The 54460-nt window shown below is 64.1% G+C and carries 47 protein-coding genes and 2 pseudogenes; 24 read left to right on the top strand and 25 right to left on the bottom strand.

The features are described 5' to 3' along the window. Window positions 1–207 (bottom strand): hypothetical protein, encoded by a 207-nt coding sequence (locus IPP90_23720; protein ID MBL0173639.1) that lies wholly within the window; start codon window positions 205–207, stop codon window positions 1–3. A gap of 780 nt (window positions 208–987) precedes the next feature. After that, window positions 988–1125, bottom strand: coding sequence for a hypothetical protein (locus tag IPP90_23715; GenBank protein ID MBL0173638.1), 138 nt, complete (start codon window positions 1123–1125; stop codon window positions 988–990). A 66-nt stretch (window positions 1126–1191) separates the two neighbouring features. On the opposite strand from IPP90_23715, the gene IPP90_23710 reads away from it, so the two are divergent. Together IPP90_23710 and IPP90_23705 are read left to right on the top strand one after the other, a co-directional pair. Then, window positions 1192–1410, top strand: a complete 219-nt coding sequence (locus IPP90_23710) for a hypothetical protein (GenBank protein ID MBL0173637.1) — start codon at window positions 1192–1194, stop codon at window positions 1408–1410. Between the two features lie 292 nt (window positions 1411–1702). After that, complete coding sequence (locus IPP90_23705; GenBank protein ID MBL0173636.1) at window positions 1703–1942, top strand: hypothetical protein; 240 nt, start codon at window positions 1703–1705, stop codon at window positions 1940–1942. A 663-nt stretch (window positions 1943–2605) separates the two neighbouring features. Here the strand turns inward: IPP90_23705 and IPP90_23700 are convergent. Further along, a complete protein-coding gene (locus IPP90_23700; protein MBL0173635.1) occupies window positions 2606–2776 on the bottom strand; it encodes a hypothetical protein in 171 nt (56 codons plus the stop codon). 468 nt (window positions 2777–3244) lie between these two features. After that, a complete protein-coding gene (locus tag IPP90_23695) occupies window positions 3245–3610 on the bottom strand; it encodes a hypothetical protein (GenBank protein ID MBL0173634.1) in 366 nt (121 codons plus the stop codon). Between the two features lie 747 nt (window positions 3611–4357). Between IPP90_23695 and IPP90_23690 the strand changes: the two genes are divergently transcribed. The 5 genes from IPP90_23690 to IPP90_23670 all read left to right on the top strand — a co-directional run bounded on the left by IPP90_23690 (window position 4358) and on the right by IPP90_23670 (window position 8770). Next, complete coding sequence (locus IPP90_23690; GenBank protein ID MBL0173633.1) at window positions 4358–5281, top strand: hypothetical protein; 924 nt, start codon at window positions 4358–4360, stop codon at window positions 5279–5281. Between the two features lie 76 nt (window positions 5282–5357). Continuing rightward, window positions 5358–5864 (top strand): hypothetical protein, encoded by a 507-nt coding sequence (locus IPP90_23685; GenBank protein MBL0173632.1) that lies wholly within the window; start codon window positions 5358–5360, stop codon window positions 5862–5864. A 137-nt stretch (window positions 5865–6001) separates the two neighbouring features. Beyond that, window positions 6002–7105 carry a serine hydrolase gene (locus IPP90_23680; protein ID MBL0173631.1) on the top strand — a complete coding sequence of 368 codons (1104 nt, stop codon included), beginning with the start codon at window positions 6002–6004 and terminating at the stop codon, window positions 7103–7105. 23 nt (window positions 7106–7128) lie between these two features. Further along, a complete protein-coding gene (locus IPP90_23675; protein ID MBL0173630.1) occupies window positions 7129–7458 on the top strand; it encodes a DHCW motif cupin fold protein in 330 nt (109 codons plus the stop codon). A gap of 85 nt (window positions 7459–7543) precedes the next feature. Then, window positions 7544–8770 carry an amidohydrolase family protein gene (locus IPP90_23670; protein ID MBL0173629.1) on the top strand — a complete coding sequence of 409 codons (1227 nt, stop codon included), beginning with the start codon at window positions 7544–7546 and terminating at the stop codon, window positions 8768–8770. A gap of 3 nt (window positions 8771–8773) precedes the next feature. Here IPP90_23670 and IPP90_23665 read toward each other — a convergent pair whose 3' ends face one another. Beyond that, entirely contained in the window at window positions 8774–10153 is a 1380-nt protein-coding gene (locus tag IPP90_23665) for an amidohydrolase family protein (protein MBL0173628.1), read from the bottom strand. 181 nt (window positions 10154–10334) lie between these two features. Between IPP90_23665 and IPP90_23660 the strand changes: the two genes are divergently transcribed. Next, entirely contained in the window at window positions 10335–11627 is a 1293-nt protein-coding gene (locus IPP90_23660; protein ID MBL0173627.1) for a universal stress protein, read from the top strand. Here the strand turns inward: IPP90_23660 and IPP90_23655 are convergent. Beyond that, complete coding sequence (locus IPP90_23655) at window positions 11603–12043, bottom strand: PAS domain-containing protein (GenBank protein ID MBL0173626.1); 441 nt, start codon at window positions 12041–12043, stop codon at window positions 11603–11605. The two genes, IPP90_23660 and IPP90_23655, sit on opposite strands and share 25 nt — an antisense overlap. 80 nt (window positions 12044–12123) lie before the next feature. After that, entirely contained in the window at window positions 12124–13449 is a 1326-nt protein-coding gene (locus IPP90_23650) for a hypothetical protein (protein ID MBL0173625.1), read from the bottom strand. A gap of 92 nt (window positions 13450–13541) precedes the next feature. On the opposite strand from IPP90_23650, the gene IPP90_23645 reads away from it, so the two are divergent. Together IPP90_23645 and IPP90_23640 are read left to right on the top strand one after the other, a co-directional pair. Continuing rightward, on the top strand, window positions 13542–17180 hold the full coding sequence (locus tag IPP90_23645) for a PHP domain-containing protein (GenBank protein MBL0173624.1): 3639 nt from the start codon (window positions 13542–13544) through the stop codon (window positions 17178–17180). Window positions 17181–17275: 95 nt separating this feature from the next. Continuing rightward, window positions 17276–17836: a hypothetical protein gene (locus tag IPP90_23640; GenBank protein MBL0173623.1), complete on the top strand. Its 561-nt coding sequence runs from the start codon at window positions 17276–17278 to the stop codon at window positions 17834–17836. A 197-nt stretch (window positions 17837–18033) separates the two neighbouring features. Here the strand turns inward: IPP90_23640 and IPP90_23635 are convergent, their stop codons facing one another. Continuing rightward, entirely contained in the window at window positions 18034–18510 is a 477-nt protein-coding gene (locus IPP90_23635) for a DUF937 domain-containing protein (protein MBL0173622.1), read from the bottom strand. A 140-nt stretch (window positions 18511–18650) separates the two neighbouring features. On the opposite strand from IPP90_23635, the gene IPP90_23630 reads away from it, so the two are divergent. Further along, window positions 18651–19595, top strand: a complete 945-nt coding sequence (locus IPP90_23630; GenBank protein MBL0173621.1) for a TerB family tellurite resistance protein — start codon at window positions 18651–18653, stop codon at window positions 19593–19595. A gap of 43 nt (window positions 19596–19638) precedes the next feature. On the opposite strand, the gene IPP90_23625 is transcribed toward IPP90_23630, so the two are convergent. The 5 genes and pseudogenes from IPP90_23625 to IPP90_23605 all read right to left on the bottom strand — a co-directional run bounded on the left by IPP90_23625 (window position 19639) and on the right by IPP90_23605 (window position 24783). Then, complete coding sequence (locus IPP90_23625) at window positions 19639–21051, bottom strand: lamin tail domain-containing protein (protein MBL0173620.1); 1413 nt, start codon at window positions 21049–21051, stop codon at window positions 19639–19641. Window positions 21052–21057: 6 nt separating this feature from the next. Continuing rightward, window positions 21058–21420 (bottom strand): annotated as a pseudogene (locus IPP90_23620) (lamin tail domain-containing protein). Between the two features lie 273 nt (window positions 21421–21693). Then, window positions 21694–21924, bottom strand: a pseudogene (locus tag IPP90_23615) (Ig-like domain-containing protein). Window positions 21925–22169: 245 nt separating this feature from the next. Beyond that, a complete protein-coding gene (locus IPP90_23610) occupies window positions 22170–23009 on the bottom strand; it encodes a metallophosphoesterase (GenBank protein MBL0173619.1) in 840 nt (279 codons plus the stop codon). 43 nt (window positions 23010–23052) lie between these two features. Further along, window positions 23053–24783 (bottom strand): CocE/NonD family hydrolase, encoded by a 1731-nt coding sequence (locus IPP90_23605; protein ID MBL0173618.1) that lies wholly within the window; start codon window positions 24781–24783, stop codon window positions 23053–23055. Window positions 24784–25041: 258 nt separating this feature from the next. Here IPP90_23605 and IPP90_23600 point away from each other — a divergent pair, with 258 nt between their 5' ends. Continuing rightward, window positions 25042–26067, top strand: coding sequence for a PHP domain-containing protein (locus tag IPP90_23600; protein MBL0173617.1), 1026 nt, complete (start codon window positions 25042–25044; stop codon window positions 26065–26067). Window positions 26068–26088: 21 nt separating this feature from the next. Here the strand turns inward: IPP90_23600 and IPP90_23595 are convergent, their stop codons facing one another. Continuing rightward, window positions 26089–27441 carry a R2-like ligand-binding oxidase gene (locus IPP90_23595; GenBank protein ID MBL0173616.1) on the bottom strand — a complete coding sequence of 451 codons (1353 nt, stop codon included), beginning with the start codon at window positions 27439–27441 and terminating at the stop codon, window positions 26089–26091. Between the two features lie 71 nt (window positions 27442–27512). Here IPP90_23595 and IPP90_23590 point away from each other — a divergent pair, with 71 nt between their 5' ends. Continuing rightward, window positions 27513–27968: a damage-inducible protein DinB gene (locus tag IPP90_23590; protein ID MBL0173615.1), complete on the top strand. Its 456-nt coding sequence runs from the start codon at window positions 27513–27515 to the stop codon at window positions 27966–27968. 58 nt (window positions 27969–28026) lie between these two features. Here IPP90_23590 and IPP90_23585 read toward each other — a convergent pair whose 3' ends face one another. Further along, window positions 28027–28239, bottom strand: coding sequence for a cold shock domain-containing protein (locus tag IPP90_23585; protein MBL0173614.1), 213 nt, complete (start codon window positions 28237–28239; stop codon window positions 28027–28029). A 366-nt stretch (window positions 28240–28605) separates the two neighbouring features. Between IPP90_23585 and IPP90_23580 the strand changes: the two genes are divergently transcribed. From IPP90_23580 to IPP90_23545, 8 genes are all read left to right on the top strand, one after another. Then, complete coding sequence (locus IPP90_23580; GenBank protein ID MBL0173613.1) at window positions 28606–28767, top strand: hypothetical protein; 162 nt, start codon at window positions 28606–28608, stop codon at window positions 28765–28767. 49 nt (window positions 28768–28816) lie between these two features. Then, the gene (locus tag IPP90_23575) at window positions 28817–29512 is read left to right on the top strand and encodes a lysoplasmalogenase (GenBank protein ID MBL0173612.1); all 696 of its coding nucleotides are present in this window, start codon (window positions 28817–28819) and stop codon (window positions 29510–29512) included. Beyond that, window positions 29509–30429, top strand: coding sequence for an alpha/beta hydrolase (locus tag IPP90_23570; GenBank protein ID MBL0173611.1), 921 nt, complete (start codon window positions 29509–29511; stop codon window positions 30427–30429). Before IPP90_23575 ends, IPP90_23570 begins: the two co-directional genes overlap by 4 nt. After that, window positions 30426–31676, top strand: coding sequence for a lactate 2-monooxygenase (locus tag IPP90_23565; protein MBL0173610.1), 1251 nt, complete (start codon window positions 30426–30428; stop codon window positions 31674–31676). The genes IPP90_23570 and IPP90_23565 overlap by 4 nt, the downstream gene beginning before the upstream one ends. A 171-nt stretch (window positions 31677–31847) precedes the next feature. Next, entirely contained in the window at window positions 31848–32027 is a 180-nt protein-coding gene (locus IPP90_23560; protein MBL0173609.1) for a hypothetical protein, read from the top strand. 77 nt (window positions 32028–32104) lie between these two features. Beyond that, entirely contained in the window at window positions 32105–33889 is a 1785-nt protein-coding gene (locus IPP90_23555) for a serine/threonine protein kinase (GenBank protein MBL0173608.1), read from the top strand. 53 nt (window positions 33890–33942) lie between these two features. Continuing rightward, entirely contained in the window at window positions 33943–34497 is a 555-nt protein-coding gene (locus IPP90_23550; GenBank protein MBL0173607.1) for a hypothetical protein, read from the top strand. After that, window positions 34494–36968, top strand: coding sequence for a DUF87 domain-containing protein (locus tag IPP90_23545; protein MBL0173606.1), 2475 nt, complete (start codon window positions 34494–34496; stop codon window positions 36966–36968). Before IPP90_23550 ends, IPP90_23545 begins: the two co-directional genes overlap by 4 nt. Window positions 36969–37296: 328 nt before the next feature. Here the strand turns inward: IPP90_23545 and IPP90_23540 are convergent, their stop codons facing one another. Continuing rightward, a complete protein-coding gene (locus IPP90_23540; GenBank protein ID MBL0173605.1) occupies window positions 37297–38046 on the bottom strand; it encodes a DUF547 domain-containing protein in 750 nt (249 codons plus the stop codon). Between the two features lie 120 nt (window positions 38047–38166). Between IPP90_23540 and IPP90_23535 the strand changes: the two genes are divergently transcribed. After that, window positions 38167–38481 carry a hypothetical protein gene (locus IPP90_23535; protein MBL0173604.1) on the top strand — a complete coding sequence of 105 codons (315 nt, stop codon included), beginning with the start codon at window positions 38167–38169 and terminating at the stop codon, window positions 38479–38481. A gap of 22 nt (window positions 38482–38503) precedes the next feature. Further along, window positions 38504–39184, top strand: coding sequence for a CAAX prenyl protease-related protein (locus IPP90_23530; protein ID MBL0173603.1), 681 nt, complete (start codon window positions 38504–38506; stop codon window positions 39182–39184). A gap of 9 nt (window positions 39185–39193) precedes the next feature. Here the strand turns inward: IPP90_23530 and IPP90_23525 are convergent, their stop codons facing one another. The 3 genes from IPP90_23525 to IPP90_23515 all read right to left on the bottom strand — a co-directional run bounded on the left by IPP90_23525 (window position 39194) and on the right by IPP90_23515 (window position 41577). Beyond that, window positions 39194–39490, bottom strand: coding sequence for a hypothetical protein (locus IPP90_23525; GenBank protein MBL0173602.1), 297 nt, complete (start codon window positions 39488–39490; stop codon window positions 39194–39196). Between the two features lie 184 nt (window positions 39491–39674). After that, on the bottom strand, window positions 39675–40337 hold the full coding sequence (locus IPP90_23520) for a DUF4412 domain-containing protein (protein MBL0173601.1): 663 nt from the start codon (window positions 40335–40337) through the stop codon (window positions 39675–39677). Between the two features lie 16 nt (window positions 40338–40353). Next, on the bottom strand, window positions 40354–41577 hold the full coding sequence (locus IPP90_23515) for an aminotransferase class V-fold PLP-dependent enzyme (protein ID MBL0173600.1): 1224 nt from the start codon (window positions 41575–41577) through the stop codon (window positions 40354–40356). 243 nt (window positions 41578–41820) lie between these two features. Between IPP90_23515 and IPP90_23510 the strand changes: the two genes are divergently transcribed. Further along, a complete protein-coding gene (locus tag IPP90_23510; protein MBL0173599.1) occupies window positions 41821–43782 on the top strand; it encodes a hypothetical protein in 1962 nt (653 codons plus the stop codon). Between the two features lie 242 nt (window positions 43783–44024). On the opposite strand, the gene IPP90_23505 is transcribed toward IPP90_23510, so the two are convergent. From IPP90_23505 to IPP90_23480, 6 genes are all read right to left on the bottom strand, one after another. Further along, the gene (locus IPP90_23505; GenBank protein MBL0173598.1) at window positions 44025–45839 is read right to left on the bottom strand and encodes a fibronectin type III domain-containing protein; all 1815 of its coding nucleotides are present in this window, start codon (window positions 45837–45839) and stop codon (window positions 44025–44027) included. Between the two features lie 336 nt (window positions 45840–46175). Next, complete coding sequence (locus IPP90_23500; protein MBL0173597.1) at window positions 46176–50276, bottom strand: CHAT domain-containing protein; 4101 nt, start codon at window positions 50274–50276, stop codon at window positions 46176–46178. A 1-nt stretch (window position 50277) separates the two neighbouring features. Continuing rightward, on the bottom strand, window positions 50278–51282 hold the full coding sequence (locus IPP90_23495) for an Ig-like domain-containing protein (protein ID MBL0173596.1): 1005 nt from the start codon (window positions 51280–51282) through the stop codon (window positions 50278–50280). 107 nt (window positions 51283–51389) lie between these two features. After that, window positions 51390–51845 (bottom strand): hypothetical protein, encoded by a 456-nt coding sequence (locus IPP90_23490; GenBank protein MBL0173595.1) that lies wholly within the window; start codon window positions 51843–51845, stop codon window positions 51390–51392. After that, the gene (locus IPP90_23485) at window positions 51836–52573 is read right to left on the bottom strand and encodes a hypothetical protein (protein MBL0173594.1); all 738 of its coding nucleotides are present in this window, start codon (window positions 52571–52573) and stop codon (window positions 51836–51838) included. Before IPP90_23485 ends, IPP90_23490 begins: the two co-directional genes overlap by 10 nt. Window positions 52574–52581: 8 nt before the next feature. Next, a complete protein-coding gene (locus tag IPP90_23480; protein ID MBL0173593.1) occupies window positions 52582–53265 on the bottom strand; it encodes a hypothetical protein in 684 nt (227 codons plus the stop codon). Window positions 53266–54460 lie beyond the last annotated feature (1195 nt).

Here is a 54460-nt window from a genome sequence, read left to right as displayed (position 1 = left end):
CTACGGATGTACCATGCCGGGCATTGCCGACGCCGCACTCGTCACCTGTCCGGTGAAACAGCGAATGGACGATGTGGCATTCGCGTTCCCCAGCAGCACGTAGTGATACACGCTTTGCGGAAACTCCGGCGTCGCGCTGGTGATCCCACTGCATCGACCAAGCTGCGATGACGTGATCTCGCCGTCCGCTGATATCGCGATCGCCAAGGATCAGGTAACCGCCGAAGGCCACGCCAATGATGGGCGACGGACCACCGGCAGTATCCACCATGGCCGTCAGCGCATGGTGGCAACGCATGGTAGTGATACGGTCCTATCGGCGTGGGATGACAGTTGCAGGCATCGAGAAACGCGACGATTTCACCAGCCGTGTTCTTCACTCTGAAGGGACGCCATCGCGACGGTGTGACGTTGCCGCCTCGCATGGATTGAGCAACGGGGCTCCTGAAACCATCACGCCAATCAAACAGACTCGCGGACGTGGGCGTTGCGGCCTTCCTGGGATTCAGCGGGATCTGAAATTGTAGCTCTGCGCTTCTGGCGGATCGGCGTTGGGCATAGGGAATCGCCGCACCGGGCACGCGCACGCCGGGAAGCGGCAGCATACTGCAACTGGCGCGAGGGATTCGGAATGCCATTCGACCGGTAGCGCATCGTCCCGTTGAATGGCGAAGGACACCGTCGCCTCGGCGTCCCACCCGGCCGTCTGCAGGCCGGGCTGGGCTTCGATGCGGTTGCGCTGGTCGTATCCGTGGAATCGACGGACGTCACCTTGTCGGCGCAGGCCGCTGCCAAGCGAGGATACCAGCCGCGTCAATGAACACGATGTTTGCCGAGAAATCTGATGGAATGCATAGGTCTCCGTGGTTCGGGTGTGTTTGCGTCTCTGACAACCGAGCCCTGCGGACCATTCCATACATCTTTATCACAATCGCCAGCCGGAGACATGGAATGAACTGGCGCGTTACGTTGTCCATGATGGGTGCGTCAGGATCCCATCCATGACAACAGTCCCCTTGGACGAGGAAAGCTGCTGACACGCGCCAGACCTGGCGATGCGGCGGCCTTTCGCGCGTTGGTCGAGCGCCGATACCAGTCGATGGTGGCGTCGGTGGTGATCGGCATGCTGGGCCGTGGCGCTGATGCGGACGATGTGGGTCAGAGACGTTCATTCGGTTCCATGCCATCTTCATGGATTTCGCGGCGACGCGACACTTGGCACATATTTCCAGTCGCATCGCGATGAACCTGTCGCTCAACGCCCGGGCGAAACGCAAGCGCTTTCGGTTGCGGCTGGTGAGCCGCGACGCGTCACCGGGATCACTCGCCGAACCGACGGTGAGCGCGGCAAATGACGCGGCGCGAGCGGCGCGACCTGGTTCACTGGGCGGTCGTGCGCAACTGGGCTAGCACAGCGCCGGGTGCGGTAAAACGCCCGCTGGAAGAATCGTCCACGAGCGAAACGGCTGCCGCCCAGCTGCCGGGCGCGGGATGAGCGATTGGCTCGCGGCATGGTTAGTCCGAGCGCCCGTTGGCGCCGTATGTCACGGTGAGGGTCTGATGCGTGACGACCAACAGGACATCGAGCGAGCACTCGCGCTACCGCGCACTGCGGTGCCGTGGCGTTCGACCCGGGATTCGCTGATCGCGTGATGGCGCGACTCCTGCCGCGCCGCGCCGGCTCTCGGACGAATTGCAGACAGTGTTCCTGCGACTGACACCACTGGCGGTGGCCGCCGCGTTGCTGCGCGCTACGACAGTCCCGTTGAATACGCGAACGAGTCAGCAGTCGCTGGTTGAATGCGCACAGGGCATGCTGACCGTCACGGTCGCCACCGCGCATGCACTGGATGGAGAACTCAGCGCCGGGGAAATAGCGCATGAAACTCGAAATCAAATCCGCCGCCATTCTCATCACGACGCTGCGGCATGGGCATCGTGATTGGCCTGGTTGGACAAGGCGCGTTGTAACGCGCACGCGTGTTGGGCATGCGCGCCACCACGGCGTCCGCCGGGATTCGTGGCGCGCATGGAAGAGGTGCCGCAGTTGCGCGCCGAATAGCAGGCCACGGTACGTCCCATCTCCAGTAACGGCCGACGCCAATCAGCGGGTGATCGACGCGGCGGGGGTGCAGTTGCGCGCGGCGCTGGATTCGATGAGCCGCAGAGGCGCTGGCACCGCTGTTGGACGAAGCACAGCGATAACGACTGGCGGAACGCGTGCGGGAATTGCCGGATCCGTTCCGACCGCCGCCACCGCGGATGGGTACACCACCGCCTCGGGGTGGACCGCCTCCCTGATGGGCCGCCGCCCCCTCTCCGTAAAGAGAAAACCGAATAGCCGCGTGCACGAATGCACGCGGCGGTGTGCACAGCGAGTCGAGATAGCGACCAGCGCCCCGGCAGCGGCGCAGGCAGGCCGGTCCCAGTCGATGGGAGCTGGCCGCAAGCCACGCGCGCCGCTCGTCGGTGAGCACCGCGTTCAATGCCACGCGCAAGGCGGCGAACGCCGCGGCAGCCGAGGACGAACTGGACGGCTGCGCTCTTCGAGAATCGCGTGATCACGTCGTCGGGTGACGCGCCATTGCGCCGCGCTCTCATCGCTTCACGCGTGATTTGCCGTCAACGCCTCAAGATCGGCCTTGTTGGCTTCTTTGAACCGTTCGTTGATGGTGCGGATGGCGGCCTTCTGCTCGGCCGTGAGCTGAGGCCGGCTGGCGCGCGATCGAGGAACCGCCGCGGCGTCATGTACCCTGATCGGCCGTTTCTTGAGCACGGCCTCAAAGGTCGGCTCGTCAGAGGCAGTTTCAGTGGGCGCACCACCGCAGGCGGCCAGGAGGAGCGCGGTGGCGAGCAGGAAGCGTTCGACGGAAACATGGGACGGTGGGCTGGCGGTGGAACGAACCGCTGGAGGCCCGCCGTCGGCCCCTGGACCACTGGAGCATACGACTGCCGGTAGGGAACGTTAAGGAGCCCCGTGACGGACCCGGAGCGTAGTGAAAGCAGGCGGGTAGGTTTCTACCATATCCTCGATTTTCGGTTTTTATTCGGCACTCAATAATTTCTGCTGACCGCCCCCGCCCTCGCCCCCACACCCCCAGCCCTCGCCTCCGCCCCGGGTCAGCCTGCGTCCCTCCGCACGTTTCGAAGCCGTGGTGGCCGGTGGGCGAGCCGCAGGCATCCTGTGGCCACCGGCATCACTTCCGCTCGATGCCGCCTGCGGCGGTATCTCGGCGCGGCCGCATTACCGAAGTGGTCGGAACGCTTGCCCGGCAAACGGCACCGCTTCGCCAGGTCGTCTCGCGTGCTGCGCACCGCGGCTGGGTGGCGGATCGATGCGCGTCGCACCCTCGCTGCCGCGCCATGGCCGGACTGGGTGGAACGACTGGTGATGGTGCGGTCGCGCGACGGTAAACGCAGCGGTGCGCTGGATCTCCCGCTGCGCAGTGGCGTGTTCGCCCTGGTCGTCATCGACGGCGCCCTGGCGCTGTCGCGGGTGCATGGCGTGCGACTCGCGCAACTCGCCCGCGAACGATGCGCCCGTGGTGCTGGTGCACGAGGCGCGCCCCGGTTGCGTGAGTGGTGCGGTGCGGTTGCGACTCGAACCCATGTCGGCCAAACCGCTTCCCCTCCGACGGTTAACGCACTGAGACCCAAAACATCATACGCGGATTTTCAGTGGTCGTGGAGAAAGGTGGACCCAGTCGCAGCGTTCGATCAATCGAGGGCGGTGGCATCGTCATGGCGCGTCGCGTGTGAACGGATTCCAGATTCCCGATCGGCGCGGCGTGGCACGCGGCACGCGCCGTCCGGGCCGCTGTCGGCGGCAGCACCGACGACGCCATCGAGCACCCCCATCACACCCGGGCCGGACTCGGCGTTTCCGCACACGACGACATCCACACGCCCGCGACTCACCCTTCGCGACACAACTCGCCCTGGCGTTCGCGGAGCAGACGAACATCAGTGTATGCCTCCCCACTCACCCGCGCGCAACGGAGTCGCGAACGCGACCGGTTCGATCGCACCTTTCGACAAACACACCCGCGACTGGACGCGCTATCGCGGACGCAAACGCGCGCCGGCGAATCGTCGTATGGGAACTCCAGTAAACGCGAACGGGCGCGTGAAAAAATCCGGTGTGGCCATCCCGGGTACCGGACAGCGCGCTATCCCGGCGCCCCCGCACTGGGACGTTGCCGAGGGCGCTCGCCGATAACACGACTCGCGCGGTGTCATTGGCGGCCGGACGGCGCCGGGGTGCGCGCCGGCATGACGTTGCCGAAGCGCAGGCGCTGCGCCACGCTCGACGTGCGCACGTGGGACGATCACGCCGTGAACGATGCGGGTGTTGGCCGTGACCACCCGCGTTTCTCGCCGCCAGTCCCAGGTCACCCGTGCAAGGCGCCCGGGCGTATGGTGGATTGGCGCCAGCGGCTTCGACGCACTGGGTGGTGAAGACAGGCTGGCGCGCGCCCTGCTGTCCATTGCGCAACGCTGGCACCCCGATGCCCGCGTGGCCATTGCCGATTCGTGCGTGGCCGCGCGCGCCGCCACGTGGGCGCCACAGGCGCGCAGTCGTGTGGTACGTGAGCGCGATCCACTGGCACTCCCCGATGGCATCACCTGCATTCCCAGCGGACAGTGCGCCACCTATCTCGCACCGGCGCCGTTGGGGCTGGTGCCCATGGACGACGAATTGCGCGACGCACTGCGCGCGCTGGGGCTGCGTACCGTGGGCATGCTCGCCCCACCGCGCCCGGTGACGACTGAACGACGCTGGGGCGCCGAAGGACTCACCGCATGGCGACTGGCACACGGCGACGACACGCGACGTCCGGGACTCGTGCGGGTGGAAGCCACCCGCAGCACCAGTGTGGAGTTGCCGGTCAGGTGGAAGCACCGCGCCGGTGTGTTCGTGTTGCGCGCGCAGTTGGATCGACTGGTGCGCGAACTGGTGAACGACGGACGCTCGGCGGCGGCCGTGTCGGTCACACTGATTCTCGATGCGGGGCGACAGTGGCCACTGGAGGACGTGGGTACCGACGGTCACGATCACGACGCATTTCCCGAAACATCGAGCGATGCGCCGATGGCGGCGGCGCGCACCGGCATCGGCACCACACCGCCAGTGCTGCGGGCACCGCGCGAAACCGTTGAGGCCTCATCGCTGCTGTCCATTCCACAACGCAGCATCACGCGCGAAGTGCGTCCGGCGCGACCGCTGGCGCGACTCGAGCCCCTGTTCGATCATGTCGCGCGTTTAGCGGGCGTTAGGTGATCCCGGCACTGATCATTGGCATCACGGTGGGATTCCGGCCACCACACCACTGGCCGCCGATCAGGGCGATCTGCTGGTGCCTTCATGGCGCGACGCCGCCATGAACGCCGAGTCGGTGTTCGCGCGCTTGCGGGCCGCGCTCGATCCGGACAACGCGGGCGATGTGGTGGTACGCGCCGTGGCGGGTGACGGGCACAAACCGGAAGCCACCGGACAGTGGACCAGCGCCGATGCGATGGCGCAAGCCGCCGCGCCGGTGCCTGCCGCATCACCTGACATTATCGCAGATACGGTCAACGCGCCCGCCGTGCTGCGATTACTCGACACACCCGAAGTGGTGGATGTCGAAGCGCCACGCGGTGTGCCCGCCGCCGTGTGGTGGCGGGGACGCCGGTTGTCGATTGCCCACGCCGATGGACCGGACCGATTAAGCGGCGATTGGTGGCGCGCCGATGCGTTTGCGCGCGACTACTGGCGGTGTGACGCCGAGGGCGAAGGGGAACTGCTGGTGTATGGCGAGTCCGCGGTGACGAGTGCGATTGCCGCGCCCATGCAGTGGTTTGTGCAGGGGTGGTACGATTGAGACACGGACGTCACTCTGCTGCGCGCACCGTCGCACGTCCCTCAGCCTAGCGATGTGTCATCGTGCGCCGCAGCTTTCGGAAGCCGCCTTTGGCTGCGCCCCATGCCCATCGCCCCCACACGGGAGCTGTACTCGCCATGCGTCACGTCGCCCTTCGCCACACGCTGCACACCGCACTCTGCCTGGCGCTGACCGCTGTCGCAGTCTCGGCGCAACCAGCGAAGAGCGGGCTGACGCGACTGCTGGAAACGGAACTGTCCCGGTTTCCCGCGCGGGCCGGCGTGTACGTCAAGCACCTCACCACCGGCGAAGAGGCCACGGTCAACGCCGACGATGCGTTCAGCAGCGCCAGCATCATCAAGCTGACCATCATGGTGCGCGCGTTCCAATTGGTTGATCAGCAGAAACTCAACCTCGATGAACGGGTGCAGATCCGACGCGCCGATTTGCGTGACGGCTCGGGCGTCTTGCAGTACCATGACCTCGGGCAGACGCCAACCATCCGTGACTTGATCACCGAGATGGTGATCACCAGCGACAACGTCGCCACCGACTTGATGGTGACAAAGGTTGGTGGCGTGGACAGCCTGAACGCGTGGCTCAGGTCGTCGGGGTTTACGCACCTCAGCATGGTGGCGCGCGGGCATGTCTACCGTCGCAAGATCCTGGCGCTCGTCAACCCGGCGTTCGACACGCTCACCGCGGAAGAAACCACCGGACTGCAATACGCCCAGCAGGGCGACCCGCTGTTTGACCTGTACGCATCACTCTTCACCGGCGAGCGGGCCAAGTGGGTGGCGATGGTGCGTGATCCGGCCAACAAGAAGATTCTGGCGGACGGCCGGTATCGCCTGCCCGTGCAGGATCATGCCTACTGGCTGGGCGACATGAATCCGCGCGAAACTGGTCGGTTGCTGGAAGCCATCGAACGCGGAACGATGACCTCGGCGGCGAGTGCCGCCACGATGCGAACGATCATGCGGCGGCAGCAGGCCGGCGCACGTCGGATTCCGCATTTTCTGGACGTGCCGGTGGCCCACAAGACCGGCGACAGCCCGGTGATCGCGAACGATGTCGGCATGGTGTACGCACGATCGGGCACCGTGATCATCGCGTTCTTCACCAACGGCATCACCGGATCCCTCGGGGAAGAAGAAGACATGATCGGTCGCGTGTCGCGCCAGATCATTGACTATTTCGATGGGCCGGTGGGCGCGCCGAACCGTTCGCCGTTGCGCTGACATCACGACCTTCCTCCACCGCCATGCACCTCACGGATATTCCATTCGGCACCGTCACCTGGGACGACGTCCAGGCAACCGAGCATCCGGGTGCATCGGGTATCGCACAGTGGCGCACGCGGCACTTTGGCGCCGTGCGGGTCAGGATGGTGGAGTATTCAGCCGGTTATGTGGCCGACCATTGGTGCGCGAAGGGGCATATTCTGCTCTGTCTCGCGGGCGAGTTGCAGACGGAGCTTTCGGACGGACGGTGCGTCACGCTGACCCCCGGGATGAGTTATCAGGTGGCGGACGAGGTCGAGCCGCATCGCTCGCGGTCACCGCTGGGCGCCCGGTTGTTCATCGTGGATTGAGGGACGGGCCGGACTCGACATCGCGCGCGTCATCGCGCCTATTTCACGGGTTCGATTTCCTTCCGTAAGCCGCCCTGGAGCCTCGATGCGCCGCTCGTCCCTGATCACCGGTTTGTTCGCCGGTCTTTGCCTCGCCACTTCGCTGGTCGCACAACCCCCCGCCGGTCGCGGCGGTGGAGGTGGATTTCGCGGCGGCACGACCATCAAGGATGGCGAGGCATGTCCGCCGGGCACCACGGAAGTCCGTCCACGCTCGTGTCTCGGACCCGAGACGCCGGCGCCCAGTATTCTCGACTATCGGCCCAAGTCCACACTCGTGGCACCGGCAACGATGGTGAAGACCGCCAAGTTCCCGGCCATCGACTTTCACGGCCATCCGGCGGGATTGTTGGCCACCACCGAAACGCTCGCCAAGTTGGGCGCGTCGCTGGACAGTCTCAATGTCCGCATGATGATCGCCGCCGATAACATGTCGGGCGATCGCCTCAAGCGCGTGATGGACACGCTCAAGGTCTCCCCGAAGATGAAGGACCGTGTGCGGGTGCTGGCCGGCGTGAACTTCGGCAACGTGGGCCCTGGCTGGGCCGAGAAGGCCATTGCTCAGCTTGAAGCCGATGTCGCGGCCGGTGCCGTTGGTGTCGGCGAGATCGGCAAAGGCTTTGGGTTGAGCACGAAGAAGCCCGATGGCAGCCGACTCAAGTTGGACGACCCGGAACTCGCACCGTTCTGGGCGGCCTGCGCGCGTCTCAAGCTGCCGGTGTTCATCCACACCGGCGATCCGGCGGAGTTCTTCAAGCCGGCCGATCTCACCAACGAGCGGTGGCTCGAGATTTCGTTGTTCCCCGAGCGTCGCTATCCGCAGGACAAGTTCCCCAGCTTCGAAGCCTTGGTGGCCGAGCGCAACAATCTGTTCCGCAACAATCCGAAAACCACGTTCGTGACGGCGCACTTGGGGTGGCAGGCCAACGACCTCGGCACCTTCGGCAAACTCCTCACCGAAATGCCCAACGTGTACAGCGAAGTCGGTGCGGTGCTGTACGACATCGGCCGACAGCCGCGCGCCGCGCATGACTTCTTCGTGAAGTTCCAGGACCGCATTCTGTTCGGGAAGGATTCATTCCAGCCCGAGGAGTATCCGTACTACTGGCGCGTGTTCGAAACGCGTGACGACTACTTCGACTACTATCGCGACTACCACGCCTTCTGGAAGCTGTACGGGATTGACCTGCCCGATGTGGTGCTCAAGAAGGTGTACTACCAGAACGCGCTGCGACTGATGCCGGCGATCTCGCCGGCGGGCTTTCCCAAGTAGCCGTTAGCGTGGCAACAGATTGCCGGCGACATACACCGCCCGGATACGACGCACATTGCTGATGCGTTCCAGCGGGGACGCATCCAGCACCACAAAGTCGGCCCACTTGCCGGTCTCGAGTGTGCCGACATCGCGATCGATGTGCATGCACCGCGCGGCGTCGCGGGTGGCCGCCGCCATCGCCTGACGCGGCGTGAGTCCCGCGTCCACCATGTGTTCGAGTTCCATGAGTTCGAAGTAGCCCTGAAAGCGCCCGACCGGGCCGGTATCGGTGCCCATCGCGATGGGTATTCCCGCATCCGACAACATTTTCAGGTTGCGATTGGCGACGGGTAACTGCGCCTTGTAGCGCTGGGCGCTGACACTGGTGCGCATGGCATCCTGACGCGCCGGCTCCTGCAGCGTAGACATCCACTGCCGGTTGGCATGGGCGAGGAACAGGGAGTCGGCAAAGAACGACGGTGTCGACTCGTAAACGAATGTTGAAACCTCGCGCATCAGTGTGGGCGAATAACAGGCACCATTCGCCTTCAGCGCGCCGACGAATGCTGCATTCACGGGCTCATCACGCACACTGTGCGCGATGTAGTCGGCGCCCGCCGCCAGCACATCCATGGCATCGGCGAGATAGTACACGTGCACCGCCACGCGCAGTCCGCGCCCGTGTGCTTCGGCAATCACCGCGCGGTACACATCGGGCGACATCTTCACCGTCGTTCCCAGATTGTCGTCCACGCGGATTTTCACAATGTCCACCCGTTGCGCGGCGACGTCCGCCACTTGCGTGCGCGCTTCAGCCGGCGTGGCGGGGGTGAGCACCGGTCCCGCCAGATACACACGCGCACGATCGAGTGCGGGCGTATTCTGCCCGGCACGCGCCGCGAACACCGAAGCGGGTTCGCCACCCAGCGAGAACACCGTCGTGATGCCATAGGCGGCGTAGGTGGCGAGGTCGGCGGGAGTATTCACGTGCCCGTGCGCGTTGATGAGCCCGGGAATGATCACCCGTCCATCAAGTCGCGTGCGTTGTGCGCCCACTGGGATGGCCACGCGCGATGCGGCCCCCGCCGCCAATACGCGACCATCGCGCACCAACAACGTCGCGTTGGCCACGGGCGCCCCATCGGTGCCATCGACGAGCGTGGCACCGGTAAACGCCGTCACCGGTCCCTGCTGTGCGCTGGTCCTGACGTTGACCGTGGCGAGCAGTGCGAGCACGGCAAGAGTGCGGGCCACAACGCCGGAAACACCCGGAACCGGCCTGTCGATGAGCCTGCCTTCACGCGCCTCAGGCAGGGTGCTCTTGAGTGCGGCATTCCGGCCGACGGCTGAGCCACTTGGCATGAACGTCGCCATGGCGACGGTGACGGCGCTGCGAATCATCACGAATTCCGGCAGGTAGAGGGAGTGATCAGGAAACGTACGGGCAGGTCGTCGTTGGCGGCAGGGAACGCTACACCCGGTCAGGTGAAACCCGATGGTGTGCCCGCCCCGGAGTGCCCTTCGTTCATTCAAGCACGTCAATTCACCGTTCGTGTCCCGAACTCCTGACAGGAGATTCGCCATGTCTACCGCCACCAGCTCACAGCCCTACACGTTTGCCGCGTATCATCCGGCGCCGCAACTTGTCGGTCCTATTGTCATTGCGTCCGACACTTCACCGCAGTCTGATGCCGCGTTTCCGGCCGCGCAGGCCTTGGCTGAACGCACCAACTCCGTCGTGCATGTGGTCAGCGCGGTGATGCCCTTCGCGATGCCCATGTACGCGTTTGATACCATGCCCGTTCCGCTCGAAACCGATCTCGCGGTTCGCGAAGGCCGGGAGGGAATGCTCAAGGCGCAGCAAACCCGACTGATCTCGCCGACCTCGAACTGGCCGGTGATGGTGCGCACCGGAGAGCCGGCGCGCGAGATCGTGGAGTTCGCCCAGGATCACAAGGCCCGCGTCATTGTGGTTGGACGCGGTCGCCATGCGGCTATCCAGCGCGCACTGGGGGGTGAGACTGTGCTGCGACTGCTGCAGCTGGGTGATACACCAGTGCTCGCGGCGGAAGCGAAGCTGACGGCCGCCCCGCGCCGCGTGGTGATCGCCACCGATTTCAGCGAGTTCAGCCTGTACGCGGCGCAAGTCGCGCTGACGCTGGTGGCGTCCGATGCCGTGATCTATCTGGTCCACGTGGCCCCGCCGTTCTCGAAGGCCGATCAGGGATTGCAGGACCGCGCCATTGCCTATCGCAACCAGGCGCTGCATGGATTCTCGCAGCTGCACGAGATGCTCGCGCGCAACGGGTTTTCCGTCGAGGACGTGCTGGTGGAAGGCAATCCGTCGGATGAACTCACCAAGGTCATCCGCGACAAGGACGCCGATCTGGTGGTAACCGCCACGCATGGCTACGGTTTCCTGCGCCGGATGATCCTCGGCAGCGTGGCGGCCGAACTGCTGCGGCACGCCCCATGCTCGGTGTTGTGCGTTCCAGGTTCGGCGCGAACGCTGGCCGCCGCGAGAACGCGGCCGTCAACGACCGCTCACACGCACACCTTCGACATGGCCGTGCTTGACGCGGAACTGAAGGCATTCAGCGACCGGAACACGGGTCGGCCATGCACGGTCGAGATCGATTCCCGCGACCTGGGCGCCCAGATTCTGGGGCATTCCTTGCCGCTGGTTGGCGCCACCTACGATCGGGCGACGCGCCTCGTGTCCCTGATGTTCGGGACATCAGCGCTGACCGGACAGCACCTGACGCACACCATTGCCGAGGTGTCGGCGGTTGATACCAGCACCGGCGGCGATGGGCGCGAGCAGGTGCTGCGCCTGGTGCATACGGACGGTCAAACGCTGGTGTTACTGGAATAGTCGACGATTGGCTTTCCCTCGTGATCCGCGATGAGGACCCACACCGTGCGGCTGCGCTTGGAATAGAGCAACCGTACGGTGACGTCGCGCGGGTGCTGCTTGAACGCAAAGTGAAACTGAAAGCTCACATCGAGTGACTCGCGAATGACCCCGTCCTTGAACCGTCCGTAAAACTCCTGGACTTTCGTGCACGGCGCGATCTCCGTGAAGAATTGTCGACCGATCACCTCATCGCGGGTGAGGGACGCGAGGGTCGACTCGACGGCGTTGTAGTTGAGGATGCGACCGGTGGCATCCAGCTGGATCAAGCCATAGGGCGCGCGATCCAGTTGCTCCGGCGTCAGGCGATCAGCCACCTCAAGCACTTCGGTGACGGTCGGGGGCGGGGCGTGTGCGGGACGATGTGAGAAAGGCATGGCGGGCGTGGGGCGGCGACGTCGGGTCTGGCAGAAGATCAACGCGGGCCTCTTTGATTGCCCGCTGGTAGTTGGCGCCGTCACCCGCGTTGCGCAAGCCGACGCAGCGTCCCCGCGACCCCCTCGCTCTCCAACAGCTTCATCCCCAGGCGCACATCCGACACACCGCGTCGGAGCGCGTATGTGAACGTGTGCTGACCGCCGGCGTCATCAACCGCCATGCACCAGAGGCCGATCCCCGCGTGGCCGTCACGGCCGTCAGCGACTTCTATCAAATGCGACGCAATGACGAACAGTCCGGCCGGCGCCTCCGCGAGACCATCCACCAGCAAGGCGGTGGCATCAATCGCGTCCTTTGCGTTGGTGCCCCGAAACACTTCGTCGAGTAAGGCCACCACCACGGCGTCGTCCGCCACCGCATTCACCACCGACTTCACCCGGCGCACTTCCGCGAGATAGAGACTCTCGCCCCGTGCAAGGCTGTCATCGACGCGGAGGGATGAGATCAGTCGGTCAACACGAGGCAGTCTTGCCCGCGCGGCGGGCACGGGCAGACCCACATGCGCGAAATGCACGACAATCCCGATGGCGCGCAGCAGCGTGGATTTGCCAGCCATGTTGGGGCCCGTCAAGAACATGACACGCGTACGACCCGACACGTCAACGTCATTCACCACGCCCTGCGCAAGCAGCGGGTGCCGGATACCCTCAACCCGAAAACCAACCGCGTCAGCGGCGGCGAACTCCGGATACGACAGCCCTGGCCCTCTGGCTGCCGTGGCCAGTGAACCATAGGCATCCAGTCGGTAGAGTGCCGCAATCAATCGGCGCATCGCATCCTGCGCGCGCACACGCAGGTGTTTGTCGAGTACACGCAAGCGAAGACGACGCGAGGTGGGCGCATTGACGGCCGCGCGCAATGCGTGGCACAGCGGATCCGAGACCACCGTGTCGATGGCGACCGCGATCTCGTTGAACAACGCGTCTCCACCAAGCAGGGCAATGCGGTCGTGTACTGCGCGACAGATCGCGAGCAATTGCGAAACGGCCACGAGCTTGGATTCGATGTAGCGGGCGATGACCGGATAGCGCAGGCCAAACACCATGCACGCGGCGTGCGTGTCCGGGCAGATGATGTAGTTGGAATCGAGGTACGCGTCGGCGTCCTTGGCCAGCGCGACCATCGACGCCCATGGCACATGGCGCAAGGCGTCGGGCAGCGCACGCAGCAGTTGCTGTCGTATCGCGATGTCGACGGGATCATCAAGCGGCGCGGCCAGCAGTCCCTTCAGGGCGTCGAGACCCGGCCGCGAATGGGTGTGATCGAGCAGGCGGCCCAGTGGCCACTCTCCCCCGGCATTCGGCAGGACACCGAGGTCGATGAGCGATTTCTTGTCGACGAGCACGCTGCCAGTACCCTGGCATAAGGCACCAGGTGCCGGGTGGTTGGCATTTCCAGTGCTTCGGTATATCTTCGGGTTCATTCACGACCCGCACTATGCCCCGCCCTGCCCCGTCGTACGCGGAACTGCACTGCCATTCCGCCCTCTCGCTGCTTGATGGCGCATCGCCCCCCGAAACCCTTGCGGAGCGGGCGGCCGAGTTGGGGTACCCGGCACTCGCCATCACCGACCACGACGAAATGGGGGGCGTGGTCCGCTTTGGCACGGCCTGCGCCGCCGTGGGCATTGGCGGCATTCTGGGCGTCGAACTCACGGTGCGCGTGCCCGATGAATTCAAGACGTACGGCACGCGCACCACGCACCTGGTGCTGCTGGCCGAGTCGCGCGAGGGGTATCGCAACATCGCGTCGCTGGTCACGCATGCGCGTATGCACACCGATCGCGGTGCGCCGCATGTGCCGTGGGACCTGGTAGCGCAGCATGCGCAGGATGTGTTCGCGCTCACCGGTTGTCCGCGTGGGTGGGTGCCGCAACTGTTAGCCGAAGGACGCGACGACGCCGCGTGGCACGCGGCCTGTCAGTTGCGCGATGTGTTCGGCGAACATCTTGCCGTCGAATGCTGGGATCACCGGCTCCCGGAAGAACGCGTACTGGTGCGACGCCTGCGCCCGCTGGCCGCGCGACTGGGTGTCCCGTGGGTGGTCACCAACGACGTGCACTACGCGCGCGCCGAAGGTCGCATCATCCACGATGTGCTCTGCGCCCTGCGCCACGAACGCACTCTCGATGAAATGGGGGCGCGCTTGCGTCCCAACGCCGAGTGGACGCTCAAGGCGCCCGCCTTGATCCTGAAGCGCTGGCAGGGCGCGGAAGAAGGCGTGCAGGCCACACTCGCCGTGGCCGAACGGTGCGCGTTTCGCCTGCAACAACTCAAGCCGTCCATGCCGGCGTTCCCGCTCCCCCCCGGCATCTCGGCCGACGAATATCTCACCCGATTGGTGGATCAGGGCGCCCACGAACGCTGGGGACGCGACTACGAGGCAAAGCAGCGCGCGCAACTGTCGCACGAGTTGCGCATGATCGCGAAACTCAAGATGGCGGGGTTTTTTCTCATTGTCTGGGACATCGTCCGCTTCGCGCGTCGTGAGGGCATTCTCTGCCAGGGACGCGGATCCGCCGCCAACTCCGCCGTGTGCTACTGCCTGGGGATCACGGCGGTCGATCCCATTCGCATGCAGCTGTTGTTCGAGCGGTTTCTCACCGAAGAACGGCAGGAAGCGCCCGATATCGACATCGACTTTGCGCATCGGGACCGCGAGCGCGTGCTGCAATACGTATACGAGCGCTACGGACGCGAACACGCGGCCATGGTATGCGAGCAGATCAGCTGGCGCGGACGGAGTGCCGTGCGTGATGCGGCGCGCGTGCTGGGGTTCTCGGTGGAGCAGGCCGATGTGCTGAGTACACTGAGTGATCGATTCAGCGCACAGTCGACGGCGGAAACATTGCGAGTAGAGAGTACTGAGAACCGAGTAGAGAGTACTGAGAACAGAGTAAGGAACGCGCGTGTCGTGCGTGCCGAGGCGCGCAAGGTGGCATCCAGCCAGAAGTCCCCTGCGACCTCTGCGTCCTCGGCGGTTCAATCAGTGGGTCTACCGAGGACCAAAGACATCAGTGATCGCGATGCCACGTGGCAGCAGCGCATCGATACGCACGCCGAGCGTAAGATTGCCATGGACGCCGCCGAGAACCTGGGCCCGTTGGCCAAGTCCAGCGATCGCGCGGCGAGTCCCACGCCCGTGCACGAAGCACACCGCAACCGTACCACCGCCAGTCGCGACGGCGTCACCGGTCGTGAACTGCTCACGCGCGCCGGTCTCGACCCCGACGATGCGCGTGTGCGCGTGCTGGCCGATGTCGTGGAAGGGCTGCATCAGCTGCCGCGGCACCGTTCCATCCACGTGGGCGGCATGATCCTCACCGAAGAGCCGCTGGGCTCCATCGTGCCCATCGAACCGGCGTCCATGCCCGGCCGCACGGTTATTCAGTGGGAGAAGGACGATCTGGATCCTACCGGACTGGTGAAGATCGACTTGCTGGGACTCGGCATGCTGACCGTGGTGCAGGATTGCCTGTTGTACATCCGGCACACGCGCGGTGTCACCATCGATCTGGGTCAGCTCGACATGGCCGATCAGGCCGTGTACGACGTGATGTGCGCCGCCGATACCGTGGGGGTGTTTCAGATTGAAAGCCGCGCGCAGATGAACACGCTGCCGCGGCTTCGGCCGCGCTGTTTTTACGATCTGGTGGTGGAGGTGGCGCTCATTCGCCCAGGGCCCATTCAAGGCGAGATGGTGCATCCCTATTTGCGGCGGCGCGCGGGCACCGAACCCGTCACGTATCCGCATCCGTCGCTTGAACCTGTGCTCAAACGCACGATGGGCGTGCCGCTCTTTCAGGAGCAGGGCATGCAAGTGGCCATCACCGCCGCTGGCTTCACGCCCAGTCAGGCCGATCAACTGCGACGCGCCATGGGGCATAAGCGGTCGCACGAACGCATGGCGGCCATCTGCGAAGAACTCATTGCCGGCATGGCGCGCAATGGGATTCCGGAAGACGTGGGTCGTCGCATTTACAACCAGATCAATGCGTTTGCCGATTACGGATTTCCGGAAAGTCACGCGGCCAGCTTCGCCCTGATTGTGTACGCCACGGCGTATCTGCGGCACTACTACGCGCCCGAGTACTGCGCCGCCATTCTCAACGCGCAACCCATGGGGTTCTACTCGCCGGGCACACTGGTGGAAGATGCCAAACGCCATGGCGTGGAGGTGCGGCCCATCGACCTCACGCGGTCATCGTGGGATCACACGATGGAGACGGGAGACGGCAGAGTGCTGGTGCCCAGCGACGGGAGAGTGGCGTGGGGGCAACAGCCGCCGAGTGCCTCAGAGGACTGTGTGCGGGAATCCGTGGTCAGTCACACCAACGGCAGTAACACCGTCACGGTGCGACTGGGTGTGCGGCTGGTGCGCGGATTGGGCGCGAAGGCGCGTCGTGCCCTTGAGGCCGCGCTGCGCGATGGACCATTCGTGAGCGTTGAAGACGCGGTGCGTCGCGTCACACTCGACAAGACATCGTGGCGCCGTCTCGCCGAAGCCGGCGCGTTCGACAGCATGTTCACGCACGAGGTGCCCGAACGCCGGCGACGCGTCGCCTTGTGGGAGGTGATGGCGGCTACCCGCGGACCGCAGTTGCCACTCGCCCCCATGCCCGTATCGGCGCCACCAGTGCACCTGCCCGCCCTGCAACCCATCGAACTCACCGAGGCCGATTATCGCATGACCGGACTGTCGCTGGCCGGACATCCCATGTCGCATCTGCGCGAGATCCTGGCCCCCAATGGCGTGTGGTCATCACGTCAGGCCCAGCAGGATGGGCGTGATGGACAAGCGGTGGCGGTGGCCGGGCTCGTCATCTGTCGTCAGCGCCCCGGCACCGCCAAGGGGTTCGCGTTTCTTACGCTCGAAGATGAGACCGGCATGATCAACGTGGTCGTCACGCCCGATCGATTCGAGCGGCATGCGGTGCTCATTTCCACGTCACCGTTATTACTCATCCGTGGCGTGCTGCAGGTGGAGCAACACGTGGTGAACGTGCGGGCGAAACAGTTCAAGGCGCTGCAGCTGGGCGGAGGGGAGCAGCATGCCAAGGGACGGGACTACCACTGAGCGACCCACCGCGCAGAGCCCTCTCGCGACAATCGTGACGCCGCCGCATACTTGCTGCCTGCCCGCCACATTTCTCCCACCCGCAGGAGCGCGTCATGACCGATCTGTCCGCGTTATGGATGCCGATTGCGCTGTCCGCCGTCTTGGTGTTTCTCGCCAGCTCCGTCATTCACATGGCGTCGCCGTGGCACAAGTCCGACTTTCCGAAGTATCCCGACGAAGCCAAGGTACTGGACGCCTTGCGTCCGTTGGCCATGCCGCCGGGTGACTACTTCATGCCGCGCCCGATGAGCACCAAAGAGATGGGTTCGCCTGAGTTCATCGCCAAGATGAACAACGGTCCCGTGGTGTTGATGACCGTGATGCCGAATGGTGTCATGAGCATGGGCCGCAATCTGTCGCTCTGGTTCGTGTACACGATCGTCATGGCATTCTTCGCGGCGTACGTCGCCAGCCGGGCGTTAGGCACCGGTGCCGAGTACCTGCAGGTCTTTCGCTTCGTGGGCGTCACGGTGTTTCTTGGCTACTCGGCGGCGCTGTGGCATGTGTCCATCTGGTATCGTCGCGCGTGGAGCATCACCATCAAGGCCACCGTGGACGCGTTGATCTATGCGTGCCTCATGGCGGGGGCGTTTGGGTGGCTCTGGCCGAGGTAGGGTCGCGCCCCACAACAGACGAGAGGTCAGAGGGTTGAGCGGCCTTTAGGGGCGAGCAACTGAAGCGTCGAGCGTACGAGGGGTGAGCCGGTGAGGGCAGGACTGAGTTCTGCCCTCACCGGCTGGCCGCTCGAACGCTCGATGCTTCTGTTGCTCACCCCTAAATGACCGCTCAACCCTCAAACGGCAAACCCCAACTACTTCCCCTGCAGCCCCTTCAGCATCGACAGCCCCTGCGACAACAGATCGCTACTGCCCGCCTCAACCTTTCCGTTCGGCGTGAGCTGATTGATCAGCTCCGGCAGCATCGACGCAATCGACGAACCGGCCTGCGCCGGATCCACCCCCAGCTGTGCCGCGACATCGGTCACCGCCGATTTTCCCAGAACATCCTGAACCTGCGACGCCGAAATCGGTGCATTGGCGCCGGTGCCTACCCAGGACGCCACCACATCGGAAAGTCCACCCGATTGGAATTTCGCGACCAACCCGGATACGCCGCCTTGCTGCTGCACCAAAGCCATCACGGTGGCCAGCACGGCGCTGTTGCCTGCGCCCTTGCCACCGCCCAACTGTCCGAGCAGTCCGCCCAACATGTTCTGTGCATTCGCGCCGCCGGCACCGCCCATCAAGCCGCCCACGGCATCACCCAACACTCCGTCAAATAAGCCCATCATGGTCTCCTGATTGGTGAACGGCGTATCACTCTTCGGTTTCGATCGCCTGAAGCGTAACCTGGCGCAAGCGTCCAAACCATTACACCCGAACCGCGACGCGCTAAGTTGTCCATGGTCCCATTTCACGGAGCGAGGTCATGACACCGCAAGACGCGGAAACAATCGTTGCCATCGCCGCACTCGCTGCGCAGGCAGACGGCCAGCAAGACGACGCGGAACGCACACGGATCCGCGAAATGGCCGCCGGACTCAGCCTGGCAGATTCCTCGGTGGTGCAGGCGTCCACTATGGCGGCCAGCGTCGGTGATCACGCCGCGCTTGCCCGTCTCACCGAATCGCTCTCCGATGCCCAGGCGCGCCAGACCGCATACGACACGGCCGTGTCGGTCTGCTACGCCGATGGATGGATCAACCCCAGCGAGGCGGCGTTCCTGCGCACGTTGGCCGCGGCGCTGGACGTCGATCCAACCAAGACGGATCGTGCCGCGGTCGCCGCGCAGGAGCCGCTCGTTGCCGCACCGAATGCACCAGCGGCGGGTGCCGCCGCATCAGGCGACCTGCCCGCGCACATCCTCGATCAGGCGATCCTGTCCGCCGCGCTCGAGTTGCTCCCCGATCGTCTGGCCAACCTCGGCATCCTGCCGCTACAACTGCGATTGGTACATCAAATCGGCGCGCGTCACGGTCAACAGATGAACGCCAGCCAGGTGAAGGACCTTGCGGCGGTGTTCGGCATTGGCGCAGCGGCACAGATCATGGAAAAGGTCGTACGGAATGCCTTGGGCGGATTTGCCGGCCTGCTGGGACGCGGCGCGCTGGGCGGACTGCTGGGCGGAATCGCCGGCAACGCAGCCGGTGTCGCGGCCGGCGCCTCAGTGACGTTTGCCACCACATACGCGCTGGGACATGCGGCCGAGCAGTACTACGCGCAGGGGCGTTCCCTCTCGACTGCGGACATGAAGGCGCTATTCGCGCGACTCCAGTCCGATGCGACATCGCTGTTCCCCACCGTGGAAGCCCGCGTTCGCGACCTGGCCCGCAACGGCAACGTGGGGAGCCTCCTGAGAGGCTCCCCACGTTGATGGTGCGCGAAGCGACGGCGGCGCAAACGCCGTCGTGGCTTCGCTAGCGACGTCGCGTGGCGCCGGCCCTGATGCCCTGCACCAGCGGTGCAAACGTGCCACACGGCATGGTCGCCTTGCGAACGGTGTGTCCGGCCGTCTCGTTGTCGTCGGCCCAGAACACCGGTCGGCGATTCGCCACGCACTCGCTGTTGGGCGCGAATGTGAACCCTTCGTTGTTGATGTTGGGCATGGTGGATGGACGCGCGTACTTGCGATTGGAGATGAACTTGCCGCGTGTCGGCGAGCCAACCGTTCTGTCGATCTCGAAGATGCGCAACTCGCCGTTGCATGAATCGTCGCACACCGCCCACAGGTAGCCGCTCTCGCGGTCATACGCGAGGTCCATGATGCTGCTGCCACCGGCGAGCGTCGCGAACCCGCTGCTGAACGTTGCCACGCGCGTAAACGTGTTGGTGGTGTGATTGAGCGCGTAGGCATACACGTTGCCGTTTGCTTCAACACCAACGAGGAACAATCCACCGGCGTGGTCCGCGTAGTCGCCGGGTGCATACAGGCGGGCCTTGGAGTCGTCGAAGAATCCGTTGGCCACCAGCATGCTGTCCGGTAGCCAGGTAATCGCCTCGATGCCGAGGTTGGCGCCGGTCACCGGCAGATCGGCCGTGATATCCCACTGGTTGATGGCGGTGAGGGTGGCACCGGCCACGGTCGGATTCACCCGGAGGATCACGCTCTTGCTGATCGAGCTGGCATCGTTGTTTCGCTCCGTGGCCACATACATGCCGCCGGCCGAGCCACCCGCCGCAAATGTCACGCCCTCGGAGTCCGGGTTGCCGGTGCCGTCGATGTACTTGAGCAGCTTGCCGGTGGCCCAGCTGTTTGTCGGATCTGGCGTCCAGATGCCGCCGCTGAAAATCATCCGGAACAACGTGCCAGGGCCATTGCGCACCGCCCACAGTACGCCCGGGCCTGCACCAGCACCCTCGTAGGACAGTCCGCTGCCGTTGGTGGCAAACACGTTGAGTCCGTCAACCACCGCCACATCGTCACTTCCCGGCCATGGCAGCGTGCTCGGTGGCGGTGGGGCGCCGCAACTGTTCGCGGCGCCCTTCGTGGACGCCGTGTTGTCGGTGAATGCGCCGGTGCCATCCGGGCACCGACCGTACGTCACTGTGGCGTGCGCGGTCCAGTCGTATGAGTCGAGCAACGTGCCGGCGGCATCGTAGATGCGCGCCGCGTCGGCGGCACCCAGACCGAATCCAAGCACCGCCTCTTCGATGACATAGTAGCCACCCGGCGCGATCGACGCGCCTGACGGCAGGCGCGTGGTGCGGGTGTCGTCGTTGTCCTTGACCAGGAAGTTGGACAGGTCCACCGCAATACTTCCCGTGTTGATCAACTCGATCCAGTCGCCGGGCGTGCCGCCGTTCGACTCCACCTCGTTGACCTTGACCAGAACGCGGCAGTCGTTGGCAGCGCCCTTGGTCGATTCGTTGGTCGTGACGAACACGCCCGCGCCATTCGCACAGCGCCCGTAGGTTGTGAGCGCGTGCGCTGTCCAGGTGTACCCGTCCACCAACACGCCATACTGGCTGTAGAGGCGCGCATCATCGGCGGCACCAAGTCCAAAGCCGAACGCGGCTTCTTCAGCCACCAGATAGCCGCCGGCGGGAATCGTGGTTCCGGCGGGGAAACGGAACGTGCGCGTGCTGTCGTTGTCCTTGAGGGCCCACCCTGAAAGATCCACGGCAGTGGCCGTCGGGTTGAACAGTTCGACCCAATCACCCGGCGTGCCGCCGTTTGACTCCACTTCGTTGACCTTGATGGCCGGCGGGGTGTTGACCGTGATGGACACCTGTCCGGTTTTTCCTCCCGCAGTCGCGACAATCCCCGTGGTTCCCGCTCCGACGGCGGTGATGACACCCGCGCTGCTGACGGTGGCAATCGTCGCATTGCCCGTAGTCCATGCCACCGTGCCCGCAGTGATGGGGCGATTGATCTGGTCAAGCGCGGCTGCCGTGGCAGTCACTGTTTGTCCAACCACGATGGTCGTGAGCGGTGCCGTCGCGCTGATCGTGGTTACCACCGGCGCCGTGACCGTGATGGTCTGTCGTCCGACGATCGACCCGACGGTGGCCGCCACCACCGACGTGCCGGGAGCCACGCCCGTGACCACACCACTGGACGACACGCTGGCGATGCCCGTCGCCGACGAGGACCACGTGACCGTCCCCGTACTGATGCTCGCACCGAATTGATCAATACCCGACACGGTTGCCGTCACTTCCTGTCCAACCACGACGGTGGCCGGCGACACGGCCACGGTCATGTCACGCAGGACGGGCGGCTTGGTGGTGATGTCGTCGTCGGCACAGGCTGAGAGCAGGACGAGCGTGCTGATCGCGCGGATGGTGGAACGACTCAGCGGACGGTGGCGACTGCGCAACCAGGGGGATCGTCATTGATGATGCGGCGTGTGGGAGGTTGATGTGCAATCGACACAACCTCCGCGCGCATCATCGCCGTTTCGTTACGCGCACGTCACGGCGGGGTAACCGCCGGATACCGAATTGACTACGCGGCGCTGAGCGTGAACACCGTCACCTCGGGCCGCACATTGAAGCGCACCGGCAGCACCGTACCAACGCCGCGACTGATGTACATCTGCCGGTCGTGCGACAACGCGAAGACACCGTTCGTGTAGCGTTTGTTCTTCACCGGCAACACCGGCGGTGGCAGAAACGGCGGCTTGCATTGGCCACCGTGCGTGTGTCCGGAGAGTATCCACCCGGAAAATGGTTGCCAGCCCGTCATGTCCACGGTATCGGGATTGTGGCTGAGGGCAATCGTCGGCGAATTCGGCGCCACCTCGGCGAACGCGGCATCGGGAAAGAACTGTCGACTCCACAGGTCGCCCAACCCGACAATCTGCAGCCCGTCAATGTCGGTCATGGCATTGACCAGGACAGTCACCCCCAGATTCCGCAGGACACCGCTGATGCGATCCGCATCTTCCGGATGCGCCCAGTTGACGCCGTAGTCGTGGTTGCCGAGTGAGGCCACTGTGCCGATCTGCCCCAACGGCATCTGACTGTAGATGAACTCGGCGTGCGCCAGCAACCCCGGGTGGTGACTCGTGAAATCCCCGGTGTATACCACAATGTCAGGCTCCAGGGCGCGCACTTGATTAAACGTGTCGAGCACGTAGTCATCGGGGACCATCGGTCCGACATGGATGTCGGAAAGCTGCACCAGCCGCTTCCCGACGAGTGCGCCGGGCAAGTCGCGGATGGGCATGACGCGACGGGCGATGTCCAGCCATTGTGGTTCGTAGTAGCGCGTATACGCGCCGACACCAACGGCGCCGGACATGAGTCCGGCCGTCGTCAGCAGGAACTGGCGTCGGGAAACCATCGCTAGGATTCCACGCACCGCCGACCCGACGCCACCCCTCGCGTCATCGCGTCACGGTCTGAATGTCCACGCGCGACGGATAGCGCGCCGTCCGCCAGATGCTGTGTGTCTGCGCCTTGTAGTCACTGGCCTTCGCGGTGAAGATGTTGGGCACCCACGTTTGCGGATTGCGGTCGATGATGGGAAACCAACTGCTTTGGAGCTGTACCATGATTCGATGTCCGGCCTTGAAGCGATAGCTCTGGGTATGCAGGTCGACCGTGAACGGTGTCACCCGATTGGGCACGATCGGTTCCGGCTTCTCAAATGAATTCCGAAAGCGGCCCCGGAACACGTCGTTGGCCACCATCAGTTGATACCCGCTGAGTGTATGGTCGGGCGCGTTCTCTTCGGGATACACGTCAATCAGTTTGACGATCCAGTCGGCATCCTGTCCCGTGATACTGGCAAACACGCGCGCCGTGATCTCGCCGGCCACCACCACGTCCTCGGTCAGGACGGGGGTCTGCCAGCTCAACACATCCGGTCGATTGTGTACGAAGCGCTGGTCTTCGATCAACCAGGTACGCCAGCCAGACCCCTTGGGGTAGTACGTCGGCTCAATGGGTCGTTTCCGGTATGGAACCGGTTTGGCAGGATCACTCACGAACCGGTCAACGCCGAGGCTATCTGTCTTCGCCGGCGCATCAAACGACAGCAGACCGCCGTCGTGAAAATAGAGTGACTTCGTGACCGCTTCCCTCGGGGGCCACGCGCTGAAGGAACGCCAGGTATTGCTCCCTGATTCGAACACGGTGGCTTCGGCGGCCGCAAACGTGCCCTGATCCTTCAGGTGCTTCGCGAAGAACGGCGCCTGCAGCTTGGCGCGATAGTACTCGCCGGTGGCCGACCCGAAGTCGATGGGACCGATTTTCTGCCCAGGACCGTTGCTCCAGCCCCCGTGCCACCACGGTCCCACCACCAGCACGTTCTGATTCGCTTTGTCGTGCGGTTCAAGGGTGCGATAGATGGTGACCGGACCGTAGAAATCCTCCTGATCCCACCAGCCACCGACATTCAAGGTCGGCATTGTGACACGCTTGAGATACGGCTTCATAGCCTGGCGCTGCCAGAACGCATCGTAGTTAGGATGTTCGGCAAAGTCGCGCCAGGTGGGGAGGACCTTGTCCTTGAGATAGCGCGATTGCACGTTCGACAACGGCCCCAGCTTGAGGTACCAATCGTAGGTGTCGTACGTGTCGAACGTGAAGTTGCCGTTCTCCTTGCTGTCCTCGGTCAGGAACGCATACTCGAATCCATAACTCAGCCGGAACGCGCCGTTGTGATGGAAGTCATCGCCAATGAACATGTCGGCCGGTGACGCCTGCGGACTCACCGCCTTGAGCGCCGGATGCGGATCGAGCATCGCCATGGCCGCCGTCCAGCCGTCGTACGACACCCCCAGCATGCCGACGCGCCCGTTGTTGCGCGGCACATTCTTCAGCAGCCACTCGATACTGTCGTAGGTATCGGTGCTTTCATCGACGGCATCCTTGGGACCGTCAAACAAACGCGGCGGGCGCTGCATGACAAACGTGCCGTTCGATTTGTAACGACCACGGATGTCCTGGAACACGAAGATGTAACCGTCCTGCGCGAGTTCCTTGTAGCTGCCGCCCAGCCGACCACGTGTTGCCCCCACCCCGTATGGCGTGCGTTGCAGGAGAAACGGCAACGCCTCCGTGGCATTCGGCGGAAAGAAGATCTCGAGGTGCAGCGTCACGCCATCACGCATGGGAATGTCGTGCGACTGCTGCACGTAGGAGGCCGGGTCGTACTTGGCCGGCACCGTCTGAGCGGAGAGCCGGGATGCGCTCAGGAGGAACAGGAGGGCGAAACGACGAAGCACGGGGAACTCCGTGTTGGGAGACGGACGACGGGAGACAGGAGAGTGGAGACTGCCAGCCGACCGGACGTCTCCCGTCTCCCGTCTCCCGTCTCCCGTCTCCCTAAGAGCTTACCTCCGTCGCGTCATTTCGCCATAGTTTCCCGCATGCTCAGACGTCCATACCTGTTCTGCGCCGCGCTCTCGCTGTTGGCGGCCTCCGCGACAGCGCAGCCGACGCGTTTTGAGGTTCCGGTTGTCCCGGCCGGCGCCCGCTGGCTCAAGGGCAACACCCATACGCACACCACGCAAAGCGATGGCGACACGCCGCCGGCGGAGGTCGCCCGCTGGTATAAGAGCCGCGGATACGCATTCCTCGTACTGTCCGACCACAATGTGTTCACCGATCCCGCCACGCTGGCGTCGCTGATGGACTCGACGTTTCTCCTCGTTCCCGGCGAGGAAGTCACCACCAGCTTCCAGAAGGCCGCGGTGCACGTGAATGCGCTGGCGGTCTCCCGGGTGATTGCGCCGGCCAAAGACTCCACCCTGCTCGGGACGGTGCAAAAGACCATTGATGCGATTCGCGCCGAACAGGCGGTGCCACACATCAATCATCCGAACTTCGTGTGGAGCATCGATTCAGCCACGTTGTTTCGCATGAAGAACGACCGACTCTTCGAGATCTTCAACGGGCATCCCACCGTGCACAATGTCGGCGGCGGTGACTGGCCCGGCATGGAAGAGGTGTGGGACGGATTGCTCTCGAGTGGCAAGCGCATCTTCGGCATTGCCGTCGATGACGCGCATCACTTCCAGGGCGAATTTTCTTCGGCTCGCGCCAATCCTGGTCGCGGCTGGGTGGCCGTACGCAGCGCGGTGCTCGAACCCCGCGCGCTGGTATCGGCGTTGGACGCGGGGCAGTTCTACGCCAGCAGCGGTGTCACCCTGGCCGATGTGATCGTCACCAGCGCCGCACTCGAAATCCGCATCACGCAGAAGGGCGACTTCAAGTACACCACCCAGTTCATCGGTCAGGATGGCAAGATTTTGGCGACCGACCGGTCGATGACGCCGCGATACACCCTCAAGGGCGGCGAGACGTACGTGCGCGCCAAAGTGACCGACTCCGGTGGCGCGGCCGCGTGGGTGCAGCCGGTGTTCACCTCGCGGTTTGTGACCAGGGCGCAGTAGGCCGCGCTCGCGAAACGCGGCTCACTCCTCGGTGGTGTCCACCTCCAGGGCGCCCAGACTGCTGCCTCGCGCTTTCTCCACACGATCCATGCGTTTCTGAAACTGACTCATGGCGAACTGCACGAATGGCTCTGGCGTGAGGCCAAATGGCACGTCGTCAATGGGATAGGCCGCGAACGCTTCACCGATGATCGCAATGGCCGGATTCAGCAGGGTGTTCATGCGATCGACGATGGCGTTCCACACGGGGTCGCCATGGGCAACCGTCAATCGCGAAAGCAGATAGATCCCATACGCCAGGTGGCGGGACTCGTCCGCCTTCAGGTACGCGGCCACCTGCTGCATCCCCGGCATGATGCCGCGGTCCGTCAGGATGCGATGAAAGACGTGGTAGCCCGTTTCCGCCAGCACGCCTTCCACGATCATGTTGTACGTGGCGGAGGCACGTGCCTGCGCCACTGGCGAGCGATCGGTGCGCAATCGCGACATCGACTCGGGCAGCGCGTCGGCGAAAACTGTGCGATACGATGGCGAGTGATAGTGCGTCAGATCCTGCCCGTTGGCACCGACCGCATCGAGAAATCGCCGGATGGCTTCGACATGCTTCGCCTCCTCCCAGATGAACGAGGTCAGATACAGTTGCTCTTCCAGTCGACCCTCGCTGGCAATGACATCGAGCAGCGGCAGAATGTCGATCGTGACCGCTTCTTCGCCCGCTTGGAAGAGCGCAGCCAGTCGCAAGAGCAAGTCGCGTTCACCAACCGTCAGGCGATCCCAGTCCTCGCGATCCTTCGAAAAATCGATGTCGGTCGGATTCCAGATACCCAATCGTTTGGCCTTCTCCCACAATTTCATCGGGAAAAGGTCGTAACGGAGTCCGACCCGACTCGTGCTCTGCAGGGCGGGACGCGGGTGCTCATGATGGACCGGGTCCGCCGTCACCGTCGGCTCGATAGGCGTCGTGGCCGTGGTGAGCACGACCGATTGGGCAACGCGAACCAACTCCGTCGCAGCATGCACATGCGGCAACAGCCCGGCCACCGATCCGTGTTTCAGCTTGAGCTTGCCCCGCAGGATTGCCATGGTCGGCGCCATCTCGCCCTCAAGCACCGTCAGCCAGACGGAGAGCGGTCCGCTGATCACGTAACTTGCGCCGACCGTGTCATCGGCCGTCGCCAGTCGCGCCGCGCGACATTCACCGCGCCACAAGTCGAGATACACCGCCGCCGTCTCTGGCAGGCCACGCTCCGGATCGGCCTGCGCCTCGAGCACGATGGCCCCTTCCCATGACTTGCCGGCCTGACGATACGCGTCGCTCCGATTGAGCGCCGCGCCCCACGCCTCCGCCCACGCGTTCGAAAATAGTTCGGTCATGTACGCAATGTACGTGTCGGCTTTACTTTGCATGTAGCCTTTCACCCGACGCGAATTCGCACGAGGTCACCATGTCGACACACGATCCGCTGCCGCGCATGTACCGCCATATGGAGTGGGCCGATGCGCGTTCGCTGGCCACCCTCCGCGACATGACCGAACCACCCCCGCACGCGGTCGATGTGTTTGCGCATGTGCTGGCCGCCGAGCATATCTGGCTGCGGCGCATCGATGGCGTGGTCCATCTGTATGACGTGTGGCAGCCCATCGGGCTCGACGAATGTGAGCGCCTGGCACGGGCCAACCATGCGGGGTTCACCCGGGTGCTGGCGGAAGCCGACCGGCTGCGCCCCGTCTCGTATCAGAACCTCGCCGGGGTGTCATATACCACACCGCTCGAGGAAATCCTCATCCACGTGTCGCACCACGGCATGTATCATCGCGGACAGATCGCGCTGTTGGTGCGCGCCGCCGGCGGTACGCCGATGCCCACCGACTACATCGTGTATCAGCGCGAAACCCCGTGACAGCAAAAGGGCCGCCGGATTGCTCCGGCGGCCCTTCGTGGTGTCGCGGACGCGCCGCTTAACCGCGGATCTTCGTGACGTTTTCTGCGGCGGGACCCTTCTGGCCCTGCACGATGTCGAATTCGACGCGCTCACCTTCGGCCAACGTGCGGAAACCGCCGCCCTGAATGGCCGAGTGATGCACGAAGCAATCCTTCGAGCCGTCATCGGGCGTGATGAAACCAAAGCCCTTGGCGTCGTTGAACCACTTCACCTTGCCGGTCGTACGCATGGCACTGCTCCTGTTGCTGTGTGTTCGGAGTCCGGCCCTGCCGTACGCACCGAGCACTCGTTTTTTCGCGGACTCAACCCCCGCGCGGGTTGCCGGAACCCTGCGACTCCGGCCCTTCACTCTCACCCTCAGGCTTATCTACGAAAAAGGGACCCGCGTGTAGCCAGGTCCCCGAGGTCGCCCGCTGTTGCGTATCCCGCGTCGTAGACGCGCCTGCTGGTTTAAGTGCTCCGAAACGGTAGCATGGCTCCGTCAAGCTGTCAACAGGGAGTTTTCGTGCCGTTCACGGTAGGGACGAGTGCCTTCCTGACGGGGGCCGTCGTCCCCCAGGTGGAGGCCAACCCCAATCTCCGAGGAGCGCCGAGAATGACGAAACTGCTGGTCACCTGCTGCACCTTCGTGACGAGCTCCCTCGGCTGGTACGCCGGGGAGTCCTTCGGCATTTTCACGGCCTTCGTCTGTTCCATGGTCGGCACGGGCATCGGGATTTACGCGGGCAAGAAGCTCGCTGACCACTGGGGCACGTAGTCGGCGCCGTGGCTGGACTCGGGGACGGACTCGATCCACCTTCCCCGCCATGCCAGCCCCGTTCCTGCCGCGACTATTGACCGGCACCGTTATTCTGTCCGCCCTGGTGGCCATCCTGGCCCTCAGCGCACCCCCCGCCTGGATGTCGGCGCACTACGTCGCCAAGCCGCTGGCCACCCTCGCGATTCTGGCCATGGCCGCCACGGCGGCGAACCCGCTGTCGCCGCGGTACCAGCGGGCCATCGTGGCCGGTCTGGGGCTGTCGCTGCTGGGGGACGTGCTGCTCATGCTCCCCACCGACCTGTTTGCCTGGGGCTTGGGAGCCTTTCTGCTGGCACACCTCTGCTATATCGCCGCGTTCCTTGGTCAGAGCCGATTGCTGGCCCGCCCGATGGCGCTGGCGGGGTACGCACTGGTCGCGATCGCGCTGGTGGCCGCCGTGTATCCATCGCTCCCGGTCGCGCTGCGTGTACCGGTGCTGGTGTATGTGGTCGTCATCACGCTCATGGCATCGCAGAGCGCCGTCTGGATGCTCGAAGCGCCGTCGCCAAACGCGCGACGTGCCGCCATCGGCGCCGCATGGTTTCTGGTGTCCGACGCCACCCTCGCCATTGCGCGATTCCGTACCGACGTGCCCTACCGCGACCTCATCGTCCTCGGCACCTATTTCATCGCCCAGTGGTGCATCGCCACCAGCGTTTCGCGTGACATGCCCGTTGCGCGCGTTGGAGACGCGTCTCAATGATTCGCATCGCGCGCGCGATCGGCATGATCGGCCTCATCGCGCCGACCTGCTCACTTGTGGCCCAAACGGCGGCGCCACGGTTGATGCGGGCGGGCGACGTGGACACCATCCCGCTGCATCGGGCCTCGACCCGTGTCGCCTACGGGGCGGATTCGCTGCAGTTCGGCGAGCTGCGCATTCCCGACGGACGTGGCCCGTTCCCGGTGGCGGTTGTCATCCACGGCGGGTGCTGGTTGTCGCGATATGCTTCGTTGCGCAACACCGCGGCGTTGGCCGAAGCGCTGGCCAACGCGGGTGTGGCCTCGTGGAATATCGAGTACCGCCGGTATGATCATCCCGGAGGAGGATGGCCGGGCACGTTTCGCGACGCGGCCGACGGCGCCGATTTCGTGCGCACACTGGCCCGCACGTATCCGCTGGATACCACGCGCGTCGTCGCCGCCGGCCACTCGGCTGGCGGTCACCTCGCGCTGTGGCTGGCCACGCGCAAAACGCTCGATGCCGCGAGCCCGCTGGCCGGCGGCTCACCACTCTCGCTGAGTGGCGTGGTGTCCATCGGTGGTATTGCCGACCTGCGCGAGTTTTACGCGCGCGAGCGCGGAACCTGTGGCAACCCCGCCGTGGAATCGCTGCTTGGTGGTGTCCCGGACAGTGTACCGGCGCGCCTGCACGATGCCTCTCCCATCGAACGTCTCCCCCTGGGCGTTCCCACCGTACACATCGCTGGCGATCGCGATTTCATTGCGCCGCCTGCGGTGCGCGAGGCGTTCGTGCGCGCCGCACGCCTGCGTGGTGACAGCGCATGGGTCACCACCATTCCGGTCGACGGACACTTCGAAGCCATTACCCCGTCAACTGCGGCCGGACGCGCTGTGGTCGACGCCATTCTCCGACTCGCGCGAGGGGCGCATCCATGATCGGGCACCAGCGGCAGTCGCAGATTTATGTGGAGGGAGTGGGAGGACAGCGGCCGCTGGTCCCCGTGAGTGAAACCGCGCTCGAACAACGCGCAATAGCCGCCATGACTCCCGAGGCCGCCGCGTATGTCGTGGGCGGTGCGGGTCGCGAAGATACCATGTCGGCCAATCGCGCGGCGTTTGCGCGTTGGCGCATCCTGCCGCGTGTGCTGCGCGATGTCGAACATCGCGACACCAGCACGGCGCTGCTGGGTATGACGCTGCCCGTGCCGCTGATGACCGCGCCCATCGGCGTACTGGAGCTGGCGCATCGTGACGCCGATCTCGCCGTGGCCAGGGCAACCGGCAGCGAAGGCATCCCGATGATCTTCTCCAATCAGGCGTCCGTGGCAATGGAAGCCTGCGCGGCGGCAATGGGCGACACGCCGCGCCTCTTTCAGCTGTACTGGTCGCGATCGGACAATGTGGTGCAGAGCTTCGTGCAACGTGCCGAGTCGTGCGGATGCCGCGGTATCGTGCTGACCCTCGATACCACGATGCTCGGCTGGCGACCGCGCGATCTCGATCTTGCCTACATGCCGTTCATGCGCGGCATGGGAATCGCGCAGTATCTCTCCGACCCGGTCTTTCGTCGCGAACTGGACCTGCCGCTCGACACACCGGCACCGCCAACACGCCTGTCGTGGAATGCGCTGTCCGTGTTGCGCGATCTCTTGTCACGCGCGCCCGGACCCCTGGTGGACAAGCTCCGCAGCGGCTGGCCCCGTCAGGCGGTGCGTCGCTTCGTCGCCACGTATTCACGACCGTCACTGCAGTGGACCGATCTCGCCCGCCTGCGGGCCATGACCAGCTTGCCGATCCTGTTGAAAGGCGTGCTGCATCCGGACGATGCACGACTCGCGCTGGAACACGGGGTGGACGGGTTGGTGGTGTCCAATCACGGTGGTCGTCAGATCGACGGCGAGATTGCATCGCTGGACGCGCTGCCGGCCATTGCGGCGGTCGTTCAGAAACGGATCCCGGTCCTGCTCGATTCCGGCGTCCGCAGCGGCGCCGATGTGTTCAAGGCCATCGCCCTGGGGGCCAGTGCGGTGTTGCTGGGCCGTCCCTACGTGTACGGATTGGCGATTGCCGGCGAAGCCGGCGTGCGGGAGGTCCTGCGGAATGTGCGGGCCGAATTCGACCTCACCATGGGACTCGCGGGGTGTCGGACGGTGGCAGAGATCACCGCCGACAGTGTCGTGTAGAGACGGGAGACAGGAGACAGGAGACGCGAGACTGGATGTCTCCCGTCTCCCGTCTCCCGTCTCCCGTCTTAAAGCCCTGCCCTTGCCCCACTTTACACCACCAGCTCTTTGCCCCAACGTCAATGGGCGGCCCATCGACCGTACCGTATCTGACCCATCAACGGAGCGTTCATGAAGGACTCGCAGCTGCAGGCGTTACTCCGAAAGACCGCCGCCAAGGCGGCCCAGCAGAAGAAACCCAACAAGGCGTCCTTCGACTCCACCTTGGATGCCACGCGTGGCGGCAAGGAGCCCATCTCGGGCACGGAGGCCGAAGAGATCTTTCAGGTGATGAAGAAGCGCGAATTCTGATCGACCCGGTCTTTCTGCGTCTGCAGGCGTGCGTCGCCGGCCGATTCTCGCTTGAACGGGAGATCGGGCGCGGCGGCATGGGGATCGTCTATCTCGCGCGCGACGTCGCGCTCGAGCGACCGGTGGCCATCAAGGTCCTGGCACCCGCGTTGGCCGCCCGTCGCGACATGCGCGAGCGCTTCCTCCGCGAAGCGCGGATCGCGGCGCAGTGTTTCCATCCGCACATCGTGCCCATTCACGCCGTTGAGGAAGCCGACGACCTCGCATGGATCGTCATGGCGTATGTGCGCGGCGAGACACTGGCCGATCGTCTGCGGCGCACCGGGCCACTCGACGCGGAGGAGCTGCGCCGACTGGGGCGTGAGGTCGGATGGGCGCTGTCGTACGCGCATCAACGAGGCGTGGTGCACCGCGACATCAAGCCGGAAAATCTGCTCATCGATGCGTCGACCGGGCGCTATGTCATCGCTGATTTCGGTATCGCGCAGGCAGTCGATCAGGCGATCACGCCGGTAGGCGGCACGGTTCCCGGAACAGCGCGATATATGGCACCAGAGCAAGCGCTCGGAGAATTCGTTGATGGCCGAGCGGATCTCTACGCGCTGGGAGTGACACTGTTTGTCGCGGCCACCGGTCGCGCACCGTTTGACGGGCCGTCTGCAATGGCGTTGGTCGCCCAGCACGCCGCGCAGGTGGCACCATCCGTGCGCGCCTTCGCGCCCACGCTGCCGTTGGCCCTGACCAGGAGCATTGACCGGTGCCTGGCGAAGAGGCCTGACGATCGGTATTCCAGCGTCGGGCAGTTTCTGTTGGCCATCGAGGACGACGTGCGTGAGCAGCCGCTGGCGACGGCATTCCTCGCAGTACGGGACTCCGCCAGAGCCGTCCGCATCGCCCTCACGTGGAGCGTCATGATCGGGGTGTCCGGCGCTTTGATGATCGCCGGCGAGGCACCCCGATCGATCGGCCGCGGCATCCTCGTGTGGATGACACAAAGTGTCGTGTTGCTGTTGATTGCCGGAGCGTGTCTGCGTGGCGGAGAAGCCTTGATCCAGATTCGTCGACTGATGCGACGAGGGCACGCCCCCGACGAAGTCATCCGTGCATTGGCCGGAGAGGATCGTGTTGAGGAACACGCCGGCGATCGGGTGCGCGTGGCGCAGGGCGGGATGGCCCAAATCGTGCTGGGCCTTTCGATCGCTTTTCTCGAAGGGTGGATGACATCCCGGTCGGTGCCGATGCTCGTTGATGAACTGGCGCAAGTGCTCACGCTCGCCCTTCCCCCGATCCTGCTCGCTCGTGGAGTCAGTGCGGTGCTGGCGGTGTCGGGAGGTGCCCGTTGGATTCGCGAGCGGGTGACGACGCCGATCGCGGCCTTCGCGACGCGCCTGATGGGTCGGGTGCGCGCCCAACCGTCATCCGGCATCTCGCTGGTCGACGCGCCGACCGAAACGTTGATCGTCCGCGCCGTGCAGTCAGCGGTCGGCGCCCTTCCCGCCGCGCATCGTGGCACGTTGGGCGATGTCGATGCGATTGCCCGATCGCTTGCTCTTCGCGTGTCGGCGCTGCGCGCGCACGGACAGGAGATCGACGCCCGCGAAGCGGACGCACTGATCGTTCGCGACTCTGACAAGCGCGCCGGCGCGCTTGATCAAGTCCGGCGCGATCGAGAGGCGCTTCGCCATCGTATGCAGACGGGAATGGCCGCTCTGGAGTCGCTTCGCCTGGATGTGCTCCGACTGGCGATGGAGGGTTCCGACGGCGGCCTGACCACGGACCTCGAGCAGGTGCGTGACGTTCAACACCGGGTGGACGCGGCCATGGATGTGCGTCGGCTCCTGTACCAGGCAACGCCAACCTAGCCCGCGCCCGCCGTCGGCTGGCGTCGCCTCGCGAGTTCCGCCAGTTTGTCCTCATGACCCAGACGCTGTTTCGACGACCGCTGCAGGTCGCGTTGTTCGTACTGTCAACCGCGGTTGCCGCCGCCTGCGGGAGCCGCGCCGACACGGCTCGCAGTGACTCGGCCAGTGGAGCCGCGGGTGCTCCCATCTCCGACTCTGCCGTCGGTCCAGGTACGCGAGAAGGCACGTGGCAGGGCACCGACGCGCACTCCACCTGGCGCGCGATTCTCGATGGTCCGTGGATCACCCAGATCGACGAGATCTCGCTGTTCACCGACAGTGCCCGCGCCACGCGCCAATTCCGCTTCGATTCGTCTGGCTTCCTGGCCACCGCGCGCGAAGAACGCCTGCAAACGCTATACGGTGACAAGGCCGCGCCGGACACGCTGCGCACCGTCATTGAGCTCGAATGGCAACGCGATTCGCTGTCGCGGTCGGCCAAGCGTGTGAACGGGGTCGACCGGCTGCTGCAACCCTTTGAAGTGGATAATCTCCGTGCACACGCCGACGACCTGCGTCGCGCGGCACGGACCGGCACCGTCCCACGCACTCCTGGAACCACGCCATGACGGACTTTGAAAAGCTGGGTGCCTTTTACCTGGGCAAGCGGTACGATCTCGCGTCGCGCGCGCGGCAGGACGACTTCGTGCTGTATGACGCGAAGGACCTGACGACGCATGCCGTCATCATCGGCATGACCGGCAGTGGCAAGACGGGACTCGGCATCGGGTTGCTGGAAGAAGCGTTGATTGACAAAGTGCCGGTCATTGCCATCGATCCCAAGGGCGATCTCGGCAATCTGGCGCTGCGCTTTCCTTCGCTGGCGGCGGCCGACTTCCGACCATGGGTCGATCCGCAGCAGGCCGCGAATGCCGGCGTGTCGCCCGACGAGTTTGCCCAGAAGCAAGCGACACTGTGGCGCGATGGGTTGGCCGGGTGGGGTGAGGATGGCGCGCGCATCCAGCGTCTCGTCGATGCGGCCGAGGTGACGATCTACACGCCGGGGAGCACCGCCGGTCGACCGCTGTCGTTGTTGCGCGCCTTTGTGGCGCCGCCGCCCGCCATTCGCGACGACAGTGAAGCGCTGCGAGAACGCGTCGACGCGACGGCCACCAGCGTGCTGGCGCTGCTGGGAATCGATGCCGATCCGATCTCCAGTCGTGAACACATCCTGCTGGCCAACTTGCTGGCCTCGGCCTGGAGCGACGGTCGCGATCTCGATCTGGCCGGCGTGATCGGTGGCATCCAATCACCGCCGTTCACGCAGGTGGGCGTGATGCCGCTGGACACGGTGTTCCCACCGAAGGATCGCATGGAGTTCGCGATGAAGCTCAACAATCTGCTGGCCGCGCCGGGCTTCCAGAATTGGCTCAAGGGCGAACCGCTGAACACCGCTGATTTGTTGTACGATGCCAACGGCAAGCCCAAGGGCTCGATCATTTCCATCGCGCATCTCAGCGACGCCGAACGCATGTTCTTCATGACCCTGCTGCTGGCCGACATTCTGGCGTGGGTGCGGGCGCAGCCGGGCACCGGTTCGCTGCGCGCGATCCTCTACATCGACGAACTGTTCGGGTACATGCCCCCGGTGGCTAACCCGCCCAGCAAGACGTTGCTGCTCACTTTGCTGAAGCAGGCGCGTGCCTACGGCCTCGGCGTGGTGCTGGCCACACAGAATCCGGTCGATCTCGACTATCGCGGTCTCTCCAATACAGGCACCTGGTTTATCGGACGCCTGCAGACCGAGCGCGACAAGATGCGGGTGATGGAAGGACTCGAAGGCGCTTCCGGCGGACAGCCCTTCGACCGCTCAGCGATGGAGCAGACCATCGCGGGGCTGGGCAAACGGGTCTTCCTGATGCACAGCGTTCACGAGCCGGCGCCCATCACGTTCGAGACGCGGTGGACGCTGTCGTATCTCGCCGGACCCATGACGCGCGAGCAGATCAAGCAATTGAGCGCGGCGTCCGGCGGTGGTGCCGCGACGGCCGCGTCCGGCGGAACGTCCGCGAATGCGTCATCCACAAGTGCTGCGCGCAGCAGCGTGTCGGCACACAGTGGCGGCAGCATGTCGTCGCTTGATGCGACACCGGCCTCACATGCGCCCGTGCTGCCACCGGACGTGCCGCAGTTCTTCATCCCGCCGCGTAGTCAGATGGACGCCATCAGCTACCACCCCGCCATCCTCGCGGTCGCCGACGTGTCGTTCGCCAGCGCGAAGTACGGCGTGACGGAACAGCGACGTGTCGTACTGCTCGGTTCGATGGATGACGGCCCGATCACGCTGGAATGGGACGGCGCCGAGCGGATCGATCTCGACCCCTCGGTATTGGAGCGCGGCCCACGCGATGGCGCCGTGTTTGGCGCGCTTCCCAAGGCGGCCGCCAGCGCCAAGAGCTACGCCGCGTGGAGCAAGGCGTTTCAGAAGTGGGTCGTCACCAACGAACAGGTGGAGCTGCTGCAGAGCGCCGCGCTCAAACGCACGTCAAACGTCGGGGAAACCGAGCGCGACTTCCGTATTCGCCTGCAGGTACAGTCGCGCGAGGGGCGAGACGCAAAGGTGGAAACGTTGCGCGGAAAGTATGCGACGAAACTCTCGGCGCTGCAGGAGCGGATTCGCCGCGCGGAACAGGCCGTGGCGCGGGAGCAGTCGCAGGCCAGTCAGGCCAAGGTGGACACGGTGATCTCGGTTGGCAGCGCCATTCTTGGTGCGATGTTCGGACGCGGAAAGATTGGCGTCGGCACGGTCAGCAAGGTGGGAACGGCGGCACGTGGCATGGGCCGCGCGGCGCAACAAAGCAGCGATGTGTCGCGCGCCAATGAGAGCGTGCAGGCCTTGCAACAGCAGTACGCCGATCTCGAGGCGCAGCTTCAAGGGGAGATTGACGCGCTCGGCGCGTCCTACGACGCGCAGTCGGAAACGCTGGACCGGTTGCCGATCAAGGCCAAGAGCGGCGACGTGCACGTGCAGCTGGTGGCGCTGGCGTGGGTGCCGTACGGGAGGGACAGCGCCGGCGTGACGACAGCCGCGTGGCGGTGAAGACGGGAGAAAGGAGACGGGAGACGGGAGACGTCCAGTTGGCCGGCGTCTCCCGTCTCCCGTCTGCAGTCTTCTGTCTTGCCCCACCCTACCAGACTTGAATAATCCACGCCACGACAAAAGTGATGGTCGCGGCAATCCCACCTTGGGCGATCGCGGCACGATCAAGGCGAAGCGCGTGAACTCGGGCACTGCGACGACGGGTTTCGTCATGCATGGGCGGCTCCGGTTGGGCCCTTGAAAGGGCGCGGGCACGGCGGCGGGAACGGCGACCCGGCAGCGAGTCTTCTGTGCGACTACACAGACAACTGAAACGTCACATTCGGCGTCACATCAGCCCGCGGGCCTTGGCTTTGGCCTGACTGTTCAAAGTCCAGTCAAACGGGGTTTCCCGAATGAATACCCGTCCCTTCATCATCAGGTCCTTGTCGGCGCCGTCGAACCACGGGGCCAGCGCGCGGCTCAGGTCCTGTGTGGTCGGGCCAAAGTCCGTGCGGTAAGCGGTCAGGATGGGGCTCAGAAACAACACGCGTCGCTCGAACCGGTTCTTGGCGGGTGACTCCCGGAGGAACCGTCGGCTTTGATCGTTGAGCTGATCGACCAGACGCGCGCCGGTATACGCTTCACTGCGCAGCGGCGGGCAACCCATGGCCGCGCACACCAGCGCAAAGTGAATGCGCGGCTCGCCAAACTCCTTGCGGATGATGCCATGATTGACGTCATCCAGCGTCAGCCGCCGTCCCGCCGCGCGGACGATGGGTTCGCTCCAGGGGCCCTTGAGTTGCAGCACGCCCAGTGCCTTGTTGATGTGGCGGATCGATTCGGTCTCATGGTGCGTGACGATGAGCTGAATCGTGAAGGCGTTGTACACGTTGAGCCAGAACGCCAGCCGTTCGTCCTCGTCAAGCGTTTCCGGTCGTACCCGATCGAGCGACGCCAGGTATTGCGCGAATTCCGGCGCACGGGCGAATGCGTCATAGTCGACATACCCGTTGACCACGTGCTGTTGCAGGAGAACGTCGAAGCGCCGGTGGTCCACGGGAGTTTGTGCGGGCGCCGGCCTTGCTGCGGCAAGCATCAGGGCGACCAATCCCATCGCGGCGGGCACCAGACCGCGCAGGCGCGACCACGTGTGCCAACCCGATGACCGCGCATTAGATATCAGCACGCGCGACTCCGACCCTCTGCAGCGTTGTTCATGGCTCCCCTTTGGTTGCTCGGCACCTGGCGCCTCATGCGCGCCGATCCCACGCTCGACTTCGCACCGGGCGTCCGCATGGAGTTTCTCCGTGACGGACAGATGCGTTACCACGTCGATGTTGGCGGCAAGGATCAGATTATCGCGCTGCTCTATCGGGTGGAAGGCGACCTGCTGCACACCGACAATCCTGCGGCACCCCACGCCATGACCGTGCGCATCGTGCACGGCGAGGGCGATGTACTCCTGCTGGACTTCGCCGGCGCTCAGGCGATGCTCGTGCGAGAACACTACGACGGCGTGTTCAACACGTAACCTCCCCGCTCCCTTCCTGCCAATGCGTTCGTTGTTGCTGCGGTATCCCCTGCTGGCCTGGGTCGCGCCCTTTGCCGTCTTCATGGCCCTGCTGGCCGCCGCTCCACTGCTGCCGTTTGGACAGCCGTGGGAGTCAATCCTCCGCGTCACGGTGCTGGTCACCGTCCTCGTGGTCGCCTCCGGATCCATCATCCGCACGCTGCGCGTACAACACGCGCTCGGCAGTGTAGCGCTTGGATTGGCGGTGTGCGCGCTGTGGGTTGCACCAGACCTGCTGGTGCCGGGTTGGCGGAGTCACTGGCTATTCCAGAACGGTCTGACCGGAACGCTCACCAACTCCATTGCGCCGGCCGATCTGGCCAATCCCCTGGTGGTGACGTTGCGCGTCGTGCGCGCCGCCTTGCTGGTGCCGATTCTTGAGGAGTTGTTCTGGCGCGGATGGTTGCCCCGCTGGATCGTCAACCCCGATTGGCAATCCGTGCCGTTGGGGCGCTACACCGCGACGGCGTTTCTGATCTCTTCGGTGCTCTTCGCCGTCGAGCACGGCCCCTATTGGGAAGTCGGTCTGGTGTGCGGCCTGGTCTACAACTGGTGGTTCTGGCGCACCAAATCGCTCGGTGACATCGTACTGGTGCACGCCGTCACGAATGGTGCGCTGTCTGCGTTCGTGTTTGCGACCGGGAAGTACGAATACTGGATGTAGCGAAAGGCCTCAGCGACCGCCGTACACGACCGGTGAGATGCCCTGCCGAATGTCTTTCGCGCCAGCCGCAACCCCGGAGCCCACTGCAAGCGCCGCAGTAAGCGCTGTTCCAAGGCCGACCAGCGGCAACACGGGGACAATCAGCGCACCCAGAAGAAACGCCGCGCCACCTGCAGCCCACGGCACGATGGCCTTCTGCACGGCATCAACATAGCGGAGCCGGTTACGCACGAAACGGCGCGCGGCGCCATGCAGCACGATGGCGACGGCCGATGCGATGGCGAATGACAGAATGAACGCGATCATGAGAAAGTCCTCCGACAGTTACAGGGGGCGGTGCGAGGCCGCGTCTGCATGACGGAGGCACCGCGCATCTGTATGCCCTAACGTGACGACGGGACGGAGGTTTCAGCCCCGTCCCGTGGTGTTGCACCACGCCAGGGCAATGCTGTGTCGTTCTGCCACGGATGGAACAAGGGAACCATGGAACCTACGGGCGCTTCGGCATCTCCATCTTGCTGAAGTCCGCCGGGATGCGGAACAGTGTATCGCTCACGCGACGCTTCTGGATTCTGGTCACCTCAAGTGCCACCGACCCGTCTGACAGCGTGACCTTGAGCGGGAAACCACCCTCGGATGCCAGCTGACGCTGCCACGGCGTCAATCGCGCGCCCGCGAGTCCCGACACGGGATTGACGTATGGTCCCAATGCCTTGGTCAGGCACATATCGGTCTTCTGCGGACCGGTGGCCCCGTTGGACTCGACGAGCACATGCTCACACTCGTAGCCCGCGATCGTTTCCTTCCGTCCGGATCTGGAAATCGTTGTCGCGCCGGCCGACTCGGCCACCGAGCCCGCCGCATCCCCGGCGGACATCTCCATGTACGCGCGCTGTGTCGCCAGCACTGCATACGTTTTCCCTTCCGTCGCGAGCGCGAGAATGGACACCGCGCCGGCAGGCGACATCATGTTGATGCGCACGTTGCCGCCGCGGCTCAGGTACTCTACCGAGTCGGCGGTGGCCGGACCATTGCGGCCGCCGGCCACGACACGAATCATGATCGCGCCTTCAAACGACTGCGCACCGATCGTCAGCGGGGTGACACACCCCACAAACGCGGCAAGGCGGCGCCACCGAATCCCGTTCAGCATGCGTCGGTCGTCCCGGTCAGGCGATGCCGGTACGCATCGCGCGCAGCACCAACTCCGCGAAACGATCGATTTCCTCGAGCGTGGTATACACGTTGGGCGTCACACGGATGCCGCTGAACTCGGCGTGCGTGATCGGCGTTTGCACGACGCGATGCTGTCCCATCAGCCAGTTGCCCAGCTTGGAGGGATCGAGCCCGTCCACGTTGAAGAAACCGATGCCACCGCCCATGGGCGAATCCATCGGCGTCAGGATCTTCACCCGTCCCTTGCCTTCGGCCAGCAGGCGCTTGGCCCAGCGATCGCGCAGATACGTCAAACGAGCGAACTTCCGTCCCGCGCCGAGCGCGCGATGGAAGGTGAGCGCGACGCCGATGGCATTGTGATTGGCCGCCGGATGCGTGCCGATTTCCTCGAACTTGCGGACATCGTTGTCCTGCGCCGGTGTGGCGGCCATCAAGGGCCAGATGCTCTTCTGCTTCGCCTTGCGCACATACAGGAAGCCCGTGCCGATGGGCGCCAGCAGCCACTTGTGCAGACTGGTGCCGTAGTAGTCCGCCCCCAGATCGTCGCGCGTGAACGGAAACTGTGCAAACGCATGCGCCCCATCGATGAACACTTCGATATTCTTGGCGCGCGCCATCGCCACGATCTCCTTCACCGGCAGGATCTGGCCGGTGAGGTTCGTGATGTGCGTAATCTCCATCACCCGCGTGCGAGGGGTGATGGCGGCGGCGAAACGGTCGACGATGGCTTGCGCGGATGTCGAGGGAACGGGAAAGGAGATTTCCTTCACCACAATGCCTTCGCGCCGCTCGCGCTGACGCCAGGCGTTCAGCATGCGTCCGTAGTTCTGGTTGCTGACAATCACCTCGTCACCGGCCTTGAGGTCGATACCGAAGATGAGCGTCTCCAGTGCCTCGGACGCGTTGCGGGTGATCGCCATTTCCTCGATGTCACAACCGAACTCGAGCGCCAGTTCGCGGCGGACCACCTCGATGCGTGGCTCGAGATCGCGCCACATCTGGATGACCGGCAACTCGTTCGAGTACTTGATATCGCGGATCATCTGATCGAGCACATGGGTGGGCGCCGGCGAGCACCCCCCATTGTTCAGGTTGATCCACGTGCGATCGAGGTCGAACGCCCGTTGGACGGGCTCCCAGAAGTCCTCGTCGGCCGCGAAGGCGGCGTCCTGCGCGGGGTTCCCTCGCCACGCGGGGGCGTTGGGATCGAAAAGCATGGCCCCCCGGCTCTTCGCGACGTCGACTGCGTCCAGTAACCGGCGCATCGCCCCGGGGGCGAAGGTCGGCGGCAGAACGGAGGAAAGGCCGGGGAGGGCGGAGGCCCCGGCCAGCGCGGAAACGAAATGGCGTCTGTCCATAGCGGCAAAACATGCGCCACGGGGAGTCGTCCCGGAAGCGTGGCGGGAGAACGTTCTTGCCCGTAACGTCCCCACGTGCCCACCCTTTCTGTTTTTTCCCCTGTGGCGTCCCTGCGTCGAGCCGGTTGGTCCGCGCTCCGCCGTCCGCTGCTGCTCTCCAGCCTCTCGATAGGCGTACTGGCCGGTTGCACGCAGCCGCTGACCCTCGTACCCAGCGATGCCGATCGCGTGTTGGCCCATCGGACCATCACCGCCCCCAACCCCGGCGTCCCGGGCTCGCTCGCAGTGCGGAAACTGTACTATGGCGCTGCCGGCAATTCGCGGCGGCCCGAATTCCGCGATTCGGCCACCTACCGCACCGGGACGGTTGATGCCTCGCCCTTCGCCCGCATGGAGCCGGCGCAGGCCAAGTCGCGCAAGAAGTACTGGGGCTACGACAACACGAAGTTCCCGCTCAATGCGCGGGTCTGGTATCCCGACGGCGACGGTCCCTTCCCGCTGGTGCTGGTGGTGCACGGCAACCACAGCATGGAGGAGTATTCCGATCCAGGGTATCAGTGGCTGGGCGAACTCCTCGCCTCCCGCGGATTCATCCTGGCGTCCATTGACGAGAACTTCCTCAACGGCGGCATTCGCGGCGAGAACGATGCGCGCGGCTGGATGCTGCTCAAGCATCTCGAGGTGTTCCGCGCCCTGAACGACTCGGCGGGGAAGCCGCTCCATCACAAGATCGACATGACGCGCATCGCCCTCATGGGTCATTCGCGTGGCGGTGAAGCCGTGGCCGTGGCCGGCGCGTTCAATCGCCTGCCGTACTATCCCGATGACGCGAACCAGAAGTTCGATTTCAATTTCGACATCAAGGGCCTCGTCGCCATCGCCCCCGTGGACGGGCAGTACCTGCCCACCGAACGCCCCACGCCGCTGTCCGACTACAGCTACCTCGTCATCCACGGTTCGCACGATGGTGACGTGTCGACGTTCCAGGGGCTGATGCAGTACAATCGCATCAAGTACACGAAGCCCGGACCGCAGTTCAAGAGCGCCATCTTCATGTACCGTGCCAACCACGGGCAATGGAACACCGTCTGGAACAACAAGGACAACGGGTTCTTTTCCGACCGCAGTCTGCAGTTGAAGGCGCTCATTCCGGGCGAGCAGCAACGCCAGTTCGGACGCGTGGTGATCAGTGGATTCCTGGAAACCGTGCTGCGCGACCGCACCGAGTATCAGGTGATGTTTCGCGACCACCGCGCCGCCGGCGACTGGTTGCCGCCCACGATGTACATGAACCGCTACGGCGATGCGAACACGAAGTATCTGGCCACCTTCGAAGAGGATGTCGACCTCACCACCGGAACTGCGCCCGGCGTGCGGATTGCAGCTGAGTCACTCTCCACCTGGAAGGAGAACGACGTGCCCGTGCGTTCACGCGGTTCGACGTTTCGCAGCAATGTCGTGACGCTGGGCTGGAACAACACGCCCGTGGGCAAGGACACGACGACGCCGCGCACCCCGGCGCGCGTGAGCTTCACTGTGCCGGATTCACTCCGTGCGGCATGGCACCCTGACGCCTCCAGCGCCCTGCTCCTTACCGTTGGCGCAACCACGCAGACACCGGGGCCGCGCAAACTGCCCAGGGACACCACCAAGCGTGACAGCACCGCCAGCAAGGACAGCACTGGCAAACCGGCAGCCAAGAAGAAGGCGCCGCCAAAGCCCAAGCCAACACCCAAGGACACCACCAAGCACCCGACCGATGTCAGCGTGGAGTTGGAAGATGCCGCGGGGCATACCGTGCGCCTGCCGTTGTCGGATTTCGGCGCGGTGCGCATTCCGTTGGACGCGTACATCTATCGCCGACGCGGCCGCGACAAGACGCAGTTCCCCACGCTGTCCGAGCCGGTGATGCAGACTTATGTGCTGCCCACGGCGTCATTCACCAAGGCCAACGCCACGTTCGATCCGGGCACGCTGCGGACGATTCGACTGGTGTTCGATCGCGCGAAAGTCGGCGCCATTCTGCTGGATGATGTGGGGTTAACGACCCTGAAGACTCCGTAGCGACCTAAAGCAGGTTGTCACCGCACTCCAGGGATCCTAGAACACTTGCGTAAACGTACAACTGCCTTGCGAAGCCCAAACGCGCGTTCTGGAAATGCTCACCGTGTCCTCTGGTGAAGGTCTGCCAGTGGTCACGACGACCTCAGCGTCCAGCTGTTTTGATCCAGCAATACCTTTAAAAGCTGCGAACAACGGGTCCGACAATCACAGGGAGAACGTGTCGACCGGAAGCTGGCCATCGACTAGGGTGTTGTTTTGCTGGTCGCGGCGTTCGTGAAACTCGACCCACCAGCTCCGTTCACCGCGCGAACACGGTACGTATAGCTGGTACCAGCCAGCAGCCCGGAGTTTTGGTAGCTCGTCATATTCGCCCCGACACTGGCGATCTCCGTGAACGAGGTACACCCGGGACCCGTACAGCGGTCGATGCGGAAAGAGGTCTCGTTGTTAGCGGTGTCGGTCCACGACAGGTTGATTTGCGTGCGCGACACTGTTGTGATGACGAGGGCAGTAGGCGCCGCCGGCTTTCCGGCGCTCACGCTGGTCGATGCGGAGTTCGATGGGCTCGAGCACCCGCCACCGCTTCGACACGCCGCAACGCGGTAACTGTAGCTGACACCGACGGCCACCGTCCGGTCCGTGAAGCTGGCGATATTGTTGCCCACCGAGCCGATTTCCGCAAAATTGGTGCAGGCGGCTCCTTCGCAGCGCACGATGCGGTAGGTCTCTTCGTTCAACGCATTGTCGGTCCAGGTCAGATCAATACGTCCGCTGCTGCACTGGCCACCAGAACAACTCGATAGTGCGTTGAGGCCACTTGGCGCCGCAGGCGGCGGTGCTACAGTGACGATGGTCGTGATGTTGGAGTACCCGGAGCGACTGCCGGCATTGGTCGCGCGCACCCGGTAGGAGTAGCTGGTGGATGTGGCAAGGGTGACGTTCTGGTACGCGCTGATGTTGGCGCCCACCGAATCGATCTGAGCAAAACTGCTGCAGCCCGCACCGGCGCAACGCTCTACGAGAAACCCTGTTTCCGTGGTCGCTGCATCCACCCACGACAAGGCGGCCACGGCGCTGGAGCTCAGACTAGCGGTAAGTCCACTCGGTGCCGTGGGAGGCAATGCCGTGGTCACGATGGTCGCGACGTTGGAATAGTTTGAGCGACCGCCGGCATTGGTCGCACGCACTCGGTAGGAATAGCTGGTGGATGCCGCGAGGCCACCGTTCTGGTACGCGTTGATATTGGCGCTCACCGAATCGATCTGCGCAAAACCGCTGCCGCCGGCACCGGCACAGCGCTCAACGAGGTAACCCCGTTCGGTTGACGCGACGTCCGTCCACGACAACTCGGCCTTGAAGTTCACGCTCCAACTGGCCGTGAGACCGTTGGGCGCCAGCGGTGCTGCCGGCGCTACCGTTGCCTGCGTATCCAGACAGTGATCACCAGGGTCGGTGACTGCTTGCGGCGCGCTCACAAACGTCCAGTAACCGCCCATTTCGCCAACACCCACATGGCCCACGGCGGACATGAGCAGACTGCGATGCGACGTCGGATCCGGCGACATGCTGTTCAACCACATCTCGGCAATCGTTACACCATCCGAAGTCACCATGGAGGCTGCAACTTCAGTAGTGCCGGTGCCGGTCGTGGCACCTTGCCGTTTGATGCGATCCGAGAACATAGGGCCGGTGAAGAACGTGCTGGTTGAGGCATTCAACTCTTGGATGTGCGTAAGCAGAGCGGTGCGTGCCATGTAGATGCTGTGCGAATCCGCCGCCACAATCAGTCGTCGGTCCGCAAAGAGCGCCGGAAGGCCCGAGGGATTCGCGGCGGTGGGCTTGCCGCGTTCGAAGTTAATACGTTCGAGCACCGCGCTCCGTTTGCATGGCGAGGCGGCACGGAATGATGGTGTGATCCGTGTCGCTGTGTTGACCGTAAACGAGTCCGATTCCTGAAATCCCCACGCAGCCGATGGACCAGAGACGCCAGCCGACGTTTCCAGCGTCCATCCCGTGAAGTAGTGGTAGGCGGCGCGCTCAGCCTTGACCCAAATCATTCGACCGCATGCGCCTGTGGCTCCGCCTTTCGTCACCGATGCCGTACCGCCGACTGAGGCGTTCACCGTAACATCGCACGTCTGACTGCGGAGAGTCGAGACAGGCACCCCAAGGATCGCAACCAGAAAGATGACGGACACTTTGTGCATGATCTCAGCCACTGATGAGAGGACACTGCGAACAGGTGGAGGAAAACGGGTCTGCGCTGCGTTCAAGCGGTGCACCAAGAAACTGAAACGTCTGTCTTAAGGACAGGTTACGCGACTATTACAAGACTCTCACGAATGCATGATGTTTTGAAAACACGCCGTTGGCACCTACACGACGGCTTGTGGCTATCGCGCTCCTGTGAGGATAAATGGCGCCCAGAAATAGGGATTCGCCCACTTCGGGTCCCGTCGCAGCGCACGCTTCGCATCACGAAGTGCTCGTGTGTAGTCGACGGCGCTGCCGCCTTGCTCCGCCGCCGCTATCGTACGGAAAAATCCACCCATCAAGTCCGCAGTCGATCGATCGTCAACGGCCCACTGACTCGCGATCACGCGTCGTGCACCGGCGGCCAGGAAACCACGCGACAGCGCGAACACACCCTCGCTGTCGATCGTGGAACCGACATTCGTGGCGCACGCCGACAATACCGCGAGTTCTGCTTCCGGCAATCGCAGCTGGTAGATCTCGTGCAGCTGCAGAAATCCATCGTCACTGGCCGTGGCCGTCGCTGGCGGCGTCAGGGCCAGTGCCGCGAACAGCGCTCCGCGGCTTTCGTCGACAAGTCCGTGAGTGGCCAGATGAATGAAGCGCGTGCCAAGGAGGGCCGGGCGAAGATTGGCCTCCGTCGCCTCGCGACCTTGCAGCGCAACCACTCCGCCCGATGACGGCGACACGCCAAACGCTGCTCGGATGGCGTCCGTTTCCGATGCCGTGCCGGGAAGTGGCGCCAGAATGCCGCCGCCGTCGACAAAACTGGATCGCGTGACTGGCGATGCTCCACGCGCATCAACCACCAACTTGACGGAATCGGTCCGTGCCGTGGCACCCACCAGTGACGAGGATGACGTAGCACCATCAAAGATGGGCGCCGAAAGGCTCACCACCGCTTTGTGACCGGCGGCCGCAACAACCCGAGCCCTCGGTCGCTGTTCGAGATTGTACAAAGTGGTGGCCGATGCCGCGTAGCGAATGGCCGGGCCGTCATCCAACCAATAGCGCGTCTCCGCATCCGTGGAGCCCACCGTCACGACAAGTGCCTCGAACGGCAACTGGTAGAGCCCGCGACCCGGTATGAGTACCACCTGCTCGACACCACGAATCCGATTCCAGACTGAATCCGGCATGAGAATGCGCCGCAGCGCATGTAGCTGCTGCACGGACGAGCGCGCAGCTGCCGCGCTCACCGCGCCGCGCGGTGCCTGCCCTAACACAGCGGCGATTCCTGCTGCACCACCTGCCTTGGGCGCGCCGAGTGCCTGCTCGAGTGCGGCAACGGTGAGAGCACCCGGTCGCACGCCGAGCGTACTCGCGTCGGCAGCAGTGACTTGCAAGTTGACCACCGAAGGCGCACCGACGGCTGGCACGAGGAAGAGGAAGCTGCGCTCCTCACCGATCTGGTACAGCGCCAGTAGGCTGCGCTGAGGCACCAGGCCCCGCTGGATCGTGGCGAGTGGGACCGGTTGACCACCCGACGTAATCAGGTCACGCCACAATGCACTGGCGTTCTTGATATCGTCGTACACTGAGCGTACGTCACGTTCGGCAGCGCGAAGCGAATCGGTGGCGACGGCGCTCTGACGGTTCCGTTCGTCCTGGAGTATGTCCGTGCGCGCCGCGAGCCGAGTGACGCGTTCCTGATACTCGGCCAACCGCGCCCGGGCGTTCGACTCACGGGCTTCGAGGGGAATGCGCACGTCCGACGGTATGCTCTGACGCAGATCGATCTTGCCGGCGGCCAGTTGATCGAGCAGGACTCGGGCCCGACCCCGTTCGGCGTATTCGAGCGCCGCGCCAACATCACGCGACTCAAGCCTCCACGTGATCATTAACTCAAAAAGTTCAGTATATCGGCCAAAGAAGATCGCGCGGGTTTCCTCGCTACCGCCAACCTGCGGACGTAGTTCCTCAACCGAACGGATCGCCTCAGCGAGATCGGTGAGGGCCCGCGCGCGATCGCCACTCGCCTTGCGGATCCGCGCTCTCCACGAGTACGCCCGGATTCGTTCGATGGGGTTGAAAGTGCCGGTAGGGGCAGCGTCAAAGATGGTGACGGCCCTGTTGAGCCGTGTCAACGCACTCACCGCCGCCCGCCTCGCCTGAAAAGCACTCCGCGCAACGTCGACCAAAGCTGAAGCGGTTCGTGGGCTCGTTGGACCGAAAGTCAGCTCTCGAGCGGCTAGCGCACGCAGATAGATCGGTTCGGCCTCCGAAAATCGGCCCTGTACCATGTACACGTCGGCGATGGTGTATTGCTTGTCTATTGCATCCTTCGCATTACGACCGACGGAGATGGCCCGGCGAAAAGTGGATTCCGCTTCAGCGTACCGTCGCCGGTTGATCAGCATGTAGCCGAGGCTGAAAAGGGCCGGCTGCAATTCCGGATGGTCGCGACCCAGCGCCCTCTCTTCGATGGCAAGCGCACGGCGCAGCAGCGGCTCCGCCTCGTCAAATCGGCGCTGCAGTGCGTATAAGTGACCGAGGTTGCCCAGCGTCGTCGCAGACGCTAAGTGCTCTCGGCCGTCGGCCTTCTCCTTTATCTCAAGAGCCCGACGAAAAAGTGGCTCCGCCTCGGCGTAGCGAGCCTGACCAACCAACAGTAACCCCAAGTTGTTGAGGTTCTCCGCAACGACTCGATGTTCAGCTCCGAACCGATTCTCGCGAATTGCGAGACTCCGCCGGAATAGCGGCTCAGCCTCACCGCTACGCGCCGAACGCCAAAACAGCACGCCAAGGTCATTCAGACTTCCTGCCACTTCGGGATGTTCGAGTCCAAGCGCCTTCTCCTTGATGCTAAGAGCACGTCGGTGCAGACGCTCGGCGTCAGCATATCGTCCTTGAGAGCCCAGAAGAATGGCAAGATTCTGAAGGGTATAGCTCCCGGAGATGTGGTCAGGGCCAACGGTGGCTTCCCACATAGCCATTGCGCTACGCTGGATCGACTCGGCCTCGGCATAGCGGCCCTGCAAGTACAGGTTCCAGCCGAGTGCCGCGAGACAGTAGGCCACGTTGGTATCGGGACCGCGGTTCGCCTTTTCAAACGCGGCCAGTGCACGACGTCGCTGCAATTCCGCGTCGGTATAGCGTCCCTGGCGTTCGAACATGCCCGCAAGGTCAGTCACCAATCGTGCAACGTCGAGGTGGTCTGCGCCAAGCTCTTTCTCGCGCATTGAAATCAACCGCGCGTAAAGCGGCGCCGCCTCATCCGCGCGTCCTTGCTCCTTGTACAGGAACGCGAGGTTGAAGAGGGGCGTATACGTGCGTCCGTTGTCGATGCCGAACGTCCGCTCGGCGATAGCCACTGCCAGACGCAGCGTGGAGTCGGCATCGACGTACCCACGGCGCCGAATGAGCACCGCGCCCAGATTGGCCAACGTAAGGATGTTGTCGCGATGCTCGCGGCCCAGTAGCCTCTGGCTCATCGCGAGCGACCCGCGGTACAGCGAATCAGCCAGTGGCAGGCGCGACCGCTCACTGAGACTCGCTAACTGGTTCAGACTTCTTGCGACGGCGAGGTTCTCGGGTCCGAGTTGCTCTTGTCGAATGGTGAGTGCGCGAAGTGCAAGCGATTCCGCCTCCGCGTAACGCGCCCTGCCCGCCAGGAGCTGAGCAAGTTCCTGCAGGGTCGCGGCGACTTCCACATCACTGACCCCCAACGCGGACTCGCGGAGTTCGAGCGCACGGCGGAGGAGCGTCACCGACACGCTGTCGCGCGGCAGCCGCGCGAGTCGCGTCGCGAGATCGTTGATGCTATCGGCAGCGCTTACGGCGCGATCAGCGTCGGTCGGCGCGCGACGGATCGCCCAGCGGAGCTCGTACGATGCGGTATTCGCGCCATCGGTGAGTCCGATTTCCAGCGCCCACTGCCCTGCGGCCTCTGCGATCCAACGCACTGAACGCTTACCCTGAGCGATTCGCACTGGATCGAGCACACGTCGCACCACGCCGTCCGGCGTGAGTATTCGCATTCGCAGATGATCGCCCTTTGGCAATAGCTCGACCTCGACATACTCACCCTTCATTGCGACAAGCCCCCACGCGTGGGGCGACGGCGACGCGAGTGTGCCGCGAACGGTCTGGCCCAGCGAGACGACTCCCTGCGTCACGGGCGCGACCATGCGCGACTCCTGCGCCTCGACCGTGACGCGCGTGGTCAACGGCGTTGCGATGCACAGCACCGCGCACGGAATCAGCGTGCGCACCATCATGGATTCGCCTCGACGCGACATATCACTTGCTCGGCTGGTGGCTACCCTCGACGGTTCCCACGGACACCTGGGCTGCGGCGGTCAGCCCTGCCGCGTGTGCGACAATGGCCGCGAATCCGGGTCCCACTGCGGTAACGAGACCGTTCGCGGAGACGGTCGCGACCGCAGTGTTGCTGCTGGACCAGATCGCCGGGAGCGCGAAGTCGCTGCCGAGGTTGTCGGTCGCAACGGCGGTGGCTTGGATCTGCTGTCCCAGAGTGAGGTTGGGATCCGCGATCGACACCGCCAAGGAGACGACGACAGGTCCGCCCGTCGTCGTGCAGTAGTTCCGAGGCGCCGGCTGCCAGAACACCGGCGATGGCGCGACGGGACCGACGCCCAGCTTGTTGCGCGGCCCGTCGAGGACAATGCGCACCTGATCAAACAGGTTAGAGCCGATGACGGCGCTGAACCTGGCCCCGCCGTCGAGGATTGCATTCTGCTGCCAGCAGACGTTTGCGCTGTTGACGACGTACGCGCCGCCGGCAGCGACCGCCGTGATCGCATCCAGCACATAGCCGTTGCTGGTACCGCCAAGACAATTGAACGAGCCGCCGCCAGCCACCAGATGCAGCATTCCCGCGATCTGGTCGCCGACGATGGTAATGTTTGTCCCCGTATCGAACAGGTATGGCAGGGTTGGTGCTGTTACCGGATCAGCATCAGATACGAAATAGCCCTGGTGGCGGAAGGCGAGGTTCGTGAGCACGAAACGCTCGCCCGGTGGTCCAACTCGGGCCAGGTCGAGTTCGAACGAACTGGCCGGAACGGACGCGGAACCCGCCGGATAGAAGGTGATGTCGGGCGCCGTGATGGAATTGAACTTGACGAATCCAGGAAGCCCGCTGTTGGCGGCGCTCGTGAGTTCATGTGCGACACCGCCCGCGTCGGTGAATCGGTAGAAGTTCCACCCCGATCTCGTCACGCTCCGCGTGTAGTCCAAGCTGGCCACGATGCTGCGAGCGACCGGCATGCCGATGAGTGTCACGTTAAGGTTGGCGTCCTCAGTTGCAGGCTGGACGTCGATATCGGTGAGTTCAACTTGCGCGTTGCCAGAGCCGATCGGTGCCCCGAGGGTGACCGGATCAACGGCGCCTAGTCCGTTGAGTCGTACCGAGCGGTGACCGGGCCGGTGACGTTCAGAATGCCAGCGTCAGAGCCAAAGAAGTTGCCGTCGGTGATTCTGTTGGGAAGCTGGCAGCGCAGCCCACCGTTCGGATCGGTGTACGGCGGTACGACGATGTCGTACGGTCGCTCGCTATTGAGGTACACGACACCGGTTCCGGTATCGAAGAGGGCAAAGAGGAAGCCAAAACCGCTGACCGGTGCGAGCGGGTAGATGTCGGTGCCCGTCTGATTATCTGCCAGCGCGTACGTGATGATCGGCAGCGGGCCGAATCGTCGTCCCGCGCCATTCGCGGTCACGATGGCGCCCGCCGATGACACCGTGATCGTGACGTCAACGAAGCGCAGGGTGAGACTCCCGTCGTCACGTACGACAACCCTCGCCGTAAATGTGCCAGGGAAGAGTGCGTTCGGCTTCACCGCCATGGTGAGCGTACCTGCGAGCCCCGCGGATCGATGGTGGTCCGATCGACCTGCACGTCGAGCCATCCGGTCACCAGCGGCGCGTAAGTTACGCTGACCGGCGCAAGCGTCAACGCTCGGCCACCGGTGTTGGTAATCGTCGCCGTCTGCGCAGCGGGCAACGCGCCGCCACGCGTCATGGAGAACGCGGCCGTGCTCCGATCGAGTGTCACAGTCCCCGGCATCGAAAAACGCGCGGTAACCTCGCGATCCTGATCCATCACCAACTGACAGCGCGGGTTCGTCGTGCATGAGAACCCGGTGCCCGTACCCGTCCACTCTTCGAAGCGTGCATCAGGCGTCAGCGGGCTTGCCACGAGCTCAAGCGCGGTTCCTGCCGTCTCATTTCGCGTGCACGGAGACTCCTGATATGTACAGGGATCAGGCGGCACGTCACTCTCGACGCGCACCTCGCCAACGCCGCCGGATACATGCACAGTCAAGTCCAGGCCGGTCCCGAGCACGCCCCACGTGCTGAAGCCCGTGATAGGCGCGCTCACGACATGGTTGATCTGGTCGTGCGTCGATCCCGGGATCGGCACCCACGCGCCGTTCACCACCTTGTGCAAGCGTGGATACTCGCCGCTCGGCAATGCCGCGGCATCGTACTTGATTGAGAGCGTGGCCGGCGGATCGAACGAGGCGCCTGCGGGGCCGAGATCAAGGGGTTCCGTCGAGAAGTCGCGCGTCAATCGGAACCTCAGTCGATGGAGCGACCGTTACGCCGATCGGGTCCGGCCCGGACCGGAATGGTGAGCGTGACCCGACCTTCCTGCGCGCTGACCGTGCCGCCCGCGGTGCCCACAACAAACACGGCTCCCCGTTCGATACGGAACTTGATGGGCAGCGTGCTGCCGTTGACCACCGCAACAAAGCGTGCACTTTCGGTGGCCTTCTTCTCGGCGCCCGAGTCGATCACATCAACATCCACCTGCCCCAACACAGTGCCCGCCACCTTTACGTGAATCCGGTAGTTGACGGCACTGCTGACTCTTGGTTGCCTCGTCTGCCAATTGACGTGGTACGACTCATTCGACAGATCGACCCGCAGTCGAGCCGGCCCCGCACCATCCATCGTGAACACAATGGGGAAGCCGGCGGGTTGTGCGGTCGCGCACTCGGCACCGGTGAGTGCGCACACTTCAACACGCGGTTGCAACGACCCATCGAACTTGCCTTCGTCGAATCCGGCTACGCCGTGCGGATCCGGCGCCATCGGCGGCAAGAAGAAGAAGTCTTGGTTGGCCGTCGTCTGTTCTTGCGCGGCCATCTGCGTGGTCGGCACTGGTGTGCGAAGATCCGGGGCGGCCAACTCATCGCGGCACGCGACGAGCAACAGGACAGCCATCGCGGCGGAGGTCACCAAAAGTGCAGCGTGACGCATCTCGAGCTCCTGTGAGGTACGCCCTCACATGAGTCAATGTCTTGTCGGAGATCACTCGGAGTCGACGCTGCCGATCCGACGGTCGGCATGGGCACTCACTTCCTATCTCGCCAAAAACGATACCGTTCCGAGGGTGCGTTGTCGAGAACGCCAGTACTTCCGTGCGAGCTCAGGCATTCGTCCGGCTTAGCATCCACGAGACCAAATGCATCGCATTGGGCATGCGACACGTGCTGCCTTACCCCGAATTCTGCTGCGACAAAGCAAGGCCAGGGCAGCCGCCGGCAACACGCCTAAATTGAGATTTCGCACCGCGCTTCACCTCGGGTGTACCGAGTCGACCGGACAGATTCACCTCGAGGCCCCTTTTGGCAAAGCGCGAGGTAGCGGCGCAGGAACGGCGTCAATGACGTACACGCGCGCTGCTTCGCTAGAATCGGATTCGACGCCTTGTCCGCGAGGTAGGCACGCCGGATCGCGTCCAGCGTCTGAAGGTCGCTTGCAGATGGAGTCGCTGCGGGACAGACGACGAAGGAGTCAACGACTGCCTTGGAGACTGTGGTCCCGAACGCAATCAAGTCACCATCCGCGTCGTCGTCAGGGGCCGCCACCGGGGATCCCACCGATTCCTTGACCCACGCTGGAGTCATGGCGGCTGGTTTGGAGTCGCACAGGGTAAGCGTAACGGCACTGGAGACCTTCGCGGCTCCCAGTACCTGGAATGCTGCAGTCTCGCGACTCGCAGACCACTTGGGCGATCCGCTCCCACTGAGGGAAGGAAGGGACCATTCATCGGTCCAGGAAAACCACGCCGCCTTCACCCTGATGCGCACGCCCCCTTTCAGCGATGCTGACGCAATTTCAGCATTTGCCGTATTGAGCGCCCCGGGTCTCACAAAGATGCCGTTTGGAAGGCCTGACGGGCTCATGATGCTCTTCCATGTGGTATCCTCTTGATGGTGAAACACCGCTGTCCCAGTTCCTGCGGCAAACGCGCTCAATCTCACTTTGCCGAATGGGAAGTCAAAGGACGTCGCGTGGGGTGCGATATCAAAGTCGAGTTCCCACGAGCTACTCAAGTCTAGCGACTTCCAGAACGATCTTGGCTGCAGATACCAGTCCCAGTCGCTCCAGTCCCCAACGTTGTGCAGTAGCACCTTCTGGGAGCTCCCGGAGACGGGAAAGTCGCCCTGTT

It is taken from the genome of Gemmatimonadaceae bacterium, assembly GCA_016720905.1.
GTDB lineage: Bacteria > Gemmatimonadota > Gemmatimonadetes > Gemmatimonadales > Gemmatimonadaceae > Gemmatimonas.
The sequence above is the reverse complement of the archived record's forward strand: the minus strand, read 5'-3'. Positions and strand labels throughout refer to the sequence as shown.

What these genes read in the sequence shown, in the direction of transcription:
- IPP90_23640 (MBL0173623.1), top strand. Translation starts at nt 17,276, where the DNA reads ATGACCGATCTGTCCGCGTTATGGATGCCGATTGCGCTGTCCGCCGTC.
- IPP90_23680 (MBL0173631.1), top strand. Translation starts at nt 6,002, where the DNA reads ATGCGTCACGTCGCCCTTCGCCACACGCTGCACACCGCACTCTGCCTG.
- IPP90_23555 (MBL0173608.1), top strand. Translation starts at nt 32,105, where the DNA reads ATGGGGATCGTCTATCTCGCGCGCGACGTCGCGCTCGAGCGACCGGTG.
- IPP90_23525 (MBL0173602.1), bottom strand. Translation starts at nt 39,490, where the DNA reads ATGATCGCGTTCATTCTGTCATTCGCCATCGCATCGGCCGTCGCCATC.
- IPP90_23635 (MBL0173622.1), bottom strand. Translation starts at nt 18,510, where the DNA reads ATGGGCTTATTTGACGGAGTGTTGGGTGATGCCGTGGGCGGCTTGATG.
- IPP90_23540 (MBL0173605.1), bottom strand. Translation starts at nt 38,046, where the DNA reads ATGCTTGCCGCAGCAAGGCCGGCGCCCGCACAAACTCCCGTGGACCAC.
- IPP90_23605 (MBL0173618.1), bottom strand. Translation starts at nt 24,783, where the DNA reads ATGCGTGATGGCGTGACGCTGCACCTCGAGATCTTCTTTCCGCCGAAT.
- IPP90_23520 (MBL0173601.1), bottom strand. Translation starts at nt 40,337, where the DNA reads ATGCTGAACGGGATTCGGTGGCGCCGCCTTGCCGCGTTTGTGGGGTGT.
- IPP90_23675 (MBL0173630.1), top strand. Translation starts at nt 7,129, where the DNA reads ATGCACCTCACGGATATTCCATTCGGCACCGTCACCTGGGACGACGTC.
- IPP90_23695 (MBL0173634.1), bottom strand. Translation starts at nt 3,610, where the DNA reads ATGGGTTCGAGTCGCAACCGCACCGCACCACTCACGCAACCGGGGCGC.
- IPP90_23515 (MBL0173600.1), bottom strand. Translation starts at nt 41,577, where the DNA reads ATGCTTTTCGATCCCAACGCCCCCGCGTGGCGAGGGAACCCCGCGCAG.
- IPP90_23655 (MBL0173626.1), bottom strand. Translation starts at nt 12,043, where the DNA reads ATGCCTTTCTCACATCGTCCCGCACACGCCCCGCCCCCGACCGTCACC.
- IPP90_23565 (MBL0173610.1), top strand. Translation starts at nt 30,426, where the DNA reads ATGATCGGGCACCAGCGGCAGTCGCAGATTTATGTGGAGGGAGTGGGA.
- IPP90_23490 (MBL0173595.1), bottom strand. Translation starts at nt 51,845, where the DNA reads ATGGCGGTGAAGCCGAACGCACTCTTCCCTGGCACATTTACGGCGAGG.
- IPP90_23505 (MBL0173598.1), bottom strand. Translation starts at nt 45,839, where the DNA reads ATGATTTGGGTCAAGGCTGAGCGCGCCGCCTACCACTACTTCACGGGA.
- IPP90_23575 (MBL0173612.1), top strand. Translation starts at nt 28,817, where the DNA reads ATGCCAGCCCCGTTCCTGCCGCGACTATTGACCGGCACCGTTATTCTG.
- IPP90_23660 (MBL0173627.1), top strand. Translation starts at nt 10,335, where the DNA reads ATGTCTACCGCCACCAGCTCACAGCCCTACACGTTTGCCGCGTATCAT.
- IPP90_23600 (MBL0173617.1), top strand. Translation starts at nt 25,042, where the DNA reads ATGCTCAGACGTCCATACCTGTTCTGCGCCGCGCTCTCGCTGTTGGCG.
- IPP90_23670 (MBL0173629.1), top strand. Translation starts at nt 7,544, where the DNA reads ATGCGCCGCTCGTCCCTGATCACCGGTTTGTTCGCCGGTCTTTGCCTC.
- IPP90_23665 (MBL0173628.1), bottom strand. Translation starts at nt 10,153, where the DNA reads ATGATTCGCAGCGCCGTCACCGTCGCCATGGCGACGTTCATGCCAAGT.
- IPP90_23480 (MBL0173593.1), bottom strand. Translation starts at nt 53,265, where the DNA reads ATGCGTCACGCTGCACTTTTGGTGACCTCCGCCGCGATGGCTGTCCTG.
- IPP90_23595 (MBL0173616.1), bottom strand. Translation starts at nt 27,441, where the DNA reads ATGACCGAACTATTTTCGAACGCGTGGGCGGAGGCGTGGGGCGCGGCG.
- IPP90_23715 (MBL0173638.1), bottom strand. Translation starts at nt 1,125, where the DNA reads ATGCCGATCACCACCGACGCCACCATCGACTGGTATCGGCGCTCGACC.
- IPP90_23500 (MBL0173597.1), bottom strand. Translation starts at nt 50,276, where the DNA reads ATGTCGCGTCGAGGCGAATCCATGATGGTGCGCACGCTGATTCCGTGC.
- IPP90_23645 (MBL0173624.1), top strand. Translation starts at nt 13,542, where the DNA reads ATGCCCCGCCCTGCCCCGTCGTACGCGGAACTGCACTGCCATTCCGCC.
- IPP90_23530 (MBL0173603.1), top strand. Translation starts at nt 38,504, where the DNA reads ATGCGTTCGTTGTTGCTGCGGTATCCCCTGCTGGCCTGGGTCGCGCCC.
- IPP90_23590 (MBL0173615.1), top strand. Translation starts at nt 27,513, where the DNA reads ATGTCGACACACGATCCGCTGCCGCGCATGTACCGCCATATGGAGTGG.
- IPP90_23550 (MBL0173607.1), top strand. Translation starts at nt 33,943, where the DNA reads ATGACCCAGACGCTGTTTCGACGACCGCTGCAGGTCGCGTTGTTCGTA.
- IPP90_23580 (MBL0173613.1), top strand. Translation starts at nt 28,606, where the DNA reads ATGACGAAACTGCTGGTCACCTGCTGCACCTTCGTGACGAGCTCCCTC.
- IPP90_23630 (MBL0173621.1), top strand. Translation starts at nt 18,651, where the DNA reads ATGACACCGCAAGACGCGGAAACAATCGTTGCCATCGCCGCACTCGCT.
- IPP90_23545 (MBL0173606.1), top strand. Translation starts at nt 34,494, where the DNA reads ATGACGGACTTTGAAAAGCTGGGTGCCTTTTACCTGGGCAAGCGGTAC.
- IPP90_23585 (MBL0173614.1), bottom strand. Translation starts at nt 28,239, where the DNA reads ATGCGTACGACCGGCAAGGTGAAGTGGTTCAACGACGCCAAGGGCTTT.
- IPP90_23560 (MBL0173609.1), top strand. Translation starts at nt 31,848, where the DNA reads ATGAAGGACTCGCAGCTGCAGGCGTTACTCCGAAAGACCGCCGCCAAG.
- IPP90_23570 (MBL0173611.1), top strand. Translation starts at nt 29,509, where the DNA reads ATGATTCGCATCGCGCGCGCGATCGGCATGATCGGCCTCATCGCGCCG.
- IPP90_23710 (MBL0173637.1), top strand. Translation starts at nt 1,192, where the DNA reads ATGGATTTCGCGGCGACGCGACACTTGGCACATATTTCCAGTCGCATC.
- IPP90_23535 (MBL0173604.1), top strand. Translation starts at nt 38,167, where the DNA reads ATGGCTCCCCTTTGGTTGCTCGGCACCTGGCGCCTCATGCGCGCCGAT.
- IPP90_23610 (MBL0173619.1), bottom strand. Translation starts at nt 23,009, where the DNA reads ATGGTTTCCCGACGCCAGTTCCTGCTGACGACGGCCGGACTCATGTCC.